This is a genomic window from Sphingomonas sp., assembly GCF_036387535.1.
Lineage (GTDB): Bacteria > Pseudomonadota > Alphaproteobacteria > Sphingomonadales > Sphingomonadaceae > Sphingomonas_R.
This window is the reverse complement of record NZ_DASVTO010000072.1, coordinates 1-53,477: the sequence shown is the minus strand read 5'-3', so window position 1 is coordinate 53,477 and position 53,477 is coordinate 1. Positions and strand designations below refer to the sequence as shown.

Annotated in this window: 67 protein-coding genes (1 of these 67 running past the window's edge); 57 read left to right on the top strand and 10 right to left on the bottom strand. The window is 67.2% G+C overall.

The window, feature by feature from the left end; all coding sequences use genetic code 11:
- From VF649_RS06725 to VF649_RS06615, 23 genes are all read left to right on the top strand, one after another.
- On the top strand, positions 1-200 hold the 3' portion of the coding sequence (locus tag VF649_RS06725) for a hypothetical protein (RefSeq protein ID WP_331011191.1). Its footprint begins 13 nt before the window's first position; 200 of the gene's 213 nt are visible here — the last part of the coding sequence; the start codon falls outside the window, past its left edge; its stop codon occupies positions 198-200.
- Entirely contained in the window at positions 197-700 is a 504-nt protein-coding gene (locus tag VF649_RS06720) for a head completion/stabilization protein (protein WP_331011190.1), read from the top strand. The genes VF649_RS06725 and VF649_RS06720 overlap by 4 nt, the downstream gene beginning before the upstream one ends.
- Positions 700-915 (top strand): tail protein X, encoded by a 216-nt coding sequence (locus tag VF649_RS06715; protein WP_331011189.1) that lies wholly within the window; start codon positions 700-702, stop codon positions 913-915. Before VF649_RS06720 ends, VF649_RS06715 begins: the two co-directional genes overlap by 1 nt.
- Before the next feature lie 4 nt (positions 916-919).
- On the top strand, positions 920-1,264 hold the full coding sequence (locus tag VF649_RS06710) for a hypothetical protein (protein ID WP_331011188.1): 345 nt from the start codon (positions 920-922) through the stop codon (positions 1,262-1,264).
- Entirely contained in the window at positions 1,264-1,740 is a 477-nt protein-coding gene (locus VF649_RS06705; protein ID WP_331011187.1) for an N-acetylmuramoyl-L-alanine amidase, read from the top strand. Before VF649_RS06710 ends, VF649_RS06705 begins: the two co-directional genes overlap by 1 nt.
- On the top strand, positions 1,737-2,249 hold the full coding sequence (locus VF649_RS06700; protein ID WP_331011186.1) for a hypothetical protein: 513 nt from the start codon (positions 1,737-1,739) through the stop codon (positions 2,247-2,249). The genes VF649_RS06705 and VF649_RS06700 overlap by 4 nt, the downstream gene beginning before the upstream one ends.
- Positions 2,236-2,478, top strand: a complete 243-nt coding sequence (locus tag VF649_RS06695; protein ID WP_331011185.1) for a hypothetical protein — start codon at positions 2,236-2,238, stop codon at positions 2,476-2,478. The genes VF649_RS06700 and VF649_RS06695 overlap by 14 nt, the downstream gene beginning before the upstream one ends.
- A complete protein-coding gene (locus VF649_RS06690; protein ID WP_331011184.1) occupies positions 2,478-3,020 on the top strand; it encodes a fatty acid desaturase CarF family protein in 543 nt (180 codons plus the stop codon). Before VF649_RS06695 ends, VF649_RS06690 begins: the two co-directional genes overlap by 1 nt.
- A gap of 13 nt (positions 3,021-3,033) precedes the next feature.
- The gene (locus VF649_RS06685; protein WP_331011183.1) at positions 3,034-5,553 is read left to right on the top strand and encodes a hypothetical protein; all 2,520 of its coding nucleotides are present in this window, start codon (positions 3,034-3,036) and stop codon (positions 5,551-5,553) included.
- Between the two features lie 12 nt (positions 5,554-5,565).
- The gene (locus VF649_RS06680; RefSeq protein WP_331011182.1) at positions 5,566-6,003 is read left to right on the top strand and encodes a hypothetical protein; all 438 of its coding nucleotides are present in this window, start codon (positions 5,566-5,568) and stop codon (positions 6,001-6,003) included.
- Positions 6,000-6,326, top strand: a complete 327-nt coding sequence (locus tag VF649_RS06675) for a helix-turn-helix domain-containing protein (RefSeq protein WP_331011181.1) — start codon at positions 6,000-6,002, stop codon at positions 6,324-6,326. The genes VF649_RS06680 and VF649_RS06675 overlap by 4 nt, the downstream gene beginning before the upstream one ends.
- Positions 6,319-6,828, top strand: a complete 510-nt coding sequence (locus VF649_RS06670; RefSeq protein ID WP_331011180.1) for a phage tail protein — start codon at positions 6,319-6,321, stop codon at positions 6,826-6,828. The genes VF649_RS06675 and VF649_RS06670 overlap by 8 nt, the downstream gene beginning before the upstream one ends.
- Complete coding sequence (locus tag VF649_RS06665; RefSeq protein WP_331011179.1) at positions 6,825-7,292, top strand: phage virion morphogenesis protein; 468 nt, start codon at positions 6,825-6,827, stop codon at positions 7,290-7,292. Before VF649_RS06670 ends, VF649_RS06665 begins: the two co-directional genes overlap by 4 nt.
- 26 nt (positions 7,293-7,318) lie before the next feature.
- A complete protein-coding gene (locus VF649_RS06660) occupies positions 7,319-8,038 on the top strand; it encodes a DUF4145 domain-containing protein (RefSeq protein ID WP_331011178.1) in 720 nt (239 codons plus the stop codon).
- Positions 8,039-8,158: 120 nt separating this feature from the next.
- Complete coding sequence (locus VF649_RS06655) at positions 8,159-8,989, top strand: baseplate assembly protein (protein WP_331011177.1); 831 nt, start codon at positions 8,159-8,161, stop codon at positions 8,987-8,989.
- Positions 8,986-10,179 (top strand): phage tail protein I, encoded by a 1,194-nt coding sequence (locus VF649_RS06650; RefSeq protein WP_331011176.1) that lies wholly within the window; start codon positions 8,986-8,988, stop codon positions 10,177-10,179. The genes VF649_RS06655 and VF649_RS06650 overlap by 4 nt, the downstream gene beginning before the upstream one ends.
- Positions 10,179-12,431, top strand: coding sequence for a hypothetical protein (locus tag VF649_RS06645; protein WP_331011175.1), 2,253 nt, complete (start codon positions 10,179-10,181; stop codon positions 12,429-12,431). Before VF649_RS06650 ends, VF649_RS06645 begins: the two co-directional genes overlap by 1 nt.
- Positions 12,432-12,443: 12 nt before the next feature.
- Positions 12,444-12,614 (top strand): hypothetical protein, encoded by a 171-nt coding sequence (locus VF649_RS06640; protein WP_331011174.1) that lies wholly within the window; start codon positions 12,444-12,446, stop codon positions 12,612-12,614.
- Entirely contained in the window at positions 12,598-13,014 is a 417-nt protein-coding gene (locus tag VF649_RS06635) for a hypothetical protein (protein WP_331011173.1), read from the top strand. The genes VF649_RS06640 and VF649_RS06635 overlap by 17 nt, the downstream gene beginning before the upstream one ends.
- A gap of 10 nt (positions 13,015-13,024) precedes the next feature.
- Positions 13,025-13,351 (top strand): hypothetical protein, encoded by a 327-nt coding sequence (locus VF649_RS06630; protein WP_331011172.1) that lies wholly within the window; start codon positions 13,025-13,027, stop codon positions 13,349-13,351.
- Positions 13,351-13,983, top strand: a complete 633-nt coding sequence (locus tag VF649_RS06625) for a hypothetical protein (RefSeq protein WP_331011171.1) — start codon at positions 13,351-13,353, stop codon at positions 13,981-13,983. Before VF649_RS06630 ends, VF649_RS06625 begins: the two co-directional genes overlap by 1 nt.
- Complete coding sequence (locus VF649_RS06620) at positions 13,980-14,585, top strand: hypothetical protein (protein WP_331011170.1); 606 nt, start codon at positions 13,980-13,982, stop codon at positions 14,583-14,585. The genes VF649_RS06625 and VF649_RS06620 overlap by 4 nt, the downstream gene beginning before the upstream one ends.
- Before the next feature lie 94 nt (positions 14,586-14,679).
- The gene (locus VF649_RS06615; protein WP_331011169.1) at positions 14,680-15,510 is read left to right on the top strand and encodes a DNA adenine methylase; all 831 of its coding nucleotides are present in this window, start codon (positions 14,680-14,682) and stop codon (positions 15,508-15,510) included.
- A gap of 153 nt (positions 15,511-15,663) precedes the next feature.
- On the opposite strand, the gene VF649_RS06610 is transcribed toward VF649_RS06615, so the two are convergent.
- Positions 15,664-16,008, bottom strand: coding sequence for a hypothetical protein (locus VF649_RS06610; RefSeq protein ID WP_331011168.1), 345 nt, complete (start codon positions 16,006-16,008; stop codon positions 15,664-15,666).
- Between the two features lie 285 nt (positions 16,009-16,293).
- On the opposite strand from VF649_RS06610, the gene VF649_RS06605 reads away from it, so the two are divergent.
- The 11 genes from VF649_RS06605 to VF649_RS06555 all read left to right on the top strand — a co-directional run bounded on the left by VF649_RS06605 (position 16,294) and on the right by VF649_RS06555 (position 24,259).
- Positions 16,294-16,512 (top strand): hypothetical protein, encoded by a 219-nt coding sequence (locus VF649_RS06605; RefSeq protein ID WP_331011167.1) that lies wholly within the window; start codon positions 16,294-16,296, stop codon positions 16,510-16,512.
- Position 16,513: 1 nt separating this feature from the next.
- On the top strand, positions 16,514-16,768 hold the full coding sequence (locus tag VF649_RS06600; RefSeq protein ID WP_331011166.1) for a hypothetical protein: 255 nt from the start codon (positions 16,514-16,516) through the stop codon (positions 16,766-16,768).
- Between the two features lie 62 nt (positions 16,769-16,830).
- Positions 16,831-17,412: a phage baseplate assembly protein V gene (locus tag VF649_RS06595; protein ID WP_331011165.1), complete on the top strand. Its 582-nt coding sequence runs from the start codon at positions 16,831-16,833 to the stop codon at positions 17,410-17,412.
- Positions 17,409-17,780: a GPW/gp25 family protein gene (locus VF649_RS06590; protein ID WP_331011164.1), complete on the top strand. Its 372-nt coding sequence runs from the start codon at positions 17,409-17,411 to the stop codon at positions 17,778-17,780. Before VF649_RS06595 ends, VF649_RS06590 begins: the two co-directional genes overlap by 4 nt.
- Before the next feature lie 11 nt (positions 17,781-17,791).
- Positions 17,792-18,967, top strand: coding sequence for a phage tail sheath subtilisin-like domain-containing protein (locus VF649_RS06585; RefSeq protein ID WP_331011163.1), 1,176 nt, complete (start codon positions 17,792-17,794; stop codon positions 18,965-18,967).
- A 51-nt stretch (positions 18,968-19,018) separates the two neighbouring features.
- Complete coding sequence (locus tag VF649_RS06580; protein WP_331011162.1) at positions 19,019-19,525, top strand: phage major tail tube protein; 507 nt, start codon at positions 19,019-19,021, stop codon at positions 19,523-19,525.
- Positions 19,526-19,581: 56 nt separating this feature from the next.
- Positions 19,582-19,902, top strand: a complete 321-nt coding sequence (locus tag VF649_RS06575) for a phage tail assembly protein (RefSeq protein WP_331011161.1) — start codon at positions 19,582-19,584, stop codon at positions 19,900-19,902.
- A gap of 8 nt (positions 19,903-19,910) precedes the next feature.
- Positions 19,911-20,027, top strand: a complete 117-nt coding sequence (locus VF649_RS06570; RefSeq protein ID WP_331011160.1) for a GpE family phage tail protein — start codon at positions 19,911-19,913, stop codon at positions 20,025-20,027.
- 9 nt (positions 20,028-20,036) lie between these two features.
- Positions 20,037-22,814: a phage tail tape measure protein gene (locus tag VF649_RS06565; protein WP_331011159.1), complete on the top strand. Its 2,778-nt coding sequence runs from the start codon at positions 20,037-20,039 to the stop codon at positions 22,812-22,814.
- 6 nt (positions 22,815-22,820) lie between these two features.
- On the top strand, positions 22,821-23,246 hold the full coding sequence (locus VF649_RS06560; RefSeq protein ID WP_331011158.1) for a phage tail protein: 426 nt from the start codon (positions 22,821-22,823) through the stop codon (positions 23,244-23,246).
- Positions 23,246-24,259 (top strand): contractile injection system protein, VgrG/Pvc8 family, encoded by a 1,014-nt coding sequence (locus tag VF649_RS06555; RefSeq protein ID WP_331011157.1) that lies wholly within the window; start codon positions 23,246-23,248, stop codon positions 24,257-24,259. The genes VF649_RS06560 and VF649_RS06555 overlap by 1 nt, the downstream gene beginning before the upstream one ends.
- On the opposite strand, the gene VF649_RS06550 is transcribed toward VF649_RS06555, so the two are convergent.
- The 4 genes from VF649_RS06550 to VF649_RS06535 all read right to left on the bottom strand — a co-directional run bounded on the left by VF649_RS06550 (position 24,260) and on the right by VF649_RS06535 (position 26,518).
- Positions 24,260-24,535, bottom strand: a complete 276-nt coding sequence (locus tag VF649_RS06550; protein WP_331011156.1) for a helix-turn-helix domain-containing protein — start codon at positions 24,533-24,535, stop codon at positions 24,260-24,262.
- A complete protein-coding gene (locus VF649_RS06545) occupies positions 24,525-24,794 on the bottom strand; it encodes a BrnT family toxin (protein WP_331011155.1) in 270 nt (89 codons plus the stop codon). The genes VF649_RS06550 and VF649_RS06545 overlap by 11 nt, the downstream gene beginning before the upstream one ends.
- A gap of 167 nt (positions 24,795-24,961) precedes the next feature.
- On the bottom strand, positions 24,962-25,762 hold the full coding sequence (locus tag VF649_RS06540) for a hypothetical protein (RefSeq protein ID WP_331011154.1): 801 nt from the start codon (positions 25,760-25,762) through the stop codon (positions 24,962-24,964).
- A 93-nt stretch (positions 25,763-25,855) separates the two neighbouring features.
- Complete coding sequence (locus VF649_RS06535) at positions 25,856-26,518, bottom strand: XRE family transcriptional regulator (RefSeq protein ID WP_331011153.1); 663 nt, start codon at positions 26,516-26,518, stop codon at positions 25,856-25,858.
- 85 nt (positions 26,519-26,603) lie between these two features.
- Between VF649_RS06535 and VF649_RS06530 the strand changes: the two genes are divergently transcribed.
- The 14 genes from VF649_RS06530 (at position 26,604) to VF649_RS06465 (ending at position 34,133) form a co-directional block, all read left to right on the top strand.
- Complete coding sequence (locus VF649_RS06530) at positions 26,604-26,894, top strand: transcriptional regulator (protein ID WP_331011152.1); 291 nt, start codon at positions 26,604-26,606, stop codon at positions 26,892-26,894.
- Between the two features lie 178 nt (positions 26,895-27,072).
- Positions 27,073-27,570: a hypothetical protein gene (locus VF649_RS06525; protein WP_331011151.1), complete on the top strand. Its 498-nt coding sequence runs from the start codon at positions 27,073-27,075 to the stop codon at positions 27,568-27,570.
- The gene (locus VF649_RS06520) at positions 27,567-27,905 is read left to right on the top strand and encodes an ogr/Delta-like zinc finger family protein (RefSeq protein ID WP_331011150.1); all 339 of its coding nucleotides are present in this window, start codon (positions 27,567-27,569) and stop codon (positions 27,903-27,905) included. The genes VF649_RS06525 and VF649_RS06520 overlap by 4 nt, the downstream gene beginning before the upstream one ends.
- A gap of 115 nt (positions 27,906-28,020) precedes the next feature.
- The gene (locus VF649_RS06515) at positions 28,021-28,200 is read left to right on the top strand and encodes a hypothetical protein (protein WP_331011149.1); all 180 of its coding nucleotides are present in this window, start codon (positions 28,021-28,023) and stop codon (positions 28,198-28,200) included.
- The gene (locus tag VF649_RS06510; protein WP_331011148.1) at positions 28,197-28,619 is read left to right on the top strand and encodes a hypothetical protein; all 423 of its coding nucleotides are present in this window, start codon (positions 28,197-28,199) and stop codon (positions 28,617-28,619) included. The genes VF649_RS06515 and VF649_RS06510 overlap by 4 nt, the downstream gene beginning before the upstream one ends.
- Positions 28,616-28,846: a hypothetical protein gene (locus tag VF649_RS06505; RefSeq protein WP_331011147.1), complete on the top strand. Its 231-nt coding sequence runs from the start codon at positions 28,616-28,618 to the stop codon at positions 28,844-28,846. Before VF649_RS06510 ends, VF649_RS06505 begins: the two co-directional genes overlap by 4 nt.
- Before the next feature lie 176 nt (positions 28,847-29,022).
- The gene (locus VF649_RS06500) at positions 29,023-30,795 is read left to right on the top strand and encodes a ParB/RepB/Spo0J family partition protein (protein WP_331011146.1); all 1,773 of its coding nucleotides are present in this window, start codon (positions 29,023-29,025) and stop codon (positions 30,793-30,795) included.
- Positions 30,792-31,007 carry a hypothetical protein gene (locus VF649_RS06495; protein ID WP_331011145.1) on the top strand — a complete coding sequence of 72 codons (216 nt, stop codon included), beginning with the start codon at positions 30,792-30,794 and terminating at the stop codon, positions 31,005-31,007. Before VF649_RS06500 ends, VF649_RS06495 begins: the two co-directional genes overlap by 4 nt.
- Positions 31,000-31,242, top strand: a complete 243-nt coding sequence (locus tag VF649_RS06490; protein ID WP_331011144.1) for a DUF2312 domain-containing protein — start codon at positions 31,000-31,002, stop codon at positions 31,240-31,242. The genes VF649_RS06495 and VF649_RS06490 overlap by 8 nt, the downstream gene beginning before the upstream one ends.
- A 274-nt stretch (positions 31,243-31,516) precedes the next feature.
- On the top strand, positions 31,517-32,113 hold the full coding sequence (locus VF649_RS06485) for a J domain-containing protein (RefSeq protein WP_331011143.1): 597 nt from the start codon (positions 31,517-31,519) through the stop codon (positions 32,111-32,113).
- Entirely contained in the window at positions 32,110-32,580 is a 471-nt protein-coding gene (locus VF649_RS06480; protein WP_331011142.1) for a hypothetical protein, read from the top strand. Before VF649_RS06485 ends, VF649_RS06480 begins: the two co-directional genes overlap by 4 nt.
- Positions 32,580-32,825 (top strand): hypothetical protein, encoded by a 246-nt coding sequence (locus tag VF649_RS06475; protein WP_331011141.1) that lies wholly within the window; start codon positions 32,580-32,582, stop codon positions 32,823-32,825. The genes VF649_RS06480 and VF649_RS06475 overlap by 1 nt, the downstream gene beginning before the upstream one ends.
- Positions 32,826-32,872: 47 nt before the next feature.
- Positions 32,873-33,073, top strand: coding sequence for an AlpA family phage regulatory protein (locus VF649_RS06470; RefSeq protein ID WP_331011140.1), 201 nt, complete (start codon positions 32,873-32,875; stop codon positions 33,071-33,073).
- 241 nt (positions 33,074-33,314) lie between these two features.
- Entirely contained in the window at positions 33,315-34,133 is an 819-nt protein-coding gene (locus tag VF649_RS06465) for a glycoside hydrolase family 16 protein (protein ID WP_331011139.1), read from the top strand.
- Between the two features lie 51 nt (positions 34,134-34,184).
- On the opposite strand, the gene VF649_RS06460 is transcribed toward VF649_RS06465, so the two are convergent.
- Positions 34,185-34,655 (bottom strand): MucR family transcriptional regulator, encoded by a 471-nt coding sequence (locus VF649_RS06460; RefSeq protein WP_331011138.1) that lies wholly within the window; start codon positions 34,653-34,655, stop codon positions 34,185-34,187.
- 236 nt (positions 34,656-34,891) lie between these two features.
- On the opposite strand from VF649_RS06460, the gene VF649_RS06455 reads away from it, so the two are divergent.
- From VF649_RS06455 to VF649_RS06435, 5 genes are all read left to right on the top strand, one after another.
- Positions 34,892-36,832: a peptidase M61 gene (locus VF649_RS06455; protein WP_331011137.1), complete on the top strand. Its 1,941-nt coding sequence runs from the start codon at positions 34,892-34,894 to the stop codon at positions 36,830-36,832.
- A gap of 17 nt (positions 36,833-36,849) precedes the next feature.
- Positions 36,850-40,398 carry a hydantoinase B/oxoprolinase family protein gene (locus VF649_RS06450; RefSeq protein ID WP_331011136.1) on the top strand — a complete coding sequence of 1,183 codons (3,549 nt, stop codon included), beginning with the start codon at positions 36,850-36,852 and terminating at the stop codon, positions 40,396-40,398.
- A gap of 67 nt (positions 40,399-40,465) precedes the next feature.
- Positions 40,466-41,110: a DUF969 domain-containing protein gene (locus VF649_RS06445; RefSeq protein ID WP_331011135.1), complete on the top strand. Its 645-nt coding sequence runs from the start codon at positions 40,466-40,468 to the stop codon at positions 41,108-41,110.
- The gene (locus VF649_RS06440) at positions 41,107-42,036 is read left to right on the top strand and encodes a DUF979 domain-containing protein (protein WP_331011134.1); all 930 of its coding nucleotides are present in this window, start codon (positions 41,107-41,109) and stop codon (positions 42,034-42,036) included. Before VF649_RS06445 ends, VF649_RS06440 begins: the two co-directional genes overlap by 4 nt.
- Entirely contained in the window at positions 42,033-43,013 is a 981-nt protein-coding gene (locus tag VF649_RS06435; protein WP_331011133.1) for a DUF2891 domain-containing protein, read from the top strand. Before VF649_RS06440 ends, VF649_RS06435 begins: the two co-directional genes overlap by 4 nt.
- A 6-nt stretch (positions 43,014-43,019) precedes the next feature.
- Here the strand turns inward: VF649_RS06435 and VF649_RS06430 are convergent, their stop codons facing one another.
- Positions 43,020-44,720, bottom strand: coding sequence for an amidohydrolase (locus tag VF649_RS06430; protein ID WP_331011132.1), 1,701 nt, complete (start codon positions 44,718-44,720; stop codon positions 43,020-43,022).
- A gap of 108 nt (positions 44,721-44,828) precedes the next feature.
- Between VF649_RS06430 and VF649_RS06425 the strand changes: the two genes are divergently transcribed.
- Positions 44,829-46,070, top strand: coding sequence for a threonine ammonia-lyase (locus tag VF649_RS06425; protein WP_331011131.1), 1,242 nt, complete (start codon positions 44,829-44,831; stop codon positions 46,068-46,070).
- A 123-nt stretch (positions 46,071-46,193) separates the two neighbouring features.
- Complete coding sequence (locus tag VF649_RS06420) at positions 46,194-47,000, top strand: arginyltransferase (RefSeq protein ID WP_331011130.1); 807 nt, start codon at positions 46,194-46,196, stop codon at positions 46,998-47,000.
- A gap of 155 nt (positions 47,001-47,155) precedes the next feature.
- On the opposite strand, the gene purC is transcribed toward VF649_RS06420, so the two are convergent.
- Together purC and VF649_RS06410 are read right to left on the bottom strand one after the other, a co-directional pair.
- The gene (gene purC, locus VF649_RS06415) at positions 47,156-47,935 is read right to left on the bottom strand and encodes a phosphoribosylaminoimidazolesuccinocarboxamide synthase (protein ID WP_331011129.1); all 780 of its coding nucleotides are present in this window, start codon (positions 47,933-47,935) and stop codon (positions 47,156-47,158) included.
- Between the two features lie 149 nt (positions 47,936-48,084).
- Complete coding sequence (locus VF649_RS06410; protein WP_331011128.1) at positions 48,085-48,318, bottom strand: DUF2171 domain-containing protein; 234 nt, start codon at positions 48,316-48,318, stop codon at positions 48,085-48,087.
- Between the two features lie 206 nt (positions 48,319-48,524).
- Between VF649_RS06410 and parC the strand changes: the two genes are divergently transcribed.
- Entirely contained in the window at positions 48,525-50,834 is a 2,310-nt protein-coding gene (parC, locus tag VF649_RS06405) for a DNA topoisomerase IV subunit A (protein ID WP_331011127.1), read from the top strand.
- A 27-nt stretch (positions 50,835-50,861) separates the two neighbouring features.
- Positions 50,862-52,616, top strand: coding sequence for a bifunctional diguanylate cyclase/phosphodiesterase (locus VF649_RS06400; protein ID WP_331011126.1), 1,755 nt, complete (start codon positions 50,862-50,864; stop codon positions 52,614-52,616).
- Here the strand turns inward: VF649_RS06400 and VF649_RS06395 are convergent.
- Positions 52,592-53,477, bottom strand: an 886-nt coding sequence (locus VF649_RS06395; protein WP_331011125.1) for a CCA tRNA nucleotidyltransferase, incomplete at its 5' end; no start/stop codon positions are given. The genes VF649_RS06400 and VF649_RS06395 overlap by 25 nt on opposite strands.

Below are 53,477 nucleotides of genomic sequence, written 5' to 3'. Positions count from 1 at the left end.
CCGCCGCCCTGCTGATGCTGTTCATGGCGCTGGCCGCCGTGCAGATCGTCGCCAGCGCTGCCTTGGCCTGCGCGGACCATCCGGACATCCCCGCCGATCGCCGCCTGATCCTGCTCTTGTCGATGATCTTCTACATCACGGTCGGGCTCGGCCTGTTCGTGCTGGCCGGTGACCGCTTCGCCCGGCTGATGCTCGCATGAGCGGGTTCGTCTACAGCGGCGGATCGGACGATTGCGGGACGTCCGTCATTCCACCCGCCGTTCCGATGATCGACGCGCCGATCGTCAATGACGGCTGGTTGCCGGACATCGACCTGGCACGGCTGCGCCGCGAGATCCGCGTGCGCGAGTCCGTCACCCCGGAGCGGCTGCGATCGGCGGCGGTCGGCGCGGTGCTGACCGTCAGCAACGACCTGGTCGAATGGCAGGCCGCGCGCCAAGCCGAAGGCCACGCCACGCTCGCCGCCATCCCCGCGCCGCGTCTCGACGGCCAGAGCCGCAACACCATCCTCTACATCCGCGCCGTCGCCTGTTTCGCCAAGGCCGAGCTGGTCGAGCGCTACCGCGACATCGACACCACCGCCGCCGGCGACCGCAAGGCCGACGCGCTCGATCAGACGCCCGACGATCTCCGCCGCGACGGCCGCCACGCCATCCGCGATCTGCTCGGCCGCGACCGCACCACGGTCGATCTGATCTGATGGCCGACGATATCCTCCACGCGCGCCAGGGCGACACGCTCGACGAACTCGCCTGGCGCGAACGCGGCCTCGGCCCGGCCGATCTCCCCGCGCTGTTGGATGCGAACGCCGGGGTGGCCGGGCTGGGCGCGGTGCTGCCGATCGGCACCGCCATCCGCGTGCCGCTCTCCGCTCCGACCACCGCGACCCGCGCCGTCGTCAATCTCTGGGACTGATCGCATGGCCACCCCCTTCCTCGATCTCGCCGATGCCGCCAAGGCGGCCTGCTCGGCGCTCGCCCCGGCCGCGCTCGGCTCGCTGGTGGCGCAGCTCTATGAGCGCGGCATGGACTGGCGCGACCGGCTGATCGCCTATGTCGTCGGCATCCTGGTCTCCTATTATGTCACGCTCGGCCTGACATCGTGGTTCCATTTCGATCAGTTCGTCAGTCAGGCGGTCGGCTTCGTGCTGGCCATGATCGCCTACAAGGCTGCGCCAAAGTTCGCCGCCGCGCTGATCGACATGATCGCCTCCCTTCCCACCGTGGTGCGCGACTGGATCGCGCGGAAGAAGGACGCCGCCTGATGTCCGTCGCATGGATGAACCCGAACGCCATCACCGCCATCACGATCCACTGCGCCGCGACCCCGCGCGGCCGCAACGTGAAGGCGGCGACCATCTCTAAATGGGATACCGCCAAGTTCGGCCAGGCCAGCTATCATTATGTGATCGAGCTGGACGGCAACGTCGTGCAGACGCTGCGCCACGACCAGCGCGGCGCGCACGTCGGTGGCAAGAACAGCGGCAATATCGGCATTTGCTATGTGGGCGGTGTCGAGGCGGATGCGAAGACGGCCGCTGACACGCGGACCGCCCCCCAGCGCGAGTCCATGGCGCTGCTGTTGCAGGCGCTGCGCGTTCAGTTCCCCAAGGCGAAGATCCTCGGCCATCGCGACTGGTCGCCCGACGTCAACGCCAACGGACGCATCGACAAGTTCGAATGGCTGAAGAACTGCCCGTGCTTCGAGGTCGCCGACCTGGTCAAGGAACTGGCGCTGTGATCGTCGCCACCGCCAAATGGGCGTGGGGCCTGGTCGCCGGCCAAGGCCGCTGGCTGCTGCTGCTAGCGGTCGCCGCCGCCGCTGCCACGCTCTACGCCTGGGGGGCACATGTCCGAGCCGAACGCGACGGCCTGATCGCCTGGGCGGATCGCACCTGCGCGGCCACCGCCGTCCCCTTCGCCGCCAGCGCCGTCGATCCGGCGACGCCGGTCGGCACGGTGCTGGTCTATCCGCGCGGCACCCGTTGCGAGGCCGAGATCCGCGCGCTCGTCGCCTTCCGCCACGACGCCGCCATATCCACGGCGCGGCTGCTCGCCGACGCCATCGCCGAACAGGACGCCAAGCGCACCCGCGACGTCGCCACGGCCGCCCGCGCCGCCCGCGATGCGCGCGCCGCCGCCACCATCATGGAGAATGCCAATGCCAAGGTCGGTCCGGACGATCGCGTCGGTCGCGATTGGTTCGATGCTCTCAATCGCACTGCCGGGCTGCGCGATGCAGCCCGCTAGGCCCGCCGCCCCGAGCGCGGTCGCGGTCGCCACGCCGACCCGCCCGCCGGCCGAGCTGCTCGCCTGCCCGGTCGCACCCGAGGGTTTCCCGCGCGATGCGGAGGCGACCATGCCGCCGGCCGTCCGCTTCGCAGCGATCCGGCTGGCCACCGCCTATGCCGCGCTCGCCCGCCAGCTCGGCCGCCTGATCGACTGGAACGATCCCGCCTCCTGTCCGGAGGCCAGATGATGGACCTGTTCGCGATCATCGGTCAGCTGCTCGTCGGCTGGCTCATCGCCGATCTGCTCGGCGGCATCGTCCACTGGTGGGAGGATCGGCTCGGCCGCGAGGACTGGCCGTGGCTCGGCCGCACCGTGATCGCGCCGAATCGCCGCCATCACCGTGATCCGGTGGCTTTCCTGGCCGGGTCGCTGCTGACCCGCAACCTGTCGACCTGGATCACGGCGGCGATCGGCGCCGCGCTCTGGCTGCTGCTGCTCGGTCCGTCCGTCGTGCTGCTGGCGGCGGCGATCGGCGCGGCGCTATCGTCGACCGTGCATGGCTGGACGCATGCGCCCGCCCACGCGCCGCGCCTGGCGCGCGTGCTGCAGCAGATCGGCATCCTCCAGTCGCCCGCCCATCATGCCGGCCACCATCGCCCCCCGTCCGACCGGCGCTACTGCGTCCTGACCGACTGGCTCAACCCCGCGCTCGATGCGCTCGGCGCCTGGTCGCGGCTGGAAACGCTGCTCGGCCGCGCCGGCGTCACCCTCTCTCCCGCGAAAGACTGAACCCATGGCCTATATGCACGGGATCCAAGTGATCGAAATCGGTGGCAGCGCCACCATCGTCGCACCGATCGACGGCGTCGCGCCGATCATCACCTCGCCGCTCACCGCCACCACGCGCGAAAACACCGCGTGGAGCATGACGCTGCTGGCGAACGAGAATGTCAGCTTCGTCAAGCGCACCGCTGCAGACAGCGCGGCCTTTACGCTGGCGGGCGCGACGCTGTCGCTGCCGGCGCAGGATTATGAGGGCGGGCAGACCGCGTTCGTCTGCAACCTCGTGGCTATGGACACGGCCGGCAACGTCACCAACTTTGCGGTGACCGTCACCGTGACCGACGTCGATGAAATTGCGCCGCTGATCACGTCGGCACCGACCGCGACGATCGCAGCCGCGACCGGCTATGCGGTGACGCTGACCGCCAATGAGGCGGTGTCCTTCGAAAAGCGCACCGGCGCGGATGGCGACCTGTTCGGGCTGGCCGGCACCACGCTGACGCTGCCCGCGCAGACCTATAATGCTGGCAAGGTCACCTTCACCGTCAACCTGCGCGCGCTCGACGGCGCCGGCAACGCCACCCTGTTCACCCATGTCGTGACGGTCGCCGCCCCGGCGCCCGTCGTGGATACGCGCCCGCCTGTCATTACCTCCGCGCTGACCGCCACCGTCGTCGAAAACACCGGCTGGGCGATCACGCTGACCGCCGACGAAGCGGTGACCTTCTCGAAGCGCACGGGAGCCGACAGTGCATCGTTCACCCTCGCTGGCGCGACCCTGTCGCTGCCCGCGCAGGATTATGAAGGCGGCAAGACCGCCTTCGTCTGCAACCTGACCGCCACCGATGCCGCCGGCAATGCGACCAACTTCGCGGTGACGGTGAACGTCACGGATCTCGACGAGATCGCGCCGCTGGTCACGTCGGCTGCAACCGCCACGGTCGCGGCCTCCACGGCGTACAGCGTCACCCTTGCGGCCAATGAGGCGGTGACGTTCGAGAAGCGGACCGGCGCCGACACGGATCTGTTCGGCCTCGCCGGGACCACGTTGACCCTGCCGGCGCAGGCCTACAATGCCGGCAAGCCGACCTTCACCGCCAATCTGCGCGCCATCGACGCGGCGGGCAACGCCACGCTGTTCACGCATGTCGTGACGATCGCGACCCCGGCCGTCACGCCGACGCTGGTCATCACCGGCCCGCTGGCCTTCACCGCCGGCGCGCCGGCCGGGACGCTGGTCTTCAACATCGCAGGCGTTCCGGCCGGGGTGACCCCGACGATCACGCCGGCCGATGGCCGCGTCGTCGTTGCCGGCGATGCGACCAACGGGTGGAAGGGCGTTATCGGCCTGACCGTGTCGACGGCCGGCACGACCGACTATGCCGTCGCCGCCGCCGGCGCTACCGGTGCAACCGCTCGCGTGGTGGTGACCGCCGCTGCCGCGCGGATGGCGATTGCATCGACCGGCCTCAACTGGCCGATGGAGCTGGACGCCTATGGGGTGGTCCCCGACAGCGCCACGGCAACCAACGGGACGAAGCGCGAATTCTCGCAAAGCACCACGCTTCTGAACCATCCCCGCGCCTGCACGGGCGGCTGGTTGCTGGGCGGTAATCGCTATTTCTCGGGCAGCACCAATGGTGACGCGATGTCGACCACCGGCACCAGCCAGAATACCTATCACCGCGTCGATATCCTCGATCCGGCGACCAGCACGGTCTATCCGGTGCTGCACCCCGCCAATGGTCAGCCGATTGCGGCCGGTAACCCGTTCGTGTTCGAGGCCGGTGCCATTTTCGCATTCCGCCACGGCGCGCTGCCGGCGGCCGATCTCCATCTCCGGGTCTGGGATCAGGTTCCGATCGGCGGTCGCCGCCTCAATCACCGCAACCGCCTGATCGCGTCCAAGATCAGCGATGTCGCATTCCATACCGGCACCGGTTCCCCCGCTGCTGTCGGCTCGATCTCGGCCTATCCGGTGTGCGGCATGTGGTCGCAGGTCGACGACAGCTCTGGCCCATCGGTGGTCGTGGCCGGAGACAGCATCGAACATTATGGGCGGGTCGTGAACGGACGCTCGTCCGAAGGTCCGCTGCGCCATCTGCTCACCGACCCGTCCAATGGCGGTGCGGTTCCAGTGGTCGGAAACGTCCGCTACGGGGCGGGACCGGGGGCGTTCTTCGGACCGAATACCAACGGTCGTGACGCACTGTCGACGTGGGAGGAATTCGGCGTTCTGGTCGGCCAGACCGACCGCTGGCTGTTCCGGCAGGTGGTCCTGCAGCATTGGCGCAACGGCGTCACCAACTTCATTGCGAACGCAAAAACCGGCATCGGTCGCCTCCGCGCAAAAGACCCGAACATTCAGGTGTTTGGCGTGACGCCCGACTTCTACGTGCAGGGGCCGTCAAGCGTCCCAGCCGGGCCTGTGCCCACCGGCTCATACGCGACGGTCACCGATCAGGTACTCATGGAGCCGAATGGGACCACCGATCGGCAGGCCGTCATCGCATGGTATCGCGGATCTGCCGGGGTCTAAGCCGAAGGCATCATGGAGGGGGTCTTCGACCATGACCTGACCCTCAAGAACGCCAGCCCCAACGAGAATCGCTGGCCGGTTCCTGCGGGCGCGAAGGGTAAGCTCAAGGTCGCGACGGTGGCGGGCACCCCGACCAGCGTCGTCCTCGACTTCAAACCGGAGCTGGGGCACAGCTACGTCATCGACGGCGGGGCCGGTGGAACGCGCGAGTTCATTACGCTGAACGATGGGATCGCGCCGGTCGACAACGTGAATGGAACATGGACCTGTCGACTCGCCGGCAACGCGAAGGTCGCGCTCGATCATGCGGTGGACGTCACGATCGAACCGGTCTCGACGATCGACTGCACGCACGCGACCGAACAGCATGTGCAGGCCAAGATCGCTTCGGCCGGCTGGGCCGCAGGCAAGCAACGGTTGATCGCCCGCGCTGCCGCCTATGCCGGATGAGCTGCGCGATCTGCTCCGAATGCGGCGCGGTGCGCGGCGGCACCCATCGTCGCGGTCCGCTCACCGTCCAGTCCGATCCCCCCGCCGCCTATTGGCGGGGGGTCAGGATAAAGCTGTCGCCGCGCCAGATCGCAATGCTGGGGCTGCTGGCGCAACGCGGCGATGTGTCGACGCTCGGCCTGACGCTGGTCGGCACCGGCGAAGATACCAACCCCGACCAGTTGAAGGTCGCGATCTGCAACCTGCGCCGACGTCTGCCCGAGGGCCTGACGATCGAGACGATCCGGGCTTGGGGCTATGGCGTGAGGATCTCCGATGAATAAGCCAAACGGCCTCCGCCGCCTGCTGCTCAAGGCTGTCCCCGGTCTGGCGGACAACCCCGATCGGCTGCAAATGTCGGTCGAGCGCGGCGCGATCGGCGCGCGCGCCGGAGCATCGCTGTCGTTCGAATATCGCTACACGCTGACCGTCACGCTGCTTGCGTTCGCCGGCAATGTGGACGCGGTCATGGTCCCGATCGTCGCATGGATCGCCGAGCAGCAACCCGATCTGCTCAAGCGTGAGGATCAGCAGCCCTTCACTTTCGAAACCGAGATCCAGGACGAAGAGTCCGCGGACGTCAGAATCGACATCGATCTGACCGAACGCGTCCGGGTCACCCCGCGCGCCGCCGGCGTCGGCTATGACGTCGTCCATCTCGACGACGACGCGGCCCAGCCGGATCACTTTCCCGGCGTCTGCGGCCAAAATCTGTGGCAACTGTTCCTGCGCGATGAATTGATCGCCGAAACCCGCGATCCCGCCTTCCAGCCGCCCGCGCCATGAGCGACGGCCTCGACCAGCTCGAGGATCTGGCGGGCGCGCTCTTGCGGGGTGTCGCGCCGGCCGAGCGCCGCACGCTGCTGCGCACCGTGGCGCGCGAGATCGCAAAGAGTCAGCGCACCCGGATCGCCGCCCAGATCCAGCCGGACGGGACACCGTTTGCCCCGCGCAAGGCCAAAGATCAGCCAAAGGGGCGGCTGCGCCGGAAGGGCCGGATCAAACGCGCCGCAATGTTCCGCAGGCTTCGCCTGGCGAAGCATCTGCAGGCGGGCGCCACCGACCGGGAAGCCTGGATCGGTTTCAGCGGTGAGGCGGCGCGCGTGGCGCGTATCCACCAAGAGGGCCGGGAGGATGCACCGGCGAAGGGTCAGGCCAAGGTTCGCTATGCGAAGCGCGAGATTCTTGGTCTGACCGATACCGAGCGAAAAATCATGCTGGACGCGGTGCTGGCATCAATGCCAGCCTAAAGATCAGCATATTTCAAGGCGGACTCATGCCGAAGAAGACAAGCGCCCATTGCCCAAATTGCAACGGCAAGCGCTCCTGCAAAATTCACGGCTCCACCACTCAGCGTTTTGAGCAGGACTTTTTCTGGGAGGAAACAGTCTACAGCCTTCTTGAATGCCGAGGATGCGAAACCGTCTTCTTCCATCAGAGCGCCACTAATAGCGAGGAATGGGAGGATGAGTATGATCATGCCGAAGAACGATCTTATGCTTGCCACACGCCTACCGTGCAGACGTTTCCACATCCAGGGGCGCGGGAGCGGCCGGAGTGGGTTGCCCAGCTGGAAGCGACTGACCATCAGCTGAGAGTCATTCTTGAACAAATGTATTTAGCCTCCGAGGGCGGGTCTGCCATCCTCGCTGCCATAGGGCTGCGAACCGCTCTCGATCGTGCCACTGAACTTCTTGAGATTGATACTGAGCTCAGCTTTAGGAAGAAGCTCGACAAATTGCTGGAGACAGGTCGTATAGGTCAGAACGAGCTCGAGCAGCTTGAGGTTGTAACTGATGCAGGGAATGCGGCCGCCCATCGTGGTTGGTCGCCAGATGCCGATCAGCTTAGAAAGCTGATCGGCGCCATGGAGCTGTTCCTCCGCAAGGCGTTCATCGAGGGAGGCAGCGCACTGGAAATGAAAGGGTCTATCCCACGACGGTCCAAGGCTCTACCGGCCCCGGATAAGATGAGCTCTCGGAAGACGCCCTTGTAGAAACCCACTCTACAAGGCTGGCATATAGCCCACGAGCCCCGCCCCGGCCGACATAGGGCGGTGGCCGACCCCGCATTCCTATCTCCCGCGCTCGATCTGTCGCGGCTCCCTGCACCCGCGGTGGTGCAGCCGCTCTCCTATGACCGGATCCGCGCCGACCTTATTGCAGCCTTACAGGCGCGCCTGCCGAGCTTCGACGCGACGGTCGCGTCCGATCCGGTCATCAAGCTGCTCGAAATCTCCGCCTACCGCGAGCTGCTGTTGCGCGGCGCCATCAACGACGCCGCGCGCTCTGTCCTGCTCGCTTTCGCCACCGGCGCCGATCTCGACCAGCTCGGCGCCTTCTACGGCGTCGAACGCCTGGTCATCATCCCCGCCACCGATCGCGCCCCCGCCATCCTGGAAAGCGACGCGGATCTGCGCACGCGGATCCAGCTCGCCCCCGAGACGCTCGCCGCGGCGGGCCTGACCGGCGGCGGCTACCGCGCCACCGCGCTGCGCGTCGCCCCATCCGTGCGCGACGTCGCCGTTATCAAGCGTGCTGCGGGCCGTGTCGATGTCGTGCTGCTCGGCCGCGACGGCGACGGTGCTGTCCCCACTTTGACTGTCCAGCGCGTTTATCAGGCCCTAGCGGCCGACGACGGCGCCCAACTCACCGATATCGTCTCGGTGCGCTCGGCCGAGATCCTGCCCTATGCGCGCAACGTCCGCCTGCGCATTCGCCGCGGCCCCGATCCCGCCATCGTCGGCGCCGCGGCCGAGGCCGCGATCCGCCTCTATGCGACCGACCGCCACCGCGTTGGGCACACCGTCTATGCGCAGATGCTGGAATCTGCGGCATCGGTCGGCGGCGTCGAGCAGGCGATCGTCGATGGCGGCGATGTCGTCCCCGCGCCGCACCAGGCGCCGTACCTCACCGGCCTGACGGTCACCGTCGAGATTGCGGCATGACCGCCTCGCTGCTCCCGCCCAATTGCACCGCGCTCGAGACCGCGATCGAGGGGACGATCGCCGAGCGCCTGGCGCTTCCCGCCGACCGCATCGCGGCGGTCTGGAACCCGGACAGCTGCCCGGCCGGCCTGCTCGGCCATCTCGCCTGGGGGCTGTCGGTCGATCTGTGGGACGATCGCTGGCCGGAAACGCAGAAGCGCGACGTCTGTCGTAATGCGCTGAAGCTGCACAGCCTCAAGACCACGCTCGCCGGGATCAAGGCGCATGTCGCGCTGACCGGATCGCAGCTGCTGCGCGCGGTTCGCCCGCCCGCCACCGGCTTCCTCTATGCGGCGATGACCGACGCGCAGCGCGCCGCCTGGCTCGACGGCCTGCCGCAGGTCCGGATCTATCCTTTCGTCCGCACCGTCATCGCCAGCCACCGCATCTTCGCCACCGGCCCGGCCGGCCGCTACTTCCACGGCCGCGGCCATCTCCGCCCGAACCGCGGCATCGACCTCACCGGCATCCGCGCCACTTTCTATGACCAGGGCGCCGAGCGCGCGATCCGCTACGAGACCCCCGACGCGACCGCGATCCGGCTGCTGATCGCGCGCACCGCGCGCCGTGGCTGGCACGGTGCGGGCGCGATCGGCGGCTATCTGACGCGCAGCCAGGCCGCGAAGGGTGTGGTCACGCTGCGCCTGGGCGACGATGCCGGGTCCTTCGCGGTCGAGGCCGGGCTCGATCCGGTCGACGTCCGCCCGACCCGCGTCGCACAGCCGCGCACCGCGCCCGCCGCGCGCTCCTTCTTCGGCCCGCGCGCCCGCGCCCGCTTCCTCCGCACCAGCCATGCCCCGTTCCTGGTCTATGACCGGGTCGCGCTCCACGCCCCCGACCGGATGGGCGCACGCCGCCACACGCGCAGCTTCCACGGCGCCGGCCGTTTCGGCATGGCGCCGTTCACCGCGGAACTGCGGGTCGCGGTCCCGCTCCAGCGGCCGGTGCGCCGCTCGGGCAAGTGGCACGGCGCCGGCTTCCGCGCTGCCGCCGATCTCGGCCGGCTCGACCAAACGATCGAGGCGGTGCGCGTCAGCAAGGCGTTCCGCGACACCATCCTGATCGACACGGCCGTCCACGGCCCGGTCCAGTTCGGTGGGGGCCTCCGCTTCGGCGACTTCACCTTCGGCGAAACCAGAAAGGCCGCATAATGCAAAGCCGCGTCATCTTCCGTGACGGCATGGACAATGATCCCGCCGACTATAATCAGCTGCAGGATTTCGCGCAGGGATCGATGGACGATCTCGTCGCGGACGCGGTGACCGCCGATCGCAAATATGCGGGTTTCACCGCCGCGCGCAGCAGCGCGACCGAGGTGACCGTCCAGCCTGGCCGGCTTTATTCGGCCGGCAAGGTCTTCGCCCGCGACGCCGCGTTCGTGAAGGACTTCACCACCTCGCTACCGATCGCGACCAAGAAGCATGTCCTGATCGTGATCTTCGGCCAGGAGAGCGAGACCGACGCGCGTCCGCGCGAATTCCTGATCAACGAGGAAACCGGCGCCTCCGAACCGCGCGTCGTCGCTATGGAGCTGGCGCGGCTCTGCAACATCAACGTCGCCTCCGGCCAGGAGAGCCCCGACCCGATCGATCCCGTCCTCGACGCCGGCGTCCTGGCGGTCGCGCGGGTCGTGCTGACCCCGACCGGCGTCGACCGCGTCGACATGATCGCCGGCAACCGCCTCGACAGCGTCGCCGACGTCGCCGCCCGCGCCGCCAGCCTCGAGGCGTTCCAGGCCAAGGCCGGCCCTCAGATCGTGGCGCTCGGCTCCGACATCGCCACCTTGAAGGTCGGCGTCGCGAACAATGTCAACACCGCCGCCTTCGGCCGGCTGCTCGCGCGCATGGCGACGCTGGAGGAGCAGGCCGGCATCCCGGTCGCGGCGTCCGACAGCGATGCGGACTTCTTCCTGGACAAGGAGGAATCCGATCTCGCCCATCCCAATTTCCGCGCGAAGATCGAGGAAGGCATCCGCTTCGCCGACGAGGATGTAAAGGACAGCCAACTCGCCGTCTTCGACGCGCTCAACCCGCGCGCCAAGGTCACCGGCGACGTGCTGTTCCCGGCCTATGCGCGCGAGCTGCGCATGAATGTCGGCCCGCGCCAGGCCGAAACCCAGATCGCCGCCTATAGCTACCAGAGCCACCAGATGGTTCAGCGCATGATGTCGCGGACCCGCACGCGCTACGGCGAGGAATTCACCGTCTGCACCAACAGTGGTTGGTGGGGTGCGGTCACCGATCGCTACATCCCCGAGACCTTCGAGCGCAACGGCGAGCTGTTCCAGACCGTCAAGGTCGATTGGGACGGCCCCGCGCATGGCTGGGTACGCGTCCGCCGGCTGTGGGTAGACGTGTATCAGGAACCCTATTGGGACTATACCACCGTCAACCATGCCGTGCCCGGCGCGCAGGTCGCCGAGACCTTCCTCAACGCCAATGATCTCTGGCTCGACGCGGTCGGCCTGACCTTTACCCGCCTGGCCGCGAACGGCGGCATCACGCTGGCGCTGTGCGAAACCGATCGCGGCGCGCCGGCGCTCGACAAGGTGATCTCGGTCACCACCGTCCCGCGCGCCAGCCTGCTCGTCAATGCCGAGACCGTCATCCCGGTCCAGCCGGTCTATCTCGAAGGCGGCAAGCGCTATGCGCTGGTCGTGATCTCGGCCGCCGATCACTGGATCGCGACGACGCAAGGGACCAATTTCCCGCAGGGCACGCTCTTCTACGTGCTCGACGGCGCCTATCAGCAAGGGGACGGCACCCGCGATCTGTGCTTCTCGCTCTACGCGGCCAAGTTCACCGCGGCGCGGGCCGTCATCGACATGGCGCCGCTGTCGCTCGCCGGTGGCATGACCGCGATCGACATCCTGGCCGAGGCGATCATCCCGAAATCGACCGACCTCACCTATGAGGTCCAGGTCGGCGGGATCTGGACGCCGCTGGCGCGGACCGAGCAGTCGGTGCTGGGCGCCGGCGGCAACATCCCGCCGCTCGTGCCGCTCCGCCTGGTCATGACCGGCACCCCCGACGTCATGCCCGCGGTAAAACTCACCGGCTCACGCGTCCGCGTCTCGCGGCCGCGGCTCAGCCTCACCCATGTCTCGATGCCGCGGCTGCTGCCCGGCGCGGGCTCGGCGCAGATCCGCGTGATCGGCCGGCTCGAATATTTTGAGGCGGGCCATCACACCGCCACCGCGAAGCTGCGCACCGGTGCAGGTTACGCCACGCTCGTATCGCCCTCATCCTTCTCCGACGTCGTCGCTGACGACGGTTCGATCGAGCGGACATGGGTCTTTAACCTCGGCGCTGCCGTGCCGTCGTACAAAATCCAGTTCGACGCGACCACGGACTCCGCGCTCCGCACCTTCCACTTCGGTTGGCGCAAAGACTTCGCCCTTTAAGGAGCATCGACCATGGTCACGACATACAAGGTTTCCAAGTCGGGCTTTTACAAGGTCGGCCTCGCGCGCGTCTTTCCGCACGCCGGGTTCGACTACAAGCCCGGCCATGACCACACGGTCAACCAGGACATCCTGGACGCGATGATCGCAGCCGAGCTGGTGACCGATGTCGCTCCCGCCTGAGCTGGATTTCCAGCGCGACCGCGATGCTTCGCCCGCGCGCATGAACCGCGCGATGGAATATATTGCGGCCGCGCTGCGCCAGGCGCTCGCGCTCAAGCCCGATTATGAAATCGCACTCGCCGAGCTGCGCGATGTCGGGCTGGCGCGACTGGTGGCGGCGCTGCAACCGGTGGTCGAACGCGCCAATGCGCTCGCGGCCGAGCTGGCGGAGGTCCATGACCGGTGGGTCGCGGACAACGCGATCACGATCATGAAGGCGGAAATCCTCGCCGCCTTCGATCTCCAGTTCGACGCGATCTCCGACGATCTCGACAGCCGGATCGATCTGGTCAGCACCGACCTCGGCAAGGTCCGCGCGCAGCTCGACGCGCAAGCCGTCGACCGCTGGTTCTTCGCATGAGGATGCACCCATGACCGCCGCCACCGTCGACCCCGTCAACCACACCGCCTCGACCCTGCTCGCCCGCGCCTTTGGCCCGGTGCCGGCGGGCGAGGAATGGCGCGTCCGCGTTCGGATCTCCAACAATGGTGGCGGCAACGACGCGTTCGATCTGCGCATCCGCAAAGCCGATGGCAGCAATGCCTGCTACCGCGCGCGCGGTCATCTGGTCGACCTTGGCGGCGCGCCCTATGATGTCGAAACCGATCTGCTGCTGCCCGCCGGCTATGAGCTGTGGGACCGCTCCGGGGCTGGCTATGTCGATGCCAGCTACACCGCTGCGAAGCGGAGCGTCTGATGGCGGGCCGCGTTGCCAACCCGGCAACCACCGCGACCAGCCAGCTTCGCCGGCTCGGCACGTTCCGTCGTGTCGAACCCGGCACCATCGTCGTGCCCGTCCCGCGCGGCACGACGATGGTGCGGTTCGAGATGAAAGGCGGGGGCGGCGCTGGCGGTGCGCAAAGTAACAATCAGGGTAGCAACGGTGGGGGCGAGGCCCAGACCGAACGCCGGTTCATTCGGCTGCGCGACAGCAGCGTCACGGTGACGATCGGCCGCGGCGGGCGCAACGGCTTCCCTGCGAACCAATATTACCCGTCTGAAGACAGTTCGGCTCTTGGCTATACCGCCAAGGCCGGGAAGATCGGGATTCCGTTCGTCTCGCCGGGACCGAACAGCGACAACGCGCAGCCGGGGGCAGATGGGGTCGACCTGACGATGATCGGAAGCGCGGGCTTCGCGTTCGGCAATTTCACCGGTGCCAGCGGCTCCGGCCTTCGCGGTGGCGGTGAATATGGCGGCCACCCGAGCGACGGCTCCGGCTATGCCGGGCGGCTGGGCTGCGGCGGAGGCAGCGGTGTTCCGCGTCCTGAATTCACGCCGGGTGGCGGGGGCGGCGACGGCTATATCGTGATGGAGTTCTACGGATGACGCTCTGGATGCGCGCCGGCGGCGAACCGCAACCGCTCCCCTATTTCGACCAGGATGCCGATCAAAATCTCTGGTCGGACCTCGCCAACAATCCGGACGGCCGCGTCGCCTGCGGCTGGGTCGAAGCGCCGGCCGCGCCTGCGATCGATCCGGAGATCGAGACGATCGCCTGGGTGGATGGCGACTGGCGGGTGACGCCGATCGCGGCCGACATCCTCGCCGCCCGTGCCGCCGCTGCCATGGCCGCGCGCCGCGACGCGGTCGATGCGCGCGCCCAGCGCGTGTTCCTGGGCGGCTATGCGCCGGCGTCACCGGCGTTCGCGGGCCACCGTCTCCAGCTGCGCGACGTCGACGACAAGACCAACTGGCTCACCAGTCAGATCAGCTATTCCGCCGCAGTCGCGGCCGGCTTCGGTGACGTCGTAGACGCCAGCTTCCGGACCGCGTCGAATGCCACGATCACCGTCACCTATCAGGAGGGGCTGGACGTGCTGCTCGGCATGGCCGGCTGGGGCCGCGCGATCCTGGCGCATAGCTGGGACTTGAAAGATAGGATCGCGGCCGGCACCCCGGTCGATGTCGAGGACGGCTGGCCCGAATAGGGGCGGAACGGTGCCCCGATCCTGAAGCGCCTGCACGCGCGCATCCCCCGCCAGTGGACCCGGCCGGGACGCCATCTCTTGCAGGAAATCCTACTTGTCTATCGACCTTTTCCCCGTCGCCCCCACGCGACCCGTCGCCGGCTATATCGGCGGCAAGCGCAACCTCGCCAAGCGCATCTGCGCGATCCTCGATCGCACGCCGCACACCAGCTACGCCGAACCCTTCGTCGGCATGGGCGGCATCTTCCTGCGCCGCACGCGCCGGCCGCGCGCCGAGGCGATCAACGATATCAGCGGTGACGTGTCCGGCCTGTTCCGCTGTCTTGCCGAGCATTATCCTTACATGATCGACATGCTGCGCTTCCGTGTCGCCGGCCGCGCCGAATTTGAACGCCTGCTCGGGCAGGATCCGGAACGGCTGACCGATCTGCAACGCGCCTGCCGGTTCCTGTATTTGCAGCGGCTGGCGTTCGGCGGGCGGGTGGCCGGGCGGACCTACGGCGTCGATGCGAGCAACCCGGCGCGGTTCGACGTCGGCAAGCTCGAACCCATGCTCGCCGATCTGCATGACCGGCTCCAGGGCGTGACGATCGAGCGTCTGCCCTATGGCGACTTCATTCGCCGATATGACCGCGACGGCGCGCTCTTCTACCTCGATCCGCCCTACTGGCAGTGCGAAGGGGACTATGGCCCTGGGGTCTTCGCACCCGACGACTTCGCCCGCCTGGCGGCGCAGCTGCGCGCGATCAAGGGCGGCTTCCTGTTGTCGATCAACGACAATCCGGACGTGCGGACGATCTTCGCCGGCTTCTGCATGGTCCCGGTGCCGACCATCTACACGGTTGGTTCCGGCATGCCGACCAAGGCCGCCGAGCTGCTGATCTCGAACGAGAGGAGCATCCTGTTGGAAGCGGCAAACGATTAGGAGCGGGGCGGATTACTATCCGCCTCAGCGCCTACTCCCCGCCGATATGATATTTACGGTCGAACGCACGCGAGGCACGCTGAACGATTACGACCGAAAGAGTGGCGAGCAGGAACGCGCAGGATGCGATCGCAATCGGCAGTTCCATACGCTTCACTCCTCCGACTTCCACGCGAACAGCACAAGCTGTGCGCTGATATGCAGTACGGCTGCGATGCCTGTACCGAACAGCGCTCTTAGCACAGGTTCTCGTACAACGTCCGCTGTAGCAAAAGGAACCACAAGGATCGTTAACAGGCATGCCGCACCGACCGTGTTCAAAAAGTTCGCTAGGAGCTTCAGTCGCTCATTGAACCGCTTGGCCGCACGCCGGCGCCGTATATCGAGATCCTCCGCCTGATGTCCCTGTATGAGCGGCTCAGCCCCACCGATCGTACGGCGCAGCTTGATCAAGTTGATAAGCGCAACGATCGCCAGCGTTAAGGCGATGCCGTTCAATGTGTCTATGATTGGGGACCATATCATAGGTCCAAACCCTTGCGCGCCAGTCGGCGTAGCGCCTCCGGTCGGGACGGCGCGTCCGGCTGTTGCGCGATCCAGCTATCAATGGCGGCGAGCATGCGGCGCTCCACCCTGACAGTGACAGCTTCGGTGTCCGCCTTTGGACGTCCTACCTTTTTGACGGCAACAATTGACATGCGGAGTTTATAACGTCAGAAATGCGGAAGCGGAAGAGCGTTACAGCGCTCTCCCGCTCCTAACTCGAACCACGGAGCTTACCCGATGGCCCAAGCTGAGCGCAGCCATAGCATAGTCTTGCCCGAATGGCAGGACGCGGACCTCCTCCGCGACACGCCCGGTTGTGCGATCGGGTGCGCACGCTGCACCATCCGCTGCGCGGTGGTGACGGGCGCCCGCGACGAACTGATCGAACGCCTGCACCGCGCCGAGCTGGCCGTGCTTGCGGTCCGACCGCTTCGCATCCCGTCGCGGGTGCATTGAAATGCGGTTGCTGGCCACCGAGGATATCAGCCCGGTCGATCGATCGCGGGACGTCATCGATCCGGACCCGCATGCGCGCCTGATCACCGTGCGCGATGCGATGCGGGGACTGGCCGACCTGCTCCATGACGGCGGCACGGTGACCTGGTGCGGCGAAGCCCCGGTCTCGCGCGGCGATCTCTCCGCTCTGATGGCGGTCCTGGGCGATCAGCTTGAGGCCGCGATCGATGCTCCTCCGAACCGTCGAGCCTTGTAGAAACGCATTCTACAAGACCGGGGCCGCGCACGAAATCGGCGCGCGCGCCATGGTTCGGCACCATGAGCGACCCTGCCGACCTCCAGCGCCTGATCGGCGATGTCATCCGTACGGGCATCGTCGCGTCGATCGATCACGCCAACGCCACCTGCATCGTCCGGATCGGCAATCTGCTGACTGACGAGGTGCCGTGGCTGGCGTTCCGCGCCGGCGGCACCGCGGCCTGGTCGCCACCGACCATCGGCGAGCAATGCCTTCTGCTCTGCCCGGAGGGCGACACCGCCGCCGGCGTCGTGCTGCTCGGCCTCTATTCGGATGCCAATCCTGCCCCGGCCGCGGCCGAGGATGTCGAGCTGCTGCGCTTCGTCGACGGCGCCGAGATCAGCTACGACGCTGCGGCGCATCGGCTGGTCGCCAAGCTGCCCGCCGGCGGCCGAGCCGAGATCGAGGCACCGGACGGCATCACGCTGGTCGGCCCGGTCGAAATCTGGGGGACGCTCAGCGTCCGCGACGATCTCGACGTCGGCGGCAAGGCCGATGTCGATGGCGATGTGAAGGGCGCCGGGATCAGCCTGGCCAAGCATGTCCATCCCGGTGTCCAATCTGGCCCAGCCAAGACGCTCGCACCGCTGGCGCTGCCATGACCGGCATGGACGCGCGCACCGGCAAGCCGCTCGCCGGCGCCGACCATCTCCGCCAGTCGGTCGCCGACATCCTGTTCACGCCGATCGGATCGCGCGTCGCGCTCCGCGACTATGGCTCCGATCTTCCCGACCTGATCGACCGGCCCGTCACCCCGGCGCTGCGCCTGCGCATCTATGCCGCGACCGCCATGGCGCTGCTCCGCTGGGAACCGCGCATCCGCCTGCTGGCGGTGACCTTGGCGGCGGGCGCTGTCCCGGGGGCCTTTGTCCTCTCGCTCGATGCGCAGCGTCTCGATGTCCTCGCCCCCGCCGGCGCCGGCACCCGCGTCCGTCTCGACGTCTCCTACACCTCCGCTTCGCTCGCCTGAAAGGATTCCGCATGGCCTATTCGCACGGCATTTCCGTTACCGAGACCAGCGCGGCCCAGCGCAGCCTGGTCACCGTCGCCACCGCCGTCATCGGCCTGCTCGCGACCGCGCCCGATGCCGATGCGACCGTCTTCCCGCTCGACACGCCCGTCCTCATCACCGACCTGGACGCCGCGATCGGGAAGGCCGGTGTCGCCGGCACGCTCCACGGCGCGCTCCGCGCCATCGCCGATCAGGCGCGGCCGGTCCTGATCGTGATCCGCGTCGCCCCCGGTGCAGACGCCGCCGCCACGAACGCCAGCGTCATCGGCACCACGACGCCACAAGGGCTAAAGACGGGCATGCAGGCGCTGCTCGCGGCCGAGGGCCGGCTCGGCATCAAACCGCGCATCCTCGGCGCGCCTGGCCTCGACACGGCGGCGGTCACCACCGCGCTGACTGTGATCGCGAAGAAGCTGCGCGCGATGGTCTATGCCGCCGCGATCGGCGCCGACATCGCCGCCGCCATCACCTACCGCGGCGGCTTCGCGTCGCGCGAGCTGATGCTGCTCACCCCCGATTTCATCGCGTTCGATGCCGCCACCGGCGCCAACGCCACCAGTTTCGCCACCGCCCGCGCGATGGGCCTGCGCGCCGCGATCGATGCCGAGCAGGGCTGGAACAAGACGATCAGCAATGTCCCGGTCCTGGGCGTGCTGGGCACCACCAAGGATATCCAGTTCGATATCCAGGATCCGGCGTGCGAGGCGAACCTGCTCAACGCCGCGCAGGTCTCGACCATCGTCCGCACTGGCGGCGGCTTCCGCATCTGGGGTCAGCGCACCTGCTCGGCCGACCCGCTGTTCGCGTTCGAAAGCGCGACCCGCACCGCCCAGGTGCTGCAGGATACGATCGCCGCCGGCATGACCTGGGCGATCGACAAGCCGCTGCGGCCGAGCCTGGTGCGCGACATCGTCGAGATCATCAATGCGGAGCTGCGCCAGCTGCGCACCGCCGGGCTGATCCTGGGCGGGGAGGCGTGGTTCGACGTCGCCAAGAACCCGACGACGAGCCTGTCGGCCGGCAAGGTGACGATCGATTACGATTACACCCCGACGCCGCCGCTGGAATCGATGACGCTGATCCAGCGCATCACCGACAGCTATTTCGCCGATCTCGCCGCCGGCGTCGCCGCCAACGCCGCCTGATCGCGGCGCATCGCCTCTTAGCCCGCCCGATTCGACCGACAGGAGCCCCGCATGGCCTTTCCGCGCAACATCAAGGACATCATGATCTTCAACGCCGGCGCTGCCTATGTCGGCGATGCCATGGCGTTCACCCCGCCGAAGCTGGTCCGCAAGCTCGAAGATCATCGCTCGGGCGGCATGGACCGGCCGGTCAAGATCGACATGGGTGGCGAGGCGCTGGAATGCGAGATCGTCACCGCCAGCCCGATGCGCGATCTCTATGCGCAATATGGCGGCAGCATCTCCGGCCAGATGCTGCGCCTGGTCGGCACCTACCAGAATGACGATACGGGCGAGTTGGACGTGGTCGAGCATGTCGTGCGCGGTCGCACCGAGGAGCTGGACCCCGGCGAACAGAAGGTGGGCGAGAAGACCGAGCAGAAGACCAAGCTCGCGCTCGCCTACTACAAGATGATCTGGAACGGCGAGACGCTGATCGAGGTCGACGTCATCAACATGGTCGAGATCGTGAACGGCATCGACCTTCTCGAGCAGCGGCGCAACGCGCTCGGCATCTGACCCCCGCTCGGCACCGGCCGGGCATCCCCTCCGCCTCCTAGATCGAAAGCCGTCCCATGACTGATACGTCCACCGTCGCCCTCGCCAGCTTCACGCTCGACTATGACATCAAGGTCGCCGACACCGTCGTCCACCAGGCTGGCACGACCGTAACGGTGCGGAAGCCCGGCGCCGGCGAGCTGCGCGGCTTGACCCTCGTCGCGCTAGGCCAGGGTGACTATGCGTCGCTCGAAACCATCGCGCCGCGCATTACATCGCCGATCCTGCACAAGCAGCACGTCGCCGCCATGGACCCGGCCGACCTGATGCAGTTCGGTAGCGAGGTCATCGATTTTTTGTTGCCGAAAGCCGCGAAGGCGGACTTCCCGACCGCGTAGAAGAGCCGATGGCGGATCTGGCGATCGTCTTCCACTGGTCGCCGTCTGTCATGGATCAGATGAGCCTGCCCGAGCTGATGCAGTGGCGCGCGCGTGCCATCGCCCGCCATAATCTCGATCAGTAAGGAACCGCCGTGGCCGATCGCAACCTGCGGATCCGCATGCTGCTCGAAGCGTCGGACAAGTTCACCCGGCCGCTTCGCGATCTCGCCGGCGGCTCCACCAAGGCGGCCGCTTCGTTGAAGGCGATGCGCGATCGGCTCCAGGCTATCGACCGCGCACAGAAGGATATTGCCGGCTTCCGCGAGCTGAAGGGCGGGCTGAAGACGTCGGAGGCCGCGCTCGATGCGGCGCGCACGCGGGTGACAGCGCTCGGCCGCGCGCTGGCGCAGACGGAGGCGCCGAGCCGTAAGCTGCGCGCCGAGTTCAACCAGGCCAAGCGCGAGGCCGCCGGCCTCGAGACGCAGCACCAGGCCAATACCCACCGGCTCGGCGAGCTGCGCGACCGGCTGCGCGCCACCGGCATTGCCACCACCGATCTCACCCGCCACGAACGCGAGTTGCGCCAGGAGGCCAGTCGGACCAACCAGGAGCTGTCCGAACAGACCAGGCGCATGCAGACGCTGGCCGATCGCAGCCGTCGCCTGTCGACCGCACGGGCGGGCTTCGGCCGCAACATGAACATCGCCACCGGCGCGCTCGCCTCCGGCGCCGCCGGCGTCGGGGCCGGCATTGCCGTGGCCCGCCCGGTCACCGGGTCGGTGCGCGAAGCAATGGCCTACCAGTCGGTCATGACCGACATCGCCCAAAAGGCCAATCTGAGCCGCGAGGAAGCGCGCAAGATGGGCCTCGGCCTCATCGCCGCCGCCAAGGCCGCCAACCAGCTTCCCGACGCGCTCCAGGAAGGGGTCGACGTGCTGTCCGGTCTTGGGCTCGATCCGCGCAAGGCGGTCGCCATGATGAAGCCGATCGGCCGCGGCGCTACCGCTTACAAGGCGGAGATCCGCGATCTGTCGGCCGCCGCCTTTGCCGCCAACGACAATCTCAAGGTGCCGATCGCGCAAACCGCCAAGGTCATCGACATCATGGCCGCCGCCGGAAAATCCGGCGCGTTCGAGATCAAGGATATGGCCGGCCAGTTTCCGGCGCTCACCGCCGCCTATCAAGCGCTCGGCCAGACCGGCACGCGCGCGGTCGCGGACCTGGCGGCGGGCGCACAGATCGCGCGCAAGGGCGCCGGCGATGCCGCCACCGCCGGCAACAACCTGCTCAACCTGCTCACCAAGATCGGGTCGAAGGAAACCAACCAGAACTTCGCGAAGTTCGGCATCGATCTTCCCGCCGCGTTGAAGAAGGCCGCGGCCGAGGGCAAAGCGCCGATCGAGGCCATCACGGAGCTGACCGACAAGGCGTTGAAGGGCGACCGCTCGAAGCTCTCCTATCTGTTCGGCGACGCGCAGGTCCAGGGCGCGCTTCGCCCGCTGCTCGAGAACCTGGCCGAGTTTCGCAGGATCCGCGACGACGCCATGAATGCGAAAGGCGTCACCGACACCGACTTTGCCGAACGGCTGAAGGACGGCGCCGAACAGGCCAAGCGCTACGAGATTGCGACCAGGGCACTCGGCCTCACCATGGGCTCGGTGCTGTTGCCCGCCGCGACCTCGCTGATGACCAAGGCGGCCGAGCTGGCGGACCGCTTCGGCGCCTGGGCGGACCGCAACCCGCGCGCCGCCAAGAGCATCGCCATCCTCGCCGCGGCGGTGGCCGGGCTGCTGTTCGTCTTCGGCGGCGCGGCCATCGCACTGGCGGCCGTCATGGCGCCGTTTGCCGCCCTGTCGTTCGTGGCGACGGCGCTCGGGGTCGGGCTGCTGCCCGTCGTCGGCATCGCCACCGCCGTCGTGGCGTCGATCGTGGCGCTCGGCGCCGCTGCCTACCTGATCTACAGCAATTGGGGCGCGATCGGCGGCTTCTTCGGCAACTTGTGGACCGGGATCCAGACCCGGTTCGCAACCGCCAGCGCGGCGGTCACCGGCGTCTTCCAGAACATGTGGAGCGGGGTAAAGGCAATCTTCTCGCTGAGCCTGCTCGATGTTTGGAAGGGGATCGCCTACTTCATCGGCTATGCGTTCGGCGCGCTCGTGCGCTTCGGCACCGCCACTTATGGTTGGTTGACCAGGACACTGCCTGGCCTGCTGGCATCCGGGTGGACCGCAGCCTGGAACATGCTCACTGGCGCCGTCACCGGGTCGTGGGCGTGGCTGACCACGCGGCTGCCGGCGATGCTGGTGAGCGGCTGGAACATGGCGATCAACGCGTTCAAGGGTGCGATGCGCGCGGCGTTCATCACCTTGCCGACGATGTTTTTCGACTTCGGTGTCATGATCATCAAGGGCCTGTGGAACGGGATCAAGAGCGCGCCAGGGCGACTGTGGAACGCCGGCAAGGCGTTGGCGTCTTCGCTGTCCGGCGGGTTCAAGGACGGCGCGGCTATCCGCTCGCCCAGCCGTGTCTTCAGGGCGTTGGGCGGCCACGTCATGAACGGCCTGACCTTGGGCTTGGCCGGCGGCGAACGCGGACCGATCGACCGGATCAGGCGCCTGGCGCCCACCATGGCAGCCGCGCTGGCGCTACCAGCGGCCCCCGCCATGGCCACTGCAAAGGTCGCCATCGATGCCACCCCGCGCATGGCTCCTCGGGGTGCCGACCATAGCGAGGCCGGTTTCAGATCGAGCGGCCGAGGCGCCTCCCGTGCAGGGAGCTATGGCGGCGACACCTACAACATCACAGTCCAGGCTGCTCCCGGCCAGGACGAACAGATGATCGTGCGGTTGCTCGAACAGGCGCTTCGCAAGATCGAGCGGGACAAGGCCGCCCGCGCCCGCTCGACCTACGCCGACTCCCAGGACGGATAATTCACCATGATGATGTCGCTCGGCCTGTTCCTCTTCAGCCTCCCAACGCTCGCCTATCAGGAGCTGCAACGCCGCACCGATTACCGCCACGCGCAGCAGGCCCGCGTCGGTGCGCGCGACGCCTCGCAATTCCTCGGGGTCGGCGACGAGACCATTGCGCTCAATGGGTCCGCCATCGCCGAGCTGCAGGATGGACAGGCGTCGCTTGACCAGCTGCGCGACATGGGGGCCAGCGGCGAGGCATGGTCGCTGGTCGACGGCTCCGGCCGAGCGTACGGCGCCTATGTCATCACCGGCCTGGACGAACGCCACCGCGAGTTCCATGCCGACGGCACCGCGCGCCAGATCGACTTCGGCATCGATCTCCGCCGCGTCGACGACAGCGCCGCCACGGCGGAACCGCTGGGCATTGCCAGCTTCGGTCTGTTCTGATGGGGCAGACGTCGTTCGTCGCCAACGTCGCCGCCTTCCGCGTCCTGCTCGACGGCACCGACCTGACCGCCCGCTTCGCCCCGCGCCTGGTGTCATTGACGCTGACCGAGAAACGCGGCGACGAAGCCGATCAGCTCGACGTCGTCATCGACGACAGCGACGGGCGCATGGCGCTCCCGCGCGCCGGCGCGCGACTGTCGGTCGCGCTCGGCTGGGCGAGCGGCAGTCAGGTGCAACCCGGGTTGATCGACAAGGGCAGCTTTGTCGTCGACGAGGTCGCCCATGATGGCCCGCCCGACCGCATCACGATCCGCGCGCGCGCCGCCGACTTCACCAGCGCCGGCCGCGCACGCCGCGAACAGAGCTGGCGCGCCACCACGCTCGGCGCGATCGTCACCGAAATCGCAAAGCGCCAGGCGCTCGAGCCGCATGTCGCGCCGGCGCTGGCGTCGATCCCGGTGCCGTATCTGGCGCAAAGCCGCGAAGGCGATTTGGCGCTACTCAAGCGGCTCGGCCGGGAGCATGACGCCGTGGCCACGATCAAGGCGGGGCGGCTGATCTTCGCGGCGATCGGCGCGGGCGTCACCGCGTCCGGCCGGACGATCCCCACCGCCACCTTCCGCCGACAGGACGGCGACCAGCACAGCTACACCGTCGAAAAGCGCGACGAGGCCAGCGGAGTCACCGCCGACTGGCACGATCGCGCCACTGCGAAAAAGCAGAGCGTGACCGCAGGAACGGAGGGCAAGACACGCAAGCTGGCCAAGGTCTATGCGAGCGAGGATGCCGCCAAGAAAGCCGCCTCGGCCGAGCTGGGCCGCGCCGCCCGCGCGCCGCGCAAGCTGACTCTTGCGCCGGCGCTCGGCCGGCCGGATCTGCACCCCGAACAGCGCCTGAAGGTGACGGGATTCAAGAGCGAGATCGATGCCGCCTCATGGCTAATCGCGGAGGTGACGCATACGCTGGACGGCAACGGCGGGTTGAGCAGCACGCTTTCGCTGGAAGCCGCCTGATCACGCCGCTGTGCGGTGCAACGCCGCCGCCGCCATCTCCGGTTCGCGATCGATCACCACCAGATAGGACCGGACCGCCGGGGGCGGCATCGTCCTGCCGATCTCATACTGCCGGATATTGGCGACCGGGATCCCGTATCGCTCGGCGAACGCATCCTGCGAAAGCCCCAGCCGGTTGCGCAGCTTGCGGATCGTCCGCCCCATCTGCGCCCGCTCGACCGCCGCCGCGTCGACGGCGAAGTCCTCCGGATCGTTCGGATCGGCCTCAATGGCCATGATAGGCTCTTTCTTCACCAGCGTTGCTCCTGCGCACCGAAATGAACCGGACGACCGCACCGCGCATGACATGCACGCCGGTGTGAAGCCGCCCGTTCACCAGACCCACCACCTTGTAACGATCCTCGCCATCCTCGGGGCGGACGGTCGCGATCACCAGATGATCCGCATCGTCGAAGATCGCCGCGCCCAGCGCCAGCGGGACGCCGTGGCGCTCCCGGTTGATCGCATCCTTGGCGGGGTCGAACTCGATCTGCATGGCCACACTATGTGTGATTTACATAGTCACGTCAAGCCGGAACCGCGAACACCCAGCATTGCTTGGATCGCCGCGTCACGCCATTGCTTGTCCCCAATGAACCGGGGGTTAGATATCCTGCACCGGCGTCACTGGCCACTGATCGTGGTCGGGAACCATCCTCAGTATCATGGAAGCGCCGTCCAACCCGCGACGCTCAATGAAGCCACGTCATCGTCGCCGATCGGGCTCATGTCATAACCCTGCGATCCTGCACCACGATACCACTCATAATTTACCCGCTTGAACCGCAGCAGGGAGGCTGTTTCTTCGAAGGTATCTTGAACCGACTTGATATTGCGATTGGCAGCGAACAGGCCCCCCGTGAACCGCATCGTGTTGAACCCCGCACCGAGTGTAGCAACATCGATATCACTCTCCCAAAGCGCTTTATCCAAGACGGGCCCCTCCGCCTTGCGCAGCGCAGGAAACAGCCGCTTCTGCACGCCGGCAAGCAATGATTTGAAAGTTTGCCGCTCCGCCTCATCGGAGCCAATAAGAGCCATGTCCGAGCCGTCCGCGTACACCTTTGCCCAGGCCCCGATCGCAGCCAATTGCAGCTGAATCATCTCTTTGCTCGCAATCTCTTCCTTGAGCGGAAGCTCATATTTGCGCAGCGACGCGATCTCGCGCCGAAGTTGCGCAAGATAGGCTTCCTTCTGAGGCGAGACTATCGGGACGCTGACCTTCGCCACCGGCACCGCAGGCGCCTTCCCACGTTCCGCCATAGCGATCTGAGAAGTCGTTCCGGTAATGGGCAAATCAGGACGTTTGGCCATTGCCCCGATCGTCAGAAAGCCAGCAAAGCCGGAAATGAAGCCAACGGTGACGGCCCATTTCCGTGGCAAGCCGTATCGCGCCAGCCCGGGACGCAAGGGTGGCGCGGCCATAGCTGCAGAAAGTAGCAGAAGCACAACAGCCAGGATCATGCGGTCGGACGCCGCGCCAATCGCTAGCAGAAGGGCTAACGCCACCCAAAGCCAACCTGCAGCCCGTCCCACTCTCGATAGCATAAATTTCCCCTAGATCTTGCGACCCACCCAGATCACGCGGCCCACCACGAACATCTCGTCGTCGGCGAGCATCTCGTCCGACACCAGCGGGTTGTCCGACATCAACTTCCACCCACCGCCGCCGCGCCGCCGCACCCGCTTGATCGCGCCCAGTTCGCCAAAGCCGATCGCCCAGATCCGGTCCTGGTCGATGATGCGCGTGTCGGAACGGTCGATCAGCACGATGTCGCCGTCCATTACCGTCGGCTGCATCGAGTCTCCCCGGCCGCGCGCGAAGAACAGCAACTCCACCGGCGATTTCGTGACCGATTCCAGCCACGCGCGGGGGAACGGGATCGACGTCATGTCGGCCCCTTCGATCACGATCGTGCCGCCGCCCATCCCATATTGAATGTCCATTTCCGGGATCATGAGCAGGTCAAGCTGCTCGGCGACCGTCTCTGGAGTTGGCGCCGGTGCAGCTCCCAAGCTAGGATCCTGGGTCTCGCCGGTAAGATATGCGGGGGTAGTTTCGAGTTCCCGCGCCACCCGGTGGAGATGCGACGATCCTTGCGAAATGCCGCTCACGATCTTTGCGATAGCGCCTTGGGTGACACCTACACGACGAGCCAGTTCGGATTGGGAAAGCCCCTTTACCGCCAGCCGCTCCCGCACTCGTTCCGCCACGATCATGGCTCATGACCTATCGCTTAAGGAATAATCGGCTATCGGAGAATTCTCATTGACCACCTAATCCGCATGGAATAGGTGAATACTTATGGAACAATCTCCAACGCCTTATGAAGCCTTGAGGGCAGCAGTGAACCGGATCGGCAGTCAGTCGGCCATGGCGCGGCTCTGCGGGATCGGGCAGCCGGCCGTTTGGAAGTGGCTGCAGAGCAGCAAGCGCATACCGGCTGAATATGTTCTGTCGGTTGAAGCGGCCACCGGTGTTTCCCGTCATCATCTCCGCCCGGACATCTATCCGGAGGACACTGCACCTTTAGTCGCAAAGTCCGAGCCGGTCGCTTGCGATCCCGCTCCAAAAAAGAAGGCGGCACGGGCATGAGGCGCAAGCTAACACCCGCGGAAGTTCGGGCACGGGCCGCTGCAATGGCCCGCATCAGTGCCGAAATCAGCAGCAGTTGTGGTGATACCGAGGGTGCCCAGGCGCTGCTTGATCTCGCCCGGTTGATCGCTCGTATGCGCCTGACAAGCGATCAACTAGAAAATGGAGGGAGCGGGGTATGACCAAGCCTCGCCCTGCCCTCACCTTCGCCCAGGCCGTCACCCGCATCGCCGGTCTGATCGGCTACCCCGAAGCCGCCCGCCTGGTCGGCCGGTCCGAGCGCACCGTGCGCTATTGGAGCGAAGACGATCAGGACGGCGAACCGCGCTTGCAGGATGCGCTGTCCCTCGACCTCGCTTGGCGCGCGGCCGGCGGCGATGGCGCGCCGATCCTGGACAGCTATGCCGCGCAGCTTGATGTCGCGTTTGCCGACGATCTCGCCTGCCGGCTCGAACTTACCACCGACATCGGCCTTGCCGCCCAGGATGTCGGCGAAGCCATCCAGCATGCGCTGGCCGTGACCGCGAGCGGGGCATCACCCGCCATGGTTCACCGCGCGATTGCCGAGACAGAGGAAGCGCGCGGACGGCTGACGTCGATCCTGCGCCGCCTCGCCAGTTTCCTGAAGCCGGCCGGGGTGGCCGGCGCAGGATCAGTGGGGGGAGCCCAGAAGTGAAGCGCGTTCAACGTCCTAGGAATATCGGCATCGGTTGCCCGCATTGCAGCAACCGCATGATCACGCGAACCAGCGAGCAGGTGACGTCCACCGTCCGCGAAACCCGCATGGCCTGCGACGGCTGCGGCTTCAGCTGCGTCGCGCAGCTGTCGATCATCTTGACCGTCCGCGCCAGCGAGCGGCCGAACCCGGACATCCGCCTCCCTTTCTCCAGCAAGGGCCTGGCGGACCCACGACATCGATCGCCGTTGCGGCCCGCCAACGACATTGCGCCGGCACCGGCAAATGACGACGCCGTCCTGCCCCCGGCCGCGGCGACCATCGCCTCCGGCTGATCTCACGCGGGCCGCGCCGCCCGCCTGACGCACCAGTGCCCCGAACTCACCCACCCGGCCGCGGCTCCCCCGCCGCCGGGAACGCCCCCGCCTTGCCCGGCAAAGGAGCCCAACGATGCTACCCGATCCTTCGACCTCGCAACCTTCCGCCGGCCGCGCCGGTGACGTCGCCATCTCGGCCGCCATTGCGCATCCGCGCTGGGTCGGGCTGGGGATTGCGATCCTGGTCGCCTTCTTCGTCGTCCCCGCGCTGCTGATCGTCGCGTTCGCACGCCTGCAGGGCGCCCGCCGGTGACGCCCGCCGCCTATCTCCGCACCCGCCGCGCCGCTGCCGGCCTGACCCTGGATGCCGCCGCCTGCGCACTCGCACCGCGCATCGCCGATCGCCGCGTCGCCTATGCGCTGCTCCGCCTGTGGGAAACGGACGGTGTCGTGGGGGAGGCGGGTGACGTTGCCCGGCTCCGGACGCTGTATCCGTTCGACGTCGACGTGTACCGCCAGCTGGCGGAGGAACCCGCGGATCGCCACCCGACGATCTGCACCGGCTGCGGCTGTACGCAGAACGACGCCTGCATCGATGACGTTTCGACCGCCTGCCATTGGGTCGCCGACGACCTCTGCAGCGCGTGCGAGGATAGCGCCACCCGCTCATCGGTCGCCTGGATGTATCGTGCGATCGTCCACAGCACCGACGGCGAAGGGGCTACCGCATGAGCTATCAGTTCATTGCCTGGGACCATGTGTCGCCGGTCGTGCGTGCAATCCATGCGCAGGCATGCCGCTGCCCCGGCTGCCGTCATCCAGGCGTGCTGCGTGGCGATCCGCGCGAGCGCCGCGTCCGCGCCGTCATGTTCACGATCGCCACGCTGATCGGCGGGACGCTGGGCTACGCCATCACGCCGCAGCAGATCGCGGCCGGTGTCGCGGGGCTGTTCCTGTGATGCGCGTCGATCCGGCCCAGAACCGTCCGGCGCCGGGCGATCGGCAGGCCGGCGGGTCGGCCGGCCTGCCGCCGAATTCCGAGGCAGTCGCGGTTGCCCCCGCGACTGTGAGCATGACTGCCCGGTCGGACCTCTGCGCTCCGGGCGCCCCTCGACTGGCCCCGGAGAATGTCCCCATGTCCACCAAAGCATCGACCACGTCAAAGCCCCGTGCGGCGAAATCCCGCACGATCGATCCGTCACCGGCCGCACCGCCGCCGGCGGCGATCGTCGAGACGATCGTCCAGCTGGTGCCGCTCGCGCTGCTCGACCGCGCCCCGGAAAATGTCCGCGTCACCCGCGTGGCCGAAGACGCCGCCGAGCTGGCGGACGACATCGCCGCGCACGGGCTGCTGCAATCACTGATCGGCTATCAGGATGCCTCGCAGAATATTTTTCCGGACGGCTTCACCTGGATCGTGGGGGGCGGGCGCCGGCTGGCGGCGCTGGGCATCCTGCGCGAGCGCGGCCTGATCGGTGACGACTACCGCGTCCCGGTCCTGGTGCGCGGCATGGACGAAGCGATCGAGCTGTCGCTGTCGGAAAATCTCGCCCGCCGCGACATGAGCCCGGCCGACGAGTTCTTCGCGTTCGAGCATCTCATGCGGCCGGGCACGATCGACGCCGCCGGCCTGGCCAAGCGGTTCGGCTTTACCGAACGCTATGTGAAGCAGCGCCTCCGCCTCGCCCAGCTCGCGCCGGCGATCCTGGAGGCGCTGCGCGACCGCAAGCTGACGCTCGACGCCGCCATGGCCTACGCCACCAGCCAGGATCGCGATCTGCAGCTGCGCGTGTTTGCCGTTCACAACCGCGTCGGGGCCTGGAAATCGCACGACGTCGATGCGATCCGGCGCGACTTGGCGATCAAGATCATGACCGCCGATAGCGCGGTCGTGCGGTTCATCGGGCTGGAAGCCTATGAAGCCGCCGGCGGTCGCTACGACGACGATCTCTTCGCGAACCCGCTGGCAGACAATGGCCGCAGACTGGCCGACAGCATGCTCGCCAAGCGCCTTGCGGTCGAGAAGATCCAGGACGGCCTGGTCGAGACCGTGTCACGCCTCAACCGTGATGGGGCAGGGATCAACGCCGGCGCCCTGATCGCCCCCGATCTCGAGGTTGGCTACTGGCAGTGGACCCGCCCCAAGCCGCCCGCCGGGTTCGTCGAGATCCAGTGCCAGTACGACAAGGAAAAGCGCTGGAACGCCGCCCGCAATTGCGGCGCGCAGGTCAAGGGCATCGTCGGCCTCGATACCCAGGGCAGGCTGGTCCTGGTCGATAGCGTCTTCTTCGTCGACAAGGACAAAGCCAAGGAAGTCCGGCCGCCGGAACCCAAGCGGGAGGTGTATGTCGCGCCGACCTTGGAGGAGCGGCAGGAGGCGCAGCGCGCACGCGACGTCGATCTCTGGTCGCACCGCCTGGGATTGGGCGGGTTCGAAGATACCAAATTCGCCGGGCGCGCATTCTGGCCGCAGCCTTATCAGGACAAGACCGCGCCGATGATCCACCCGACGCTCGGGGCGGGACATGCGGTCTATGTCCGCCTGTTCGTGCCCCAGGCCGACGCCGACGCCCAGGTCGGCGCGGCCAAGGCGCACCTGGATGAAGAGCAACGCGCGCGGGGTGCACTGGTCCAGGCCGAGGCTCGCACCGGCGGCATCGACCCCGCCGATGAACAGCCCGCCGTGATCATCGCGGACGGCGAAACCTTCTACCGCTGGTCGGATGGCTTCTACGCCGACCAGCCCGAGAACGACGAACGTCGCTACATCGACGCGTTCGGAAGCCTCACGGTGCTGCTCGACGGGGTCGCTGTCGTCGACCGCTATTTCGCGACCTTCGCGGAATATGAGCGGCACCGATCGGGATCGGGCGGCGCCAACGTCGACGATCCGGAGGCAGGCCAGTGACCTGCCCGATCTGCGCCGAAGACAATGATTGGGACGACGATCAGGTCAATGATCGCGCCGCATTGATCGACTTCGTCGGCGCGCTGCTCGCCGACGATCGCCGCCTCGCCCGCGTAATGGCGGGGCGCATCTTCACCGATGGTGATCTCACCGCCGTCGACGCGGCGATCTTCCGCGCACCCGCCTACCAAAGGGAGAAAGTGCATGGCTGACGACATCGTCGCCGCCGACCAGCTGCGCCTGTTCATCGAACGCATCGAGCGGCTCGAGGAAGAGAAGAAGGGCATGAGCGACGACATTCGCGACGTCTATCTCGAAGCCAAGAGCCAGGGCTTCGACGGCAAGACGATGCGGTCCATCGTCCGCCTGCGTAAAATGGAGAAGGACGCGCGCGACGAGATGGACGCGCTCCTCGAAACCTATCGCAACGCGCTGGGCCTGCACTGATGCGCGCCTCCGTAACAACGGCCCGGCGCCGCTGCACCGCGCCGGGCTGCATTACGCCGCTCCCGACTGCGATGCTGCTGTGTCGCGATCATTGGGCGCGTCTGCCGGCACGGCTGCAGAACGACATCACCGCCGCCTGGCGCCAGGGCCGGATAGACGACTGGCGCGCCGCCGGCCGCCGCGCCGTCTCCTGGTTTGATGCGAACCCTGACACTCGCCTGACCCCCGCGCCCCGCTGGGCGCGGTTCGAGGCTACGCATCCGGAGCCGCGGCCATGACCATCACCGCATATCCACTCGCCTGGCCGTCGGGCCGCCCCCGTGCGTGCAGCACCGCGCCGGCCCGCTTCCGCGCGGGCAATCGGGGCGGGGAGAGCGTGTCGCTCGACATGGCACGCGATCGGGCGGAGCTGCAGCTGACGAAGCTCGGCGCGACCAACGTCATCTTGTCGATGAACATCAAGCTGACCCTGACCGGACGTCGCGACATGAACGCCAGCCGCGGCGAGCCAGTCGATGTCGGCGCCGCCATCTATTTCGATCTTGAAAATCGACCGCATGTCCTGGCCTGCGACAAGTGGGATCGGGTCGCCGACAACATCGCAGCGATCGCCGCTCATATCGAGGCGCTGCGCGGCCAGGAACGCTGGGGCGTAGCCGATCTGCGCCAAGCATTTGCCGGCCATCTCGCCTTGCCGGCGCCTGAAAGCTGGTGGGATATCCTGCGGGTAAGCCCAACGGCCCCGGAGGCCGAAATCGGCGCAGCGTATCGGGGTCTCGCCATGGCCATGCACCCCGACCGCGGCGGCGACCGCGACGGGTGGGCACGAGTCCAAGCGGCGTATGACCAGGCGAAGAGTGCGCGGTCGTGACGCCGTCGCATCGTGCCTGGGCCGAGCGCTTCGTCGGCGATCTGGAAGCGAAGATCATCCTTCATGAAGGCGTCGGAACCGGGAGAGAAGGCGAGGCCGTAATCCTGTCATGCCTGCGGGCCATTATCGTCCGTCACCGTGATGCGCTCGCAGCGGCGCCGATCACCGTGGCGCAGCCGACGTCGGCGGTTCCGGTTGCACCCGTTTCCGCCGGCCCAGCTGGTGCCGCGGAGATCCTGACCGGGACGTGGCGCCAGCGCATGTTGCGCAGCGCGGAAACGATGCGATCGGCTGGCCAGGAGGCCGTGGCACAAAACTACGAGGCCCATGCTGCACGCGCCCGGCCGGACGGCAGCCGCCCTGATGATGATCAGCCTGCGGCGGCAACGGCGATTGACGAGGCGGCGCAGAGGCGGCTCGCTGCCGTCGCGACGTTCAGTGCCGGCCCACAACTGGCGATGTTCTGATGGCGTCCGCACTCCTCGTTCGTCAGACGTCAACCTCGCGCGACGTGATCGGCGGCTGTTTCGTCTGTCACGGGGCCGCCGCGAATTGGTTCGGCCCGCAAGCCCAAGGAACCGCAGCGCGCCATCACGATGCTACCGGCCACGCGACTTGGGCGGAGGTGGTCATGACCGTCCGGTACGGCCGCAACGACTCGGACGGCCTTCAACTCGATATTGAAACCGCGATCGCCGCGCGGTCGCCATGACCGGCGCCCTTCCACCCACAACCGAATGCGAATCACCCGAGGACGCCATGCCTGACCGCCACGCCCCCATCGCCGACAGCATCCTACGCCTTCCCGCCGTAATCGAACGCACCGGCCTGAGTCGCGCCTCGATCTACCGGCTGATGGGAATCGGCCTGTTCCCGAAAAAGCACCCGCTCGCCATGCGCGCAGTCGGCTGGAAACGCTCCGAAATCGACCACTGGATCAACACGCGCATGGTGACCTGACGGCCGGCAGGCAGATCGATTGGGGGTATTTCCGGGGGTATCCGGACTTGGGGGTAACGAAAAATGCTTGATAATTCCGCGCCATATCTGGATAGATCGATTGTAGCCCTGTCCACCATCCACCCCGCGACGATCGGTGGATCCGCACGCGGCGGTACGCCGGATCGGTGGCCGGTGCAGGGCCGGATGGGCGGCGCCAAGCAGCCGACAAAGACCGGATCGCGACAGGAGCCATAAGCCTATGACGCGTTTTCTACTCCCGTCCTGCCTGTTGGTGGCCGCAGGCTGCGCCCAGGCACAGACCGTGCTGTGGCAGGACCATTTCGACAAGCGCATCGCCGGACGTTGGAAAGCCGATGCCGAACGATTTTCCGGGGTGCCGTCCGACGAGACGCGCGCGGGGAACGGCGAATCCCAGCGCTATGATCCCGGCCAGATCCGGATCGCCAAGGGCCTGTTGCAGATCGACGGACGGATGATGACGGAAGGCGAGCGCCGTCGGTGGGCCGAACGGGTGCGCGATCCGAAGTTCAAATATGCCGGTTCCAACCTGCGCAACATGTTGCAGATCGATCGGGTTTCCGGACAGATCACGACGTTTCCCGCGACGCCGTTTGCCCCCGGGACGCGTTTGTCCGCACGGGTGAAGTTGCCGGTCGCGGCGGCCGCCTGGCCCGCGGTATGGGGCTATGACTATGTCAACCACACCGAAATCGATGTCTTCGAGGGTTCCGGCCGAGCGGGAAGCGATCCGCAGGGCAATGTATCGCAGGCCATGCACGATGGCGAATCCAAGGTGAATTCGGGGTGCCCGAAGGTCGCGATCCCGACGGAAGGCTGGCACGAATTCTACGCCGACTGGCGTGATCCGAAAAAGATCGTGTTCGGATATGACGGCCGGGTGAACTGCACCGTGGCGACCACGCCGCGCATGACCAAGCCGATGGTCATCATGATCGGCATGGCGATCGGGTCGAGCGGATGGCCCTGGATCGGCCAACCCGCCCCCGGCGATGCCAAGCCGCGCTTTCTGGTTGATTGGGTGAAGGTGGAGCGCTGATCCGGACGGCGCGCTACGCCGTCCGTCCAGTTTGATCGCGATGATGACCGGTCAGGCGGCCGTCGCCGTCGCCGGTTTGCGTCCGCGCTTCTTCGGTGCGGGTGCCGGGGTCGGTGCTGGCGCCGCCGGTTTGCGGCCGAGGCCGATGGCATTGGCCAGCGCCCGGCGCTGTTCGGTGTAGTTGGGCGCCACCATCGGGTAAGTTTCGGGCAGTTTCCATTTCGCGCGATATTGTTCGGGCGACATGTCGAAGCGCGTGCGGAGATATCGCCGCAACATCTTCAGTTTCTTTCCGTCTTCAAGGCAGATGATGTAGTCCGGCTTGACCGAACCGCGGATGGGGACGGCGGGTTGCGGCTCCGCCTCCGGTTGAACCACGGGATCTCCGGCAGTCGCAAGAGCAGCGTGGACCTGCTTGATCAGCATGGGCAGATCTTCGATCGCGACGATATTGTTGCCGACATGCGCAGCGACGATATCTGCGGTCAGTGCGAGAATGGTTTCGTCTGGTTCGGTCGTCATCGTGCATGCCCCATAATCGCTTTATTGCGGCATGGTGGTATATCTGTCGCCCCAAGGCAATATGAATCCCGATATTGTCTATTTCATAATATAAAATGCCTTTGCGCTGTATCGGCGCGACAAGAAGTCGGCATCGCGGGTGCGGGACTTGCGAGGCGCGGGTGCGGTACGGATTGACGGACCGGGCGCGGCGTTCCATCCCTGCGGCTCCTTGTCGTGCCGGAGCTTTGCCGTCGATGTCGTCTCTCCTTAGTGCCCGTCTCGCCGCGCGTGCGGCTTGTCTGCTGTCCGTTGCCCTGCCCGCGATCGCGACCGCGCAGCCTGTCCAGACGATGCCGGCGGTCACGCCGGTGCCGAACGCGGTGCCGGCGGCGCGTGACGTCGCCTATCCCGGCACGCTGAAGCTGGTGGTGGATGCGACCGACGTGCAGCGCGGGATCTTCACGGTGCGGGAGACGATCCCGGTCACCGCCGCGGGACGGACGACCCTGCTCTATCCGAAATGGCTGCCCGGAAATCATGCACCGCGCGGCAGCATCGACGATGTGGCGGGCCTGAAGATCAGCGCGGGTGGGCAGGTGTTGCGCTGGGTTCGCGACCCGGTCGAAGTCTATGCCATCCATGTCGACGTGCCGCAGGGCGCGACCGAGCTGTCGGTCGAATTCCAATATGTCTCGCCCGTGGCGGGTGCGCAGGGGCGGGTGGTGATGACGCCCGAGATGCTGAACCTGCAATGGAACCTGACCGCCTTCTATCCGGCCGGCTATTATGTGCGCCGGATTCCCGTGGCGGCGACCGCGATCCTGCCGGCGGGATGGCGGTACGGCGTCGCATTGGAGCCGGTCGATCCGGCGGCGACCGGCACGGTGGCGTTCAAACCGGTGTCGTTCGAGACGCTGGTCGACAGTCCGATGTTCGCGGGCGCCTATTTCCGGCAGGAGCAGCTGGCGCCGGGCGTGCGGCTGAACATCGTGGCGGATACGCCGGAGGAACTGGCGGCGACGCCCGAGCAGATCCAGAAGCACAGGAATCTGGTGGCGCAGGCGACGCGGCTGTTCGGCGCGCAGCATTATGACCATTATGATTTCCTGCTGGCCATCACCGACAAGATGGGCAGCATCGGCCTGGAGCATCACCGGTCGTCGGAAAATGGCGTCGATCCGGGGTATTTCACCAAGTGGGACGACGGGGCCGGCGAACGCAACCTGTTGCCCCACGAATATACGCATAGCTGGGACGGCAAATATCGGCGTGGCGCCGATCTTTATACCGCAGAATATTCGGTACCGATGCGCAATTCGCTGCTGTGGGTATATGAAGGGCAGACTCAATATTGGGGCTATGTGCTGCAGGCGCGGTCCGGGCTGGTGTCCAAGGAGGATACGCTTGCCGCCTATGCGTCGATCGCGGCGCAGCTGGATACGCGGCCCGGCCGGACGTGGCGGCCACTGGTCGACACCACCAACGATCCGATCCTGTCCGCACGGCGCCCACAACCCTGGGTCAGCTGGCAGCGGTCGGAGGATTATTACAATGAGGGGCTGCTGATCTGGCTGGAAGCGGACATGCAGATCCGCGAACTGACCAGGGGTCGGAAGTCGCTGGACGATTTCGCCAAGCTGTTCTTCGGGGTCAACGATCGCGACTGGGGCGTGCTGACCTATACGTTCGCCGACGTGGCGGCGACGCTGAACCGGGTCGTGCCCTATGATTGGAACGGGTTCCTGGATGCGCGCGTCAACCAGATCGCGCCGCGTGCGCCGCTCGCCTGGCTGGAGAAGGGCGGATACCGGCTGGTCTATGCCGCCGAGCCGACACAATGGTGGAAGAACCGCGAGAAGACGGCGAAGAACAGTGATTTCACCTATTCGCTGGGATTCAGCGTCGCGTCGGACGGCGCGCTGGGCCAGGTGATATGGGACAGCCCGGCATTTCGCGCTGGCCTGACCAACAGCGCGATGCTGACCGCCGTCGGGGGCAAGGCGTATAGCGGGGATGCGTTGAAAGCGGCGATCAAGGCGGCGCAGACCAGTCGCCAGCCGATCCAGTTGCTGGTGAAGCAGGGCGATCGGTATCGCACGGTTGCCATCCCATATTATGACGGGCCGAAATATCCGCGGCTGGAAAAGACGGGGGCGGGGACGACGCGGCTCGACACGCTGCTGACGGCGCGCTGATCGGCGGCTGCGCGGCGATGTGGCGGTTCTGGGTCGATCGCGGCGGCACGTTCACCGATATCGTGGCGCGCGCGCCGGACGGAACGATCCGGACCGCGAAGCTGCTGTCGGAGGATCCCGGACGCCATGACGATGCGGCGGTGGCGGGCATCCGCCGGCTGACGGGTATGGAAACCGGGCCGTTGCCGCCGCTGGAACTGCGGATGGGGACGACGGTCGCCACCAACGCCTTGCTGGAACGGACGGGAACCCCGACCCTGCTCGCGATCACCGCCGGGTTCGGCGACGCGCTCCGCATCGGCAACCAGAACCGTCCGGATATCTTCGCGCGCGACATCCGCCTGCCGGAGCCGCTCTATGCCGATGTGGTGGAGATTGCCGAGCGGGTGACATCGGACGGGGTGGTGCTGGCGACGCCGGATCCGGCGCGGGTGCGCGCGGACCTGACGGCGGCGCATGCGCGCGGGATGGAGGCGATCGCGATCGTGCTGATGCACGGGCACCGGCATCCCGCGCATGAACGGATGGTGGCGGACATCGCGCGCGAGGTCGGGTTCGCGCAGGTGTCGGTCAGCCATGTCGTCGGGCCGCTGGTCAAGCTGATCGGGCGGGGCGATACCACTGTCGCAGACGCCTATCTTTCGCCGGGGCTGGCCGCCTATGTCGATCGGGTGCGCGCGGCGCTGGGCGGGCAGGCGCGCGCCCTGTTCATGCGATCGAGCGGTGGGTTGGTCAAGGGCGCGCTGTTCCACGGGCGCGACGCCATCCTGTCGGGGCCTGCGGGCGGGATCGTCGGCATGGCGCACAGCGCGGCGGCGGCGGGGGTATCCGACGTGATCGGGTTCGACATGGGCGGGACGTCGACCGACGTGTCGCATTATGCGGGCCGTTACGAACGCACCAATGAAGGCGTGATCGCGGGTGTGCGCATCCGCGCGCCGATGATGCGCATCCATACCGTGGCCGCCGGGGGCGGATCGATCTGCACGGTCGAAGCGGGGCGGTTCCGGGTCGGGCCGGCGTCGGCCGGTGCGGTGCCGGGGCCGGCCTGTTACCGCCGCGGCGGGCCGCTGACCGTCACCGATTGCAACCTGTTGCTCGGGCGGATCCGTGCCGAGCATTTTCCCAACCTGTTCGGGCCGACAGGGGACGCGCCGCTGGACCGCGACGCGGTTGCGGCCCGTTTTGCCGAGCTGGACCTGACCATGGCGGCAGAGGTGGCGGCGGAGGGGTTCCTGGCGATCGCGGTCGCCAACATGGCCAATGCGATCAAGGCGATCTCCACCGCGCGCGGGCATGATGTAACACGCTATACGCTCGCCTGCTTCGGCGGGGCGGGCGGGCAGCATGCGTGCCTGGTCGCCGACGCGCTGGGGATGCGCCGGGTGATGATCCACCGCTATGCCAGCCTGTTGTCCGCTTACGGCATGGGCCTGGCGCAGCAGTCGGCCGTGCGCGAACGCACGTTGGGCATCCCGTTGGACGAGGCGGCCGGGCCGGCGATCACGGCGGCGGTCGCGACGCTGGCCGCGGCGGCGCGCGCCGAACTGGCGGAGCAGGGGATCATGGACGCGCGGATCGAGGGCAGCGCGCAACTGCGCCAGCCGGGTAGCGAAAGCGCGATCGAGGTGACGCTGGACGCACCGGCCGCCATGGCAGTCGCGTACGCCGCTGCCTATCGCGCGCGGTTCGGCTATGGCAGCGATGCGGTGCCGGTGCTGGACATGCTGCGGATCGAAGCGGTGGCGGCGGGCGATGCCGGCGACGATATCAGATGGGCGCCCACAGGCGCGGACGTCACCGAAACCGTCACCGCCTGGATGGATGGCGGGCCACGCGACGTGGCGGTGCGCCGGCGGGGCACGTTGGCGGCGGATACGCACATTTCCGGGCCGGCGCTGATCGTCGATGCGACATCGACCGTGGTGGTCGATCCGGGCTGGGCGGCTCGGGTCGATGCGCTCGGCAATCTGATGCTGGAGCGCGTCGCGGCGGTCGCGGACGTCGCGGTCGGGCCGGCGCTGGATCCGGTGCGGCTGGAAATCTTCGACGGGCAGTTCATGAGCATCGCAGAGGAGATGGGCGCCGCGCTTCAACACAGCGCATCGTCGGTCAACATCCGCGAACGCCTGGATTTTTCCTGCGCGCTGTTCGACGGTGGCGGCAACCTGATCGCCAATGCACCGCATATTCCGGTGCATCTGGGATCGATGGGCGACGGCATCCGCACCATCCTGAACCAGCGGGGCGGCGCGGCCGACGGACGCGGGATCCGGCGGGGAGACGTCTATGCGCTGAACGCGCCCTATGCCGGTGGGACGCATCTGCCCGACCTGACCGTGGTGATGCCGGTGTTCGCGACAAGTGGGGGCGATGCACCCGATTTCTTCGTCGCGGCGCGCGGGCACCATGCCGACATCGGCGGATCGACGCCCGGATCGATGCCGCCGGCCAGCACCAGCGTGCTGGAGGAAGGCGTGCTGTTCGACGACGTGCTGGTGGTGGACGAAGGACGATTCCGGGAACGTGCGGTGCGCGCGCTGCTGGCCGGAGGTGCATGGCCGGCGCGCGACCCCGACCGCAACATCGCCGACCTGCGGGCGCAGATCGCCGCCTGCGCGCGCGGCCGGGCGGGGCTGGATATGCTGGTGGACGGCTATGGCCTGGTCACCGTCGCGGCCTATATGGAGCATGTCCAGGCGAATGCCGATGCCGCGGTAAAGGCTTTGATCGCGGAGCTGGCGGACGGTGCCTTCAGCTATGAGATGGACGGCGGCGCGGTGGTGCGGGTGGCGGTGACGATCGATCGGACCGCGCGCACCGCGCGGGTGGATTTCACCGGCACCAGCGCGCAGTTGCCAACCAATTTCAACGCACCGCGATCGATCACGCGGGCCGCGGTGATGTATGTGTTCCGGACACTGGTGGCGGGTGCGATCCCGATGAATGACGGGTGCCTGCGCAGCGTGGAGATCGTCGTGCCCGATGGATCGATGCTGGCGCCGCGCTATCCCGCGGCGGTGGTGGCGGGGAATGTCGAGACGAGCCAGGTCGTGACCGATGCGCTGTACGGTGCGCTGGGGCTTCTGGCCGGATCGCAAGGGACGATGAACAATTTCACGTTCGGCAACGATCGCCATCAATATTATGAGACGATCGCGGGCGGCGCCGGTGCCAGCGCGACGGCGGATGGGGCGAGCGCGGTGCAGACGCACATGACCAACAGCCGGCTGACCGATCCGGAAATCTTCGAGGATCGGTTTCCGGTGCTGCTGGAACGCTTTGCGATCCGGCGCGGCTCCGGTGGTGCCGGTGCGCGGCGTGGCGGTGACGGCGTGGTGCGACATGTGCGGTTCCGGGAAGCGATGACCGCGGGCATCCTGTCCAATCGTCGACGGGTGGCGCCGTTCGGCCTGGCGGGTGGCGCCGACGGCGCGCCGGGCGTGAACCGGGTGCGGCGGGTGGATGGGACGATCGAGCAACTGGGGTCCACCGCGCTGGTGGAAATGGCGGCCGGCGATGCGTTCCTGATCGAGACGCCGGGCGGCGGCGGGTTCGGGGCGTGAGGTGCGGGTGCCGGAATGTCGAGCCTGATCGCGGTGCGCGCCGGCATGACGAACGGCGGGTGCGGTCATGCTAGTGCTGTCGGGTATCCTGGTCGTCGCGCTGGGATTTCTCTTGCGCTTCAATCCGTTGCTTGTCGTTGTGGCGGCGGCGCTGGTGACCGGGCTGGCGGCGGGGCTGGACCCGGTCGCGATCCTGGCCGCGTTCGGCAAGGCGTATAACGACACGCGCTATGTGACGATCATCTATATCGTGTTGCCCGTGATCGGCGTGCTGGAACGGCACGGCTTGCAGGCGCGGGCGCGCGGGCTGGTGGCGGCGATGCGCGGGGCGACGGTCGGGCGGCTGCTGCTGGGCTATCTGCTGTTCCGGCAGATCACGTCGGCGCTGGGGCTGACGTCGCTTGCGGGCCATGCGCAGACGGTGCGGCCGCTGGTGGCACCGATGGCGGACGCCGCGGCCGAAATGCAGGGCATGGATGCGGCCGCGCGCAGCCGTGTGAAGGCGCTGGCCGCGGGGACCGACAATATCGGGCTGTTCTTCGGCGAGGATATCTTCATCGCGATCGGATCGATCCTGCTGATCAAGGGGACGATGGCGCAATATGGCTATGACATCGCGCCCATCCATCTGTCGCTCTGGGCGATTCCGACCGCGATCGCGGCGCTGCTGGTGCATGGCGCACGGCTGCTGTGGCTGGACCGGCGGCGATGATCGGGCTGGACTTCGTCTACGGCGTCGCGGGTGCGATGTTCGCGGCATTCGGGTGGCGGACGGCGCGCGACCCGGACCATCCGAAGCGCAGGGGCACCGCCGCCTTCTATGGCCTGATCGCGGTCAGCTTCCTGGCCGGCGACCGGCTGGGCGATGTCGGGAATGGCGTTCTGGTGCTGGCGCTGGTTGCGCTGGCAGGCAGCGGTGCGGTGGGTCGGGCGGCGGCCGGGCAGGCGAATGATGGCGGGGTGGATGCGTCGGCATCGGGCAACCGGTTGTTCCTGCCCGCGCTGCTCATCCCGCTGGTCGCGCTGGCGGGGACGGTGTGGAAGCCCGACTGGATCGATCCGAAGCAGGTGACGCTGGTGTCGCTGTCCGCCGGCGTGCTGGTGGCATTGGCAGCCTGTTATGCGTGGCTGCGGCCGGGCGTGGCCGCGCCGTTCGATGCCGGGCGACGGTTGATGGACGGCGTCGGCTGGGCCGCGGTGCTGCCGCAGATGCTGGCGGCGCTGGGCGCGGTCTTCGCGCTGGCAGGGGTGGGGGAGGTCGTCGGCGGACTGGCGGCGCGGGCGATCCCCGACGGCAATCTGTTCGTTGCCGTGCTGGCTTACGGACTGGGCATGGCGGGGTTCACGATCGTGATGGGCAACGCCTTCGCCGCATTTCCGGTGATGACCGCGGCGATCGGGGTCCCGGTGCTGGTCCGCACGCTGGGCGGCGATCCGGCGGTGATCGCGGCGGTGGGGATGCTGGCCGGCTTCTGCGGCACGTTGCTGACCCCGATGGCGGCCAATTTCAACCTGGTGCCAGCGGTGCTGCTCGATCTGCAGGATCGCAATGCGGTGATCCGCGCGCAGGCGCCGACTGCGGTCGTCCTGCTGGGCGTCAACATCCTGCTGATCTATTATCTGGGGTTCCGGACATGACGCTGCTGACCGCGGAGATCGCCACGGGCTTCGCCGAACTGACGCTGGGTCATGTCGGCCGGCCATGGCCGTTCAAGCTGGACCAGGTTCTGACCGGACCCGAGGATGTCCAGTCGCCGGCCATGCTGCACCCTGCTTTCCATGGCAGCTTCGACTGGCACAGCTGCGTGCATGGCTGGTGGCAACTGATGCGGATCGCACGGCGGTATCCGGACCTGGAGTTGGCGGCGGCAATCCGGGCGCAAGCCGATCGCACGCTGACACCCGCAAAGCTGGGCGGCGAGCGTGCCTATCTCGATCGGCCGGGAACGGGCGGGTTCGAGCGGCCCTATGGCTGGGCCTGGGCGCTGGCGCTGCACCGCGAACTGGACCGGCATGACCGACCGGAGTGGGCGGCGGCGATGCGGCCGCTGGCGGAGGCGTTTCGGGATCGCTGGCTGGCCTATCTGCCGAAGCTGACCTATCCGGTGCGGACGGGGACGCATGGCAGCACGGCGTTCGCGCTGATCCTGACGCTGGACTGGGCGGAGACGCAGGCGCCGGCGCTGGCGGCGTTGATCCGCGCCCGCGCGGCCGGTTGGTTCGGGCAGGATCGGGCCGCGCAGGCGTGGGAGCCTGGCGGGGATGATTTCCTGTCACCGACGCTGGTCGAGGCGGTCTTGATGGCGCGGGTATTGGGCGACGGGTTCGGTGCGTGGTTCGCGACGTTCCTCCCGACGATCGCGGCCGGCGACCCGGCGACGCTGTTCCGGCCAGCGACGGTATCCGATCGCAGCGACGGCAAGATCGCGCATCTCGACGGGCTGAACCTCAGCCGTGCCTGGTGCTGGTTCCTGCTGGCCGATGCGGCAGGGATGCCGGCGTTGCGCGCGATCGCTGAACGCCACCTGGACGCGGCGCTGCCGCACGTCGCGGGCGACTATATGGGCGAGCATTGGCTGGCGACCTTCGCGCTGCTCGCGCTGGAGGCGGGGTGAGCCGCGCTATTTCCGCCGCCACACGCGCCGCCCGCCGACCCAGGTTTCCTGGACCTTGGTGGCACGGATCTGGGCAGGGGTGGCGGTGAAGGGATCGGTGTCGACCAGGATGAAGTCGGCGAGATGGCCGGGTTGCAGGCTGCCGAGCATCGATTCGGTGAAGCTGGCATAGGCCGCGCCGGTCGTGAAGGCGGCCAGCGCGGTGGGAAGGTCGAGTTTCTGTTCGGGATGCCAGCCGCCGGGCGGTTGGCCGGCGGGATCCTCGCGGCTGATCGCGGCGGCGAGGCCGGCGAACGGATCGGGGCTTTCGACCGGATAGTCCGACCCGAAGGCGAGTTTCGCGCCGGCAGCCAGCATCGCTTTCCAGGCATAGGCATCGGTCAGCCGGTCCGGCCCCAGCCGAGCCTCTGCCATCAGACGGTCGCTGGTCTGGTGCACCGGTTGCATCGAGGCGATGATGCCGTTCTTGCCGAAGCGTGGCAGATCGACGGGATCGACGATCTGGGCATGTTCGATCCGCCAGCGGCGATCGCCCTTGTAGGTGAGTGCGACCTCCTCGATCGCGTCGAGCGCCTGAGCATTGGCGGCGTCGCCGATGGCGTGAATCGCAACCTGAAACCCGTCCATCGCGGCACGGCTCATCAGGTTGCGCAATTTGGTATCGTCCAGGAACGACAGCCCGCGTTGCCCGGGTGCATCGGCATAAGGGCGTTTCAGCCAGGCGCCGCGCGATCCGAGCGCACCATCGCCATACAGCTTGACCCCGACCATTTTCAGCCGGCTGTCGTACAGCCACGGCGTGGGGCCGCCACCGGCGATCGACAGCAGCGGGTCGATGCCCGCGGCATAGGCGATCAGCCGTACGCGAAGCTGGCCGATGTCGCCGGCGCGGCGATAGGTGTTCCAATCCTCGACCGAGGTGCCCATGTCGGCGGTGGCGACGATGCCGTCGGCCAGCAGCTGATCCTGCGCCGATGCCAGCGCGGCATCGCGTTCGCGCGGCAGCGGCGCGGGCACGACCCGCTGCAGCAGATCCTGTGCGGCATCGACCAGCACGCCGGTGGGATTGCCCTGCGCATCGCGTTCGATCCGGCCGCCGGCGGGATCCTTCGTCCGGGCCGTGATCCCGGCGGCGGACAGCGCGGCGCGGTTGGCGAGCAGCGCATGGCCATCGACACGCGCCAGCACCACCGGCCGGTCGCGCACCGCCGCATCCAGATCGGCCGCGGTCGGGAAGCGGCCCAGCCCCCAGCGTTCCTGGTTCCAGCCGCCGCCACGAATCCAGATCGGCGTCGGATGGGCGCGGGCATAAGCGGACAGCTTCGTTTGCGCGTCCGCCAGGCTGGTGGTGGCGGACAGATCCAGCTCCGTCGCGCGGAAGCCGAGTTCCATGACATGGCCATGCGCGTCGATCATGCCCGGCAACAGCGTGCGGCCGCCGGCGTCGAGCTTGAAATCCAGCCATTTCTCACGCGTGTCGCCGGCCTGGTACAGTTTGGCGATCTTGCCGGCCTTGTCGACCAGCATGCCGGTGAACCGGACGACGCGGCCCTTGTCGTCCAACGTATAGCCGTTGACATTGTCGATCAGTCCGCCGGCATTCGGGGGCGGCGGCAAGGTTGCGGCCGGTTTGCGGCGGGCATCCGCGGGGGCGGCCACGACGATTGCGACCAGAAGTGCGGGCGCGACAAGGCGGAAGATCTGCATCGGCCGTTCTTAGAACGGTGCCGCCATGATTGCCACGGCCCTGTCCGCCCGGCGCCGGCGTGTGGGCAAGAGGGTTCTCTATCGCGCATCAGTCCGATAGGAGGCATCATGGCCACCGCACCCGTCCTTCCCGCCGACCTTCCGGTCTCCTTCGATGATGTCCGTGCGGCGCATGCCCGGATCGCACCGGCGATCGTGCGGACGCCGACGCTGCTCAGCCGGACGCTGTCCGAGCTGACCGGCGCGACGGTGTATCTGAAATTCGAGAATCTGCAGTTCACCGCCGCGTACAAGGAACGCGGGGCGCTGAACAAATTGTTGCAGATGGGCGAGGTGCAGCGGCGGTGCGGCGTGATCGCGGCGTCGGCGGGCAATCATGCGCAGGGGCTGGCCTATCATGCCCGGCGGCTGGGCGTGCCGGCGACGATCGTGATGCCGACGACGACGCCGATCGTGAAGGTGCAGCAGACCGAAAGCCACCAGGCGCGGATCATCCTGTTCGGGGAGAATGTCGACGAGTCGCTGGCGCATGCGAAGGCCGTCGCGGCGACCGAGGGGCAGACCATCGTCCATCCGTTCGACGATGCGGAGATCATTGCCGGGCAGGGTACCACCGCGATCGAGATGCTGCAGGATGTGCCGGCGATCGACATGTTCGCGGTGCCGATCGGTGGCGGGGGGCTGATTTCGGGGGTTGCGACCGTCGCCAAGGCGCAGGACCGGCCGATCGAGGTGATCGGGGTCGAGGCCGAACTCTATCCGTCGATGTACAACCGCATCCACGGCACGGAGATGCCGTGCGGTGGCGATACGCTGGCGGAGGGCATCGCGGTCAAACAGCCGGGCGGGATCACCGCGCAGATCATCGCCGAACGCGTCGACGGCATCGTCCTGGTTTCCGAACGCGACCTGGAACGCGCGGTGTCGCTGCTGTTGCAGATCGAGAAGACGGTCGTGGAAGGCGCCGGCGCGGCCGGGCTGGCGGCGTTGCTGTCCGACCCGGAGCGGTTCCGCGGGCGGACGGTGGGCGTGGTGTTGTGCGGCGGCAATATCGACACCCGGCTGCTCGCCAATGTGCTGTTGCGCGATCTGGCGCGGTCGGGCCGGCTGGCGCGGTTGCGGATCCGGTTGAAGGATCGACCGGGACAATTGTTCAACGTGGCCCGCGTGTTCGACGAGCAGCAGGTCAACATCATCGAAATCTATCATCAACGCGTGTTCACGACGTTGCCGGCGAAGGGCCTGATCACCGATATCGAATGCGAGACGCGGGACCGCGCGCATCTGGAGCGATTGATGGCCGCGCTGGAGACGGCGGGGTATGAGGTGACGCCGGTCGAACTCGCCTGACGGCCATAGATACTTCCGCGGCGGGGCGCTCCGCAATAATGCGGAGGAACGCTCTTTTCACGATCGTCCGCTACGCCCATAACTGTGTGATCGATTCACCCCGACCGAGAGGCTTCACCGCCGGTGAGCGCGCAGTTCCGTTTCCCCCGTTTCTTCGTGACCACGCCCGCGCCGTGCCCCTATATCCCGGGGCGGAGCGAGCGGAAGGTGTTTACGGAGTTGTCGGGCGCGCATGCGGCTGAGCTGAACGATGCGCTCGGGCGAATCGGGTTCCGCCGCAGCCAGGGGGTCGCTTATCGCCCGTCCTGCCAGGATTGCACCGCCTGCATTTCGGTGCGCGTGGTGGCGGGCGAGTTCAAGCCCAACGCCAGCCAGCGCAAGTTGCTGCGCCGGCACGCCGACCTCGACATCAGCGCGTGCAAGCCGTGGACCACCGAAGAGCAGTTCGCGCTGTTGCGCCGCTATCTGGCGGCGCGCCACCCCGGTGGCGGAATGGCTGAGATGGACGAGCTGGATTTCGCCGACATGGTCGAACAGACGCCGGTCGACACGCTGGTGGTCGAATATCGCGAGCCGTCCGTAAATGGTCGTCCGGGTCGTCTGGTCGGCGCCTGCCTGACCGATCGCCAGGCGGACGGGCTGTCGATGGTCTACAGCTTTTTCGAACCGGACGAAGGCGTGCGGCAGGGGTTGGGGACGTTCATCATCCTCGATCATATCCTGCGCGCGGCGCAGTCGGGGCTGGCCTATGTCTATCTCGGCTATTGGGTCGAGCAGAGCCCGCGCATGCAGTACAAGACCCGTTATCAGCCGCTGGAACGGCTGGGACCGGGCGGTTGGGTGCGGATGGCGCCGCCGGTCGCCGCGTCGACATCGGCGGGCAAGGCGGCGATGCCGGCCAAGGACGGCGTGGTGCGCGCGGCGGAGTGAGGGTGGCTTAGCGGTCAGGCACTACAGCCAAATTTCGTCATCCCGGCGCATGCCGGGATCTCGCGCAGGTAAAGAGCCCACGTCCAGCCCAAGGGAGATCCCGGCTTTCGCCGGGATGACGGAAGAGGCTGGGGATGACGCCGTCGATCGGCGCCCTATTTGTCCCGCTTTTTCCGGTGCTTTTCCATGTCGAGAACCGTCGTGTCGGCACCCTCGGGCAAGAGACCAAGACGGCGGGCGATTTCCTGATAGGCTTCGACTTCGCCGCCCAGATCCTGACGGAAGCGATCCTTGTCGAGCTTTTCGCCGGTGGCGATATCCCACAGCCGGCAGCCGTCCGGGCTGATTTCGTCGGCCAGCAGGATGCGCCCGAAATCATTGTCCCAGATGCGGCCGAATTCCAGCTTGAAGTCCACCAGCCGGATGCCGATGCCGGCGAACAGGCCGCACAGGAAATCGTTCACGCGGATCGCCATGTCGGCGATGTCGTGCATCTCCTCCTGGCTGGCCCAGCCGAAGCAGGCGATATGTTCGTCGGCGACCATCGGATCGCCGAGCGCATCGTCCTTGTAATAATATTCGATGATCGTGCGGGGCAGTTGCAGCCCCTCTTCGATCCCCAGCCGCTTGACGATCGACCCGGCGGCGACATTGCGGACCACGACCTCGATCGGGATGATCTCGACCTGGCGGATCAGCTGTTCGCGCATGTTGAGGCGGCGGATGAAGTGCGTCGGCACCCCGATCGTGCCGAGCATGGTGAAGATATGTTCGGAAATCCGGTTGTTGAGGACGCCCTTGCCGTTGATCGTGCCCTTCTTCTGCGCGTTGAACGCAGTGGCATCGTCCTTGAAATACTGGATCAGCGTGCCGGGTTCGGGGCCTTCATAAAGAATCTTGGCCTTGCCTTCGTAGATCTGGCGGCGGCGGGTCATGGGCGGCTCCGGCAGTTCGGACGGACATGTCCGTAGAAAGAGGACCGCCCCGGACGCGGCATCGGATCGATGCGCAGCCGGGGCGGACGGGAGTCGCTCTTAGCGGAGCCGCGGCCCCCACGCAAATGGCGCGCGATCCGGAAATGGGATCATTCGGACTCTTCGAAGATCGACACCGCGACATCCGCGTTGGCGGACAACCGTACATCGTCGCCTTCGACCTCCGCCACCAGCCCGGTCGCGATATAATGATGCTTGCCGTCGCCGCTGTCGGTCTTCGTCAGCTTGATGCGATCGCCGTCGAGATGATCGACCGTCCCGACATGCACGCCGTCGGCGCCGATGACGTTCATATGTTCCCGGATCTGGCTGATGTCGGCCATGGGGTGACTCCTTCGCTTTGGGTTCGGGGCAGGAACGCGTCGGACGCGAGATGGGTGCATGGCGGCCATGCGCCGGCCATGATCGGCAAATCGCTGCGGGCCGGACATTCCGGAAACATCCTGATCCGGAACCATGCCCTGACGCGCTGAAGCGGCCGGCGATGCGGGTACTCGCTTCGTTCCTCCCGCTTTGCTATCGCGGGGACATGGCCCATCCCACCGACATCATCGATACCCCGTTCGATCAGGCGCTGGAGCAGCGGTACCTGGTCTATGCGATGTCGACGATCACGGCGCGGTCGTTGCCCGACGTGCGCGACGGGTTGAAGCCGGTGCATCGGCGGTTGTTGTGGGGGATGCGGCTGCTGCGGCTGGATCCCACCGCCGGATACCAGAAATGCGCGCGCGTCGTCGGCGAGGTGATGGGCAAATACCATCCGCATGGCGACCAGTCGATCTACGACGCGATGGCCCGGTTGGCGCAGACATTCTCGCTCCGTTATCCGCTGGTCGACGGGCAGGGCAATTTCGGCAATGTCGATGGCGATAACGCCGCGGCGATGCGCTATACCGAAGCACGGATGACGCTGGCCGCGGCCGATCTGATGGCGGGTCTGGACGAGGGCACGGTCGATTTCCGGCCGAGCTACAATGGCGCCGAGATCGAGCCGGAGGTGTTTCCCGGCCTGTTCCCCAACCTGCTGGCCAATGGCGCGAGCGGGATCGCGGTGGGGATGGCGACGTCGATCCCGCCGCACAATGTCGCCGAGCTGATCGACGCCGCGCTGATCCTGATCGATGCCCCGGACACGCCCGTCGCCGCGCTGGTCGACCCCGAACAGGGCCCGGTGCGCGGGCCGGATTTCCCGACCGGCGGCGTTCTGGTCGACGGGACGGTCGCGATCCGCGAAGCCTATGCGACCGGGCGTGGATCGTTCCGGGTGCGGGCGCGGTGGGAGGTGGCAGAGCCGGCCGACAAGCGATCGGCCTATGCGATCATCGTCCACGATATTCCGTATCAGGTGCAGAAATCCAAGCTGATCGAGCAGATCGCCGACCTGATCACCAGCAAGAAGCTGCCGATCCTGGAGGATGTGCGCGACGAAAGCGACGAGGCGATCCGGCTGGTGCTGGAGCCGCGCGACCGCAAGGTCGATCCGCAGATGCTGATGGACAGCCTGTTCCGGATGACCGACCTGGAAGTGCGGGTGCCGCTCAACCTGAACGTGCTGGATGCGACGCGCACGCCGGGGGTGATGAGCCTGCCGCAGGCGCTAAACGCATGGTTGCAGCATCAGTTCGTGGTGCTGGTGCGGCGGACGCGACATCGGCTGGACAAGATCGACGACCGGATCGAACTGCTCGAAGGCTATCTGATCGCGTATCTGAACCTGGACCGCGTGATCCAGATCATCCGCACCGAGGACGAGCCCAAGCCGGTGATGCTGGCGGAATTTGCGGGGCTGACCGATCGGCAGGCGGAAGCGATCCTCAACATGCGGCTGCGGTCGCTGCGCAAGCTGGAGGAGATGGAGATCGTGCGCGAGCGCGACGGGCTGGCGAAAGAACGCGCGGGGCTGGTCGCGTTGCTCGACAGTCCGGGCAAGCAGCGCGCGCGGATGAAGAAGGATCTGGGCAAGCTGCGCGAGCGCTATGCCCCGGACACGGCGCTTGGCCGGCGCCGCACGATGCTGATCGAGTCGGGGCCGGCACGCGAAATCCCGCTGGAGGCGATGATCGAGCGTGAACCGATCACGGTGATCCTGTCCGAACGCGGCTGGATCCGCGCGATGACCGGGCACCGCGATCTGGCGGCGGCGGATACGCTGAAGTTCAAGGAGGGGGATGGCCCCGCCTTCGCATTCCATGCGCAGACCACGGACAAGCTGTTGCTGATCGCCGACAATGGCCGGTTCTACACGTTGGCGGCGGACAAGCTGCCGGGCGGCCGCGGGTTCGGGGAGCCGGTACGGTTGATGGTCGACGTCGAGGGCGATGCGGCGTTGCTGGCGATGTTCCCGGCGCAGGCGGATGGCCGGCTGTTGCTGGCCAGCGGCGACGGGCGCGGATTCCTGGCGCGGATGGCGGACGTGGTGGCGGAAACCCGGAAAGGGCGGCAGGTGGTGAATGTGCGGCCGGGATCCAAGCTGCGCGTGGTCCGCCATGTCGCGCCGGGTGACGATTACGTCGCGGTGATCGGCGAGAACCGCAAGCTGGTGGTGTTTCCGATCGCGGAGCTGCCCGAACTGGCGCGCGGCGCGGGGGTGCAGTTGCAGCGGTACCGCGACGGCGGCCTTTCCGATGCGATCACGCTGGCGTTCGACCGGGGGCTCAGCTGGGCAATGGGCGGCGGCAGCGGACGCATGCGTACCGAAAGCGACCTGAGCGCGTGGCGCACCGCGCGCGGGGCGGGCGGGCGGATGCCGCCAAACGGGTTTCCGCGCGACAACCGGTTCGAGGAACGGCGGATCAGCGCGTCGACGATCGCACAACCGGCCGCGCCAACGAAGAATTAAGGCTTTTCCGGTTAATCGGAGTCGACCATGCGCGGCTCCATCCTTCCTTCGTCCGATTACAGGACCGATCGTTCCGGACCGGACACGTTCGAACAGATGACGATCGTAGGCAGCGCACGACAGGCATATCTGGACGCGTTGCCCATTCCCACCGCCATCGCCGACGTGCGGGACAATGTTCTGACGCTGCAGCATTACAACGAATGCTATGCCAGGGTCGGCCGGGATTCGTCGGGCGGTCTGCTGAGCCGGCCCGCGCTGCTCGACCGCGTGCTTCAGTTCGCGAACAGCGATGCAAAGACCGCGGAGTTCGATTGGATCGATGGGGACGAGATCCAGGGATATCATTACCGGATCCGCATCGCGCGGCTGTTCCAGGTGGAACGCAACGTCCATCGGCTGATGATTTCCGCGTTGAACCGGACGGCGGAGGTCCAGAGCCAACGATCGCTGCGCGCCGAGATGATGCATGACAGCCTGACCGGGTTGCCGAACCGTACCGCGTTTTGCGACGCATTGTCCGACGCGGTGGACGCGCTGCCGACCGGGGACGCGACCGCGGGCGGTGGCGAATATAGCCGGGCCGGTGGCGACCTGGCGGTGGTGATCGTGGATCTGGCGCGGTTCAGCCTGGTCAACGAATGTCTGGGATCGCTGGCCGGTGATGAATTGATCATCACGGTGGCGCGCCGGCTGGTCGGGGCGGTGCGCAGCGGCGACATGCTGGCGCGAATCGGCGGCAATGAATTTGCGATCCTTTTGCGGCTGGGGCCGGACAGCGACGACGCGATGGTGGCGGCACATCGCATCCAGGCGGCCTTGTCCACGCCGTTCCGGCTGTCGGAAATGGAAATCCGCGTCGATTGCGCGATCGGGTGCGCGCTGCCGGACGGACGATCCGTGCAGGGCGCGGAACTGTTCCGCAATGCCCTGTTCGCGGTCAAGCGCGCCAAGGCATCAGGCCGGGTCGAGCTGTACCAACCCGGCGAAGTCAACGCGGTCCGTCGGCGGTTCAGCCTGGAAACCGAATTGCGGCGTGCGATCGAGGGCGATCGGCTGACACTGGCCTATCAGCCGCTGATCGATCTGCGCACCGGCGCGATTTCGGGGTTCGAGGCGCTGGCCCGGTGGGACGATCCGCATCATGGCACGATCGGGCCGGCGGAGTTCATTCCGGTGGCGGAAGAATCCGGGCTGATCCTGCCGCTGGGCCGCTGGGCGATCGAACGCGCGGCGCAGACCTTGGCGGAATGGGACCGGGCCGCCGGGCGCAAGCTGCCCGTGCATGTCTGCGTCAATGTGTCCGCGGTGCAGTTGCAGCGCGACGATGTCGCCGCGACCGTGGCCGCCGTGCTCGGTCGGCACGATGTCGCCGGGCGGCTGAAACTGGAACTGACCGAAAGCTGCATTGTCGCCGATCCGGAACATGCGATGCGTGTGCTGAATGCGCTGCGGGAACAGGATGTCCGGTTGGCGATGGACGATTTCGGGACCGGCTATTCCTCACTCGCCTATCTGCAGAAACTGCCGATCGACGATCTGAAGATCGACCGCAGTTTCGTGACCCCGATGCTGCACGATCGCGATTCGCTCGCGATCGTGCGCGCGGTGCTGAGCCTGGCGGCGGCGCTGGGCATGAACACCACTGCCGAAGGGGTCGAGACGCTGGAACTCGGCCAGACGCTTGGTGCGCTGGGCTGCACGCTGGGGCAGGGGTGGTATTATGCGAAGCCGCTGCCGGCCGCGGCGGCCTTCGCCTATTGGGCGGAACGCGCCGGCTGAACGCCGTCGGCCAGCGCGGCGGCGACCGCGGCGCGCGCGATGGCGTTCGCGCCATCGTCCGGAAATCCGGCGTCGGACCAGGCGCGTTCGACACGCTGCAACGTCGCCGCCACCAAGGGGCCGGGCGGCAGGCCCATCGCGATCAGATCCCCACCGCTCAACCCCAATGCCGGTCGTTCCCAGCCGATCAGCGCACGCGCATCGCCGCCGGTCAGCAGCAAGCGGTCGATCGCGGGTTCCAGGCGGATGCGGTAGGCGAGCGCGGCCGGCGTTTCGGGGCCATCGCGGGTCGCGGCCAGGCGCAGGCGCAGCGTCTGCGCCTTGGAGAGTTTCAAACGGCGGGCAATCGCCTCCGCCCGGACAGGATCGACCGGCAGCAGCGCGGCCAGCCGGCGGAGACCGTCAGGCGCGATGTCGGCCGCCGCCTCGGCCGTCGCCAGCGCGGCCAAGGTCGGGAGGGCAGCGGCCGTGATTTCCGGCAGGACCGGCACGAACAGCCCGCCGTCGATCATCAGCGCGATCGTGGCGACCGGATCGGGCAGAGCCAGCAATTTCAGCAGTTCGGACGCGATCCGTTCCCGCGACAACGCCATCAGGTCGTTGGCGCGCGCGGTGCAGGCGGCGAGTGCCGCGGCGTCGGCGGGCCCGCGCCCGAAGCGCGCATGAAAGCGGAAGAAGCGCAGGATCCGGAGATGATCCTCGGCAATGCGTTGCAGCGGCTCGCCGATGAAGCGCACGTGGCGTGCGCCGAGATCGGCCTCGCCGTTGAAATAATCGTGGATATCGCCGGTTTCGGGATCGGCGCTGAGAGCATTGATCGTGAAATCGCGGCGTGCGGCGTCTTCTCGCCAGTCTTCGGTA

What these genes read in the sequence shown, in the direction of transcription:
- VF649_RS06485 (WP_331011143.1), top strand. Translation starts at nt 31,517, where the DNA reads ATGACCATCACCGCATATCCACTCGCCTGGCCGTCGGGCCGCCCCCGT.
- VF649_RS06710 (WP_331011188.1), top strand. Translation starts at nt 920, where the DNA reads ATGGCCACCCCCTTCCTCGATCTCGCCGATGCCGCCAAGGCGGCCTGC.
- VF649_RS06660 (WP_331011178.1), top strand. Translation starts at nt 7,319, where the DNA reads ATGCCGAAGAAGACAAGCGCCCATTGCCCAAATTGCAACGGCAAGCGC.
- VF649_RS06705 (WP_331011187.1), top strand. Translation starts at nt 1,264, where the DNA reads ATGTCCGTCGCATGGATGAACCCGAACGCCATCACCGCCATCACGATC.
- VF649_RS06525 (WP_331011151.1), top strand. Translation starts at nt 27,073, where the DNA reads ATGACCAAGCCTCGCCCTGCCCTCACCTTCGCCCAGGCCGTCACCCGC.
- VF649_RS06555 (WP_331011157.1), top strand. Translation starts at nt 23,246, where the DNA reads ATGGGGCAGACGTCGTTCGTCGCCAACGTCGCCGCCTTCCGCGTCCTG.
- VF649_RS06400 (WP_331011126.1), top strand. Translation starts at nt 50,862, where the DNA reads ATGCGCGGCTCCATCCTTCCTTCGTCCGATTACAGGACCGATCGTTCC.
- VF649_RS06475 (WP_331011141.1), top strand. Translation starts at nt 32,580, where the DNA reads ATGGCGTCCGCACTCCTCGTTCGTCAGACGTCAACCTCGCGCGACGTG.
- VF649_RS06410 (WP_331011128.1), bottom strand. Translation starts at nt 48,318, where the DNA reads ATGGCCGACATCAGCCAGATCCGGGAACATATGAACGTCATCGGCGCC.
- VF649_RS06625 (WP_331011171.1), top strand. Translation starts at nt 13,351, where the DNA reads ATGGCGGGCCGCGTTGCCAACCCGGCAACCACCGCGACCAGCCAGCTT.
- VF649_RS06630 (WP_331011172.1), top strand. Translation starts at nt 13,025, where the DNA reads ATGACCGCCGCCACCGTCGACCCCGTCAACCACACCGCCTCGACCCTG.
- VF649_RS06435 (WP_331011133.1), top strand. Translation starts at nt 42,033, where the DNA reads ATGACGCTGCTGACCGCGGAGATCGCCACGGGCTTCGCCGAACTGACG.
- VF649_RS06685 (WP_331011183.1), top strand. Translation starts at nt 3,034, where the DNA reads ATGCACGGGATCCAAGTGATCGAAATCGGTGGCAGCGCCACCATCGTC.
- VF649_RS06450 (WP_331011136.1), top strand. Translation starts at nt 36,850, where the DNA reads ATGTGGCGGTTCTGGGTCGATCGCGGCGGCACGTTCACCGATATCGTG.
- VF649_RS06505 (WP_331011147.1), top strand. Translation starts at nt 28,616, where the DNA reads ATGAGCTATCAGTTCATTGCCTGGGACCATGTGTCGCCGGTCGTGCGT.
- VF649_RS06650 (WP_331011176.1), top strand. Translation starts at nt 8,986, where the DNA reads ATGACCGCCTCGCTGCTCCCGCCCAATTGCACCGCGCTCGAGACCGCG.
- VF649_RS06665 (WP_331011179.1), top strand. Translation starts at nt 6,825, where the DNA reads ATGAGCGACGGCCTCGACCAGCTCGAGGATCTGGCGGGCGCGCTCTTG.
- parC (WP_331011127.1), top strand. Translation starts at nt 48,525, where the DNA reads ATGGCCCATCCCACCGACATCATCGATACCCCGTTCGATCAGGCGCTG.
- VF649_RS06440 (WP_331011134.1), top strand. Translation starts at nt 41,107, where the DNA reads ATGATCGGGCTGGACTTCGTCTACGGCGTCGCGGGTGCGATGTTCGCG.
- VF649_RS06545 (WP_331011155.1), bottom strand. Translation starts at nt 24,794, where the DNA reads ATGCAGATCGAGTTCGACCCCGCCAAGGATGCGATCAACCGGGAGCGC.
- VF649_RS06455 (WP_331011137.1), top strand. Translation starts at nt 34,892, where the DNA reads ATGTCGTCTCTCCTTAGTGCCCGTCTCGCCGCGCGTGCGGCTTGTCTG.
- VF649_RS06670 (WP_331011180.1), top strand. Translation starts at nt 6,319, where the DNA reads ATGAATAAGCCAAACGGCCTCCGCCGCCTGCTGCTCAAGGCTGTCCCC.
- VF649_RS06445 (WP_331011135.1), top strand. Translation starts at nt 40,466, where the DNA reads ATGCTAGTGCTGTCGGGTATCCTGGTCGTCGCGCTGGGATTTCTCTTG.
- VF649_RS06515 (WP_331011149.1), top strand. Translation starts at nt 28,021, where the DNA reads ATGCTACCCGATCCTTCGACCTCGCAACCTTCCGCCGGCCGCGCCGGT.
- VF649_RS06715 (WP_331011189.1), top strand. Translation starts at nt 700, where the DNA reads ATGGCCGACGATATCCTCCACGCGCGCCAGGGCGACACGCTCGACGAA.
- VF649_RS06720 (WP_331011190.1), top strand. Translation starts at nt 197, where the DNA reads ATGAGCGGGTTCGTCTACAGCGGCGGATCGGACGATTGCGGGACGTCC.
- VF649_RS06645 (WP_331011175.1), top strand. Translation starts at nt 10,179, where the DNA reads ATGCAAAGCCGCGTCATCTTCCGTGACGGCATGGACAATGATCCCGCC.
- VF649_RS06430 (WP_331011132.1), bottom strand. Translation starts at nt 44,720, where the DNA reads ATGCAGATCTTCCGCCTTGTCGCGCCCGCACTTCTGGTCGCAATCGTC.
- VF649_RS06680 (WP_331011182.1), top strand. Translation starts at nt 5,566, where the DNA reads ATGGAGGGGGTCTTCGACCATGACCTGACCCTCAAGAACGCCAGCCCC.
- VF649_RS06590 (WP_331011164.1), top strand. Translation starts at nt 17,409, where the DNA reads ATGACCGGCATGGACGCGCGCACCGGCAAGCCGCTCGCCGGCGCCGAC.
- VF649_RS06575 (WP_331011161.1), top strand. Translation starts at nt 19,582, where the DNA reads ATGACTGATACGTCCACCGTCGCCCTCGCCAGCTTCACGCTCGACTAT.
- VF649_RS06470 (WP_331011140.1), top strand. Translation starts at nt 32,873, where the DNA reads ATGCCTGACCGCCACGCCCCCATCGCCGACAGCATCCTACGCCTTCCC.
- VF649_RS06500 (WP_331011146.1), top strand. Translation starts at nt 29,023, where the DNA reads ATGTCCACCAAAGCATCGACCACGTCAAAGCCCCGTGCGGCGAAATCC.
- VF649_RS06595 (WP_331011165.1), top strand. Translation starts at nt 16,831, where the DNA reads ATGAGCGACCCTGCCGACCTCCAGCGCCTGATCGGCGATGTCATCCGT.
- VF649_RS06570 (WP_331011160.1), top strand. Translation starts at nt 19,911, where the DNA reads ATGGCGGATCTGGCGATCGTCTTCCACTGGTCGCCGTCTGTCATGGAT.
- VF649_RS06690 (WP_331011184.1), top strand. Translation starts at nt 2,478, where the DNA reads ATGGACCTGTTCGCGATCATCGGTCAGCTGCTCGTCGGCTGGCTCATC.
- VF649_RS06460 (WP_331011138.1), bottom strand. Translation starts at nt 34,655, where the DNA reads ATGACGACCGAACCAGACGAAACCATTCTCGCACTGACCGCAGATATC.
- VF649_RS06695 (WP_331011185.1), top strand. Translation starts at nt 2,236, where the DNA reads ATGCAGCCCGCTAGGCCCGCCGCCCCGAGCGCGGTCGCGGTCGCCACG.
- VF649_RS06425 (WP_331011131.1), top strand. Translation starts at nt 44,829, where the DNA reads ATGGCCACCGCACCCGTCCTTCCCGCCGACCTTCCGGTCTCCTTCGAT.
- VF649_RS06640 (WP_331011174.1), top strand. Translation starts at nt 12,444, where the DNA reads ATGGTCACGACATACAAGGTTTCCAAGTCGGGCTTTTACAAGGTCGGC.
- VF649_RS06620 (WP_331011170.1), top strand. Translation starts at nt 13,980, where the DNA reads ATGACGCTCTGGATGCGCGCCGGCGGCGAACCGCAACCGCTCCCCTAT.
- VF649_RS06605 (WP_331011167.1), top strand. Translation starts at nt 16,294, where the DNA reads ATGGCCCAAGCTGAGCGCAGCCATAGCATAGTCTTGCCCGAATGGCAG.
- VF649_RS06550 (WP_331011156.1), bottom strand. Translation starts at nt 24,535, where the DNA reads ATGGCCATTGAGGCCGATCCGAACGATCCGGAGGACTTCGCCGTCGAC.
- VF649_RS06635 (WP_331011173.1), top strand. Translation starts at nt 12,598, where the DNA reads ATGTCGCTCCCGCCTGAGCTGGATTTCCAGCGCGACCGCGATGCTTCG.
- purC (WP_331011129.1), bottom strand. Translation starts at nt 47,935, where the DNA reads ATGACCCGCCGCCGCCAGATCTACGAAGGCAAGGCCAAGATTCTTTAT.
- VF649_RS06560 (WP_331011158.1), top strand. Translation starts at nt 22,821, where the DNA reads ATGATGATGTCGCTCGGCCTGTTCCTCTTCAGCCTCCCAACGCTCGCC.
- VF649_RS06580 (WP_331011162.1), top strand. Translation starts at nt 19,019, where the DNA reads ATGGCCTTTCCGCGCAACATCAAGGACATCATGATCTTCAACGCCGGC.
- VF649_RS06675 (WP_331011181.1), top strand. Translation starts at nt 6,000, where the DNA reads ATGAGCTGCGCGATCTGCTCCGAATGCGGCGCGGTGCGCGGCGGCACC.
- VF649_RS06600 (WP_331011166.1), top strand. Translation starts at nt 16,514, where the DNA reads ATGCGGTTGCTGGCCACCGAGGATATCAGCCCGGTCGATCGATCGCGG.
- VF649_RS06530 (WP_331011152.1), top strand. Translation starts at nt 26,604, where the DNA reads ATGGAACAATCTCCAACGCCTTATGAAGCCTTGAGGGCAGCAGTGAAC.
- VF649_RS06490 (WP_331011144.1), top strand. Translation starts at nt 31,000, where the DNA reads ATGGCTGACGACATCGTCGCCGCCGACCAGCTGCGCCTGTTCATCGAA.
- VF649_RS06585 (WP_331011163.1), top strand. Translation starts at nt 17,792, where the DNA reads ATGGCCTATTCGCACGGCATTTCCGTTACCGAGACCAGCGCGGCCCAG.
- VF649_RS06465 (WP_331011139.1), top strand. Translation starts at nt 33,315, where the DNA reads ATGACGCGTTTTCTACTCCCGTCCTGCCTGTTGGTGGCCGCAGGCTGC.
- VF649_RS06540 (WP_331011154.1), bottom strand. Translation starts at nt 25,762, where the DNA reads ATGATCCTGGCTGTTGTGCTTCTGCTACTTTCTGCAGCTATGGCCGCG.
- VF649_RS06535 (WP_331011153.1), bottom strand. Translation starts at nt 26,518, where the DNA reads ATGATCGTGGCGGAACGAGTGCGGGAGCGGCTGGCGGTAAAGGGGCTT.